The organism is Sphingomonas sp. SP5 (assembly GCF_058313455.1).
The window spans coordinates 223914-279261 of record NZ_JBZFLF010000002.1 but is presented as its reverse complement, the minus strand read 5'-3'; the positions used below and the strand labels follow the sequence as shown (position 1 = coordinate 279261).

Sequence of the window (55348 nt, the reverse complement as noted above, 5' to 3'; positions counted from 1 at the left end):
GAACGCCCCCCGTCATTGCGAGCATAGCGCGGCAATCCAGGGCCGGACCATGACGCCCTGGATTGCCGCGCTACGCTCGCAACGACGAACTGGAGAGGGCGCTATTGCCCCATTCAGTCCAGGTTCGGCCTCAACCAGCGCTCCGCCTGCTGGATCTCGACACCGCGACGCGCCGCATAATCGGCCACCTGATCCTGCCCGATCCGCGCGACGCCGAAATATTCCGCCTGGCCGTGACCGAAGTAGAAGCCGCTGACCGCCGCGGTCGGCAGCATCGCGAAGCTTTCGGTGAGCTCCAGCCCCACGTTGGCTTCCGCATCGAGCATCGCGAACAGCGTGCGCTTCAGCGAATGCTCGGGGCACGCCGGATAGCCCGGCGCCGGGCGGATGCCGCGATATTGCTCGCGGATCAGCGCCTCGTTGGTCAGCTGCTCGTCCGGCGCATAGCCCCATAGCACGCGGCGGACGTGCGCGTGCAGCGCTTCCGCGAAGGCCTCTGCCAGGCGGTCGGCGAGCGCCTTCAGCAGGATATCGTTGTAGTCGTCGTTATCGGCCTTGTAGCGCGCGAGATGCGGCTCGATGCCGTGGATGCCGACCGCGAAGCCGCCCATCCAGTCGCCGGCCGGATCGATGAAGTCGGCGAGGCACATATTGGCCCGCCCTTCGCGCTTGGCGATCTGCTGGCGCAGGAACGGCAGGCGGACGCTCTCCTCGCCGGCGCGATCGAGGCTGGGGATATGGAAGCCTTCCGGAATGCTCGCGCCGTCGGGGCTGCGATGCGCTTCGTGGTGGCGGGTGTGGACCCACACATCGTCGTCGTGGCGATGGCACGGCCATAGCCCGGCGACGCCGCGCGCGGTCAGCCATTTCTCCGCGACGATGCGGTCGAGCATCGCCTGCGCATCCTCGTACAGGCCGCTCGCGCTGGCGCCGACCACGTCGTCGGTGAGGATGGCGGGAAAGTTGCCGGCAAGCTCCCACGCCCGGAAGAACGGCGTCCAGTCGATATACTGGCGCAGGTCGGCAAGGTCCCAGTCGTCGAACACGTGAACGCCGGGCTGCGCCACCGGCGGTGCCTTCAGCGCCATGTCCGCCGTGAAGCCGCGTGCGCGCGCCTCGGCGAGCGGCAGCAGGTCGTTCTGCCCCTTGCCCGCGCGCGCATCGCGCACCTTCTGGTAATCGGCGGCGACGCCTTCGACATAGGCATCGCGCTGCGTGTCGCTGACCAGCGTCGTCGCGACGCCGACCGCGCGGCTCGCGTCGAGCACATGGACGATCGGTCCGTCATAGGCCGGCGAGATGCGCAGCGCGGTATGTACCTTGGACGTGGTCGCGCCGCCGATCAGCAGCGGCATCGTCATGCCCGCCCGCTTCATCTCCTCGGCGACGGTCACCATTTCATCAAGGCTCGGCGTGATGAGGCCCGACAGGCCGATCATGTCGGCATCGTTCTCGTTCGCCGCCTCCAGGATCTTCGACCAGGGCACCATCACCCCCAAATCGACCACCTCGAACCCGTTGCACTGGAGCACGACGCCGACGATGTTTTTGCCGATATCGTGCACGTCGCCCTTGACGGTGGCGAGCACGATCCGCCCCTTGCCCTTCGCGCCCGGCTCCTTCGCTGCCTCGATGAACGGCAGCAGGTGCGCCACCGCCTTCTTCATCACGCGCGCCGATTTCACCACCTGCGGCAGGAACATCTTGCCGCTGCCGAACAGGTCGCCGACCACGTTCATGCCGTCCATCAGCGGGCCTTCGATCACCTCGATCGGGCGCGCGAACGCCTGGCGGCATTCCTCGGTATCCTCGACGACATGCGCGTCGATGCCCTTGACCAGCGCATATTCGAGCCGCTTGACGACATCGAGCCCGCGCCATTCCGCCGCTGCCTTCTCCGCCACCGCATCGGTGCCGCGGAAGCGTTCGGCGAGCGCGACCAGCCGGTCGCCCGCCTCGGGATCGCGGTTGAGGATGACGTCCTCACATGCGGTGCGCAGCTCGGGATCGATCGTGTCATAGACGTCGAGCTGGCCCGCATTGACGATCCCCATGTCCATGCCCGCGGGGATGGCGTGGTAGAGGAACACCGAATGCATCGCGCGGCGCACCGGCTCGTTGCCGCGGAAGCTGAAGGAGAGGTTCGACAGGCCGCCGGAGATATGGACGTGCGGACAGCGCGCCTTGATCTCCCGGCACGCCTCGATGAAGTCGACGCCGTAATTGTTGTGTTCTTCGATCCCCGTCGCCACCGCGAAGATGTTGGGGTCGAAGATGATATCTTCGGGCGGGAAGCCGATGCCCATCAGCAGGTCGTAGGCGCGCGCACAGATCTCCACCTTGCGCGCCTGCGTGTCCGCCTGCCCGCCTTCGTCGAACGCCATGACGACCACCGCAGCGCCATAGGCCATGCAGCGCCTGGCGTAATGGAGGAACGATTCCTCGCCTTCCTTCATGCTGATCGAATTGACGATCGGCTTGCCGCTGACGCATTTCAGCCCCGCCTCGATCACGCTCCATTTCGAGCTGTCGATCATGATCGGCACGCGTGCGATATCGGGCTCGGCGGCGATCAGCTTGAGGAAGGTGGTCATCGCATGCTCGGCGTCGAGCAGCCCTTCGTCCATGTTGACGTCGACCACCTGCGCGCCGTTCTCGACCTGGCTGCGCGCGACCTCGACCGCGCGGGTATAGTCGCCGGCCATGATGAGCTTCTTGAACGCCGCCGAACCGGTGACGTTGGTGCGCTCGCCGATGTTGACGAACTGGGCGGAGGAGTTGGTCATCGTTTCTTCTTCAAATCCTCCCCGGTACGGGGAGGGGGACCGCTCGGCGAAGCCGAGGGGTGGAGGGGGCTCTCCACCAGCGATATCGGATGTGGAGAACCCCCTCCACCATGCTGCGCATGGTCCCCCTCCCCGTGCTGGGGAGGATTTCGGCTAGGCCGCCATCGTGAACGGCTCCAGTCCGGCGAGCCGCGTGCGCACCGGCGGCGTCGGGATGCTGCGCGGCGCAACCCCCCGCGCCATGTCGGCGATCGCCCGGATATGCGCCGGTGTCGATCCGCAGCAGCCGCCGAGCACGTTGACCTGGCTCCCTTTCGCCCATTCGCCGACCAGGCCGGCGGTCGTCGCCGGTTCCTCGTCATAGGCGCCCAGCTCGTTGGGCAGGCCGGCGTTGGGGTAGACCATGATGAGCGTGTCGCAGATATCCGACAGCGTCTTGACGTGCGGGCGCAGCTGCTCCGCCCCGAACGAACAGTTGAGTCCGATCGTCACCGGCCGCGCATGCCGCACCGCGTGCCAGAACGCCTCCACGGTATGACCCGACAGGTTGCGCCCGGAAAGGTCGGTCAGCGTCATCGACAGCATCAGCGGCAGGTCGCGGCCGAGCGCGTCGGCGGCCTCCAGCGTCGCCATGATCCCCGCCTTGGCGTTCAGGGTGTCGAAGACGGTTTCGATCAGGATGAAATCAGCGCCGCCTTCGACCAGAGCGTCGATCTGTTCGCGATACACGTCCTTCAGGTAATCGAAATCGATCTCACGGTAGCCGGGATCGTTGACGTCGGGGGAGAGCGACAGCGTCTTGTTGGTCGGGCCGATCGCGCCGGCGACGAAGCGTGGGCGGCCGTCGCGCGCGGCATATTCGTCGGCGATCCGGCGCGCTATCGCCGCGCTCTCGACGTTGATCTCGCGCACCAGATGCTCGGCGCCGTAATCGGCCTGACTGATGCGGTTGGCCGAGAAGGTGTTGGTTTCGGCGATATCCGCCCCCGCCTCGAAATAGGCGCGATGGATGGCGGCCGGCACCTCCGGCTTGGTGAGTGCCAGAATGTCGTTGTTGCCCTTCTGGTCGTGGGTCAGGCCGAGGCTGCCGGCGTAATCCGCCTCGGTCAGTTTCCAGTTCTGGATTTCCGTGCCGAACGCGCCGTCCGTGATGAGGATGCGCTTGGCGGCTTCGGCCAGGAAGGTGTCGCGAATGGTCATTTGACTTCCAAATCCTCCCCGGCACGGGGAGGGGGACCGCTCGGCAAAGCCGAGGGGTGGAGGGGGCTCTCCTCACACGATGCCGCCAGTGGAGAGCCCCCTCCACCAGCCTTCGGCTGGTCCCCCTCCCCGTGCCGGGGAGGATCACGATCGCTACGCCGCCGCGGCCGCCGCACTCACCGGCTTCGCGCGCACGCCGAGCAGGTGGCAGATCGCGAAGGACAGTTCGGCCCGGTTGAGCGTGTAGAAATGGAGAGACTTGACGCCGCCCGCATACAGCTTGCGGCTCAGTTCCGCCGCCAGCGTCGCGGCGATCAGCTGGCGCGCGGCGGGATGATCCTCCAGCCCGTCGAACAGCCGCGCCATCCACGCCGGCACCTCGGTGCCGCACATCGCGCTCATCCGCACGACGCTGGCGAAATTGGTGACCGGCATGATCCCCGGCACGATCTCGGCGGTGATCCCCGCCGCCGCCACCTTGTCGCGATAGCGGAAGAAGGTTTCGGGCTCGTGGAAGAACTGCGTGATCGCGCGGGTCGCGCCCGCATCCAGCTTCGCCTTGAGATTGTCGAGGTCGGCATCGACGCTGAGCGAATCCGGATGGCATTCGGGATAGGCCGCGACCGAGATCTCGAACGGGTGCAGCCGCTTGAGGCCGGCGACCAGCGCCGCCGCATTCTCATAGCCGCCGGGATGGCTGGCGAACTTCTGCCCCTGCGCCGGCGGATCGCCGCGCAGCGCGACGATGTGGCGCACGCCCGCCGCCCAATATTCCTCGGCCACCTGGTCGATCTCCGCCTTGGTCGCCTCGACGCAGGTCAGGTGCGCGGCGGCGGCGAGGCTGGTTTCGCGCTGGATGCGCGCCACCGTCGCATGCGTGCGCTCGCGCGTCGATCCGCCCGCACCATAGGTGACCGAGACGAAGCTGGGGGCGAGCGGTTCGAGCGTGCGCACCGCGTCCCACAATTGCTCCTCCATCTTCTCGCTCTTGGGCGGGAAGAACTCGAACGACACGTCGAGGTCGCCGGCCACGTCCGCATAGAGCGGTGCCTTGAGGGCGATCTGCGCCTCTTCCAGCTGGTTCACCGAGATCGTCATGCCGCTTTCACCTCACGCAAATTGATACCCGGCCCTTCGACCCGGCGCAGGACGGACTTCACGCCGAGCCACAGAGTCACCGTCAACTCTCCACCCTGCAACGTCTCGGTCCGGGCAAGGGCAAGACCGGCATTGTCGAACCAGCCCGCGATCTGCTCGTCGGCGAAGCCCAGCCGCGTATGCGCATCGCGCTGGCGCAGGTCCTCGCGATCGTGCGGGGCGAAATCCGCGATCAGCAGCCGCCCGCCCGGCGCCAGCACCCGCGCCGCCTCGGCGATCGCCGCACCCGGCTGCTGCGCGAAGTGGAGAACGTGGTGCAGGATCGCGACGTCCGCCGCGCCATCCGCCATCGGCAGCGCGTACAGGTCCGCTTGGCGCAATTCGGTATTGGGCCGGTCGTGCAGCTTGGCGCGGGCGAGACGCAGCATCTCCGACGAGCGATCGATGCCGAGCGCGCTGTCCGCCTGGGCGCCGAACAGTTCGAGCATCCGCCCGGTGCCGGTGCCGATATCGATCAGGCTGCCGAGCGGCCCTGCCCCCAGCACGCCGGCCATCGCCGCCTCCACCTCGCTCTCGGCGACGTGCAGTGAGCGGATCGCATCCCATTCGTCGGCATGCCCTTCGAACCAGGCGGCGGCACTCGCGGCCCGATCGGCGCGCACCGCGGCGAGCCGCGCGACATCGGCGAGCGCCCAGTGATCGGGTTCGGCCCGGCTCCACTGGTCGATCGCCGCGGCGACGGGGGCGGTCGCCGCCGCACGGCCGAGCGCGACGAACACCCAGCTGCCTTCCTTGCGGCGTTCGGCAAGGCCGGCATCGCACAGGATCTTCACATGCCGGCTGACGCGCGGCTGGCTTTGCCCCAGCACCTGCGCCAATTCGCCCACCGACAGCTCCATCGAGCGCAGCAGCGAGAAGATGCGCAGCCGCGTCGCATCGGCAAGAGCACGGAAGATGTCGAGCGCCAGGGTCATCGCGCTTCAACATATAAAGATATCTTTATATGGGGTCAACGCGGACCCGAAGCGCTTATCCTGCGTTTGCGCGAGGTTGAGTCATCAAGGGAGAAACCTATGAAACGCCTGCTGATCCTCGCTGCGCCGCTGGCCATCGGCCTTGCCGCGTGCAGCCAGAATGCCCAGGACCAGACGGCGCAGGCGGGCAATGCGATCGCCGCCGACACCGAGGCGACGACCCGCAACGCGGTGAGCGATGTCGATGCCGCCACCGATCGCGCCTTCGGTTCGGCCGAACGCCACCTCGACAATGCCGGCGACGATATCGCGCGGGCGAGCGACAATGCCGGTGCCCGGATCGATCGCGGCGCCGACCGCGCCGGCGCGGCGATCTCCAACGCCGCCGATCGCGCCGCCGACGCGACGGGCAACACGCTCGAACGCGCCGGACGTGCGCTGAAGGATTGATCTTCGGATCGATCGGGGGAAGGTCCGTGGCCATGCAACGTGTCATCGCCGCACTGGGCCTTCCCCTGATGCTCCTCGCCACCCTTCCCGCCTGTTCGCCGGGGCGCAGCGACGATCCCGGTGCCGTTTCGGCCGACGAGGCCGCACAATTGAACGACGCCGCCGCGATGCTCGATGCCAACAGCGTCGATCTCGATGCCGTCACCTCCAACGATACGGACGACCGATGACCGACCTGCGCCGCCTGGGCTCCACCGACCTTCGCATCGCGCCGCTGGTGCTCGGCGGCAACGTGTTCGGCTGGACCGCCGACCGGCAGGCGAGTTTTGCCGTGCTCGACGCCTTCGTCGCTGGCGGCGGCACGATGATCGACACCGCCGACGTCTATTCGGCCTGGGTCGATGGCCATGGCGGCGGCGAATCGGAAACGATGATCGGCGAATGGCTGAAGACGAGCGGCAAGCGCGACGAGGTGCTGATCGCGACCAAAGTCGGCATGCTGCCCGGCGAGGGCGGCGAGAAACTGGCCCCTGCCCGCATCGCCGCCGCGGCGGAAGCGTCGCTGCGCCGCCTCGGCACCGATCGGATCGACCTCTATTACGCCCATCAGGATGACGAGTCGGTGCCGCAGGAGGCGGTGCTGGACGCGTTCGGCCGGCTGATCGACGCCGGCAAGGTGCGGGTGATCGGCGCCTCCAACTTCCATGCCGGCCGCCTCAAGTCGGCGGTCGATGCCGCCAAGGCGAGCGGCCTGCCGCGCTATCACGTGCTGCAACCCGAATATAACCTGGTCAGCCGCCACACGTTCGAAGGCGAGTTGCAGGATTATTGCGTCACCGAGAATATCGGCGTGCTGCCCTATTATGGCCTCGCCTCCGGCTTCCTCACCGGCAAGTATCGCAACCGCGACGACCTGAACCAGAGCGTGCGCGGCGGCCGCATGGGCGATCTGCTCGAGGGCAAGGGCGCGGCGGTCCTCGCCGCGATGGACGATGTCGCCGAAGACACCGGCGCCACCCATGCCCAGATCGCGCTCGCCTGGCTGATCGCCCAGCCCGGCGTCACCGCGCCGATCGCCAGCGCGACGCGGGTGGAGCAGGTCGAGGACCTGCTGCCCGCGATGACCCTGGCGCTGAGCAAGGAGCAGCTCAACCGGCTCGACGCCGCGGGGGCCTGACCCTCAGTCGCCGTCATCCCCGCCTGCGCGGGGATGACCACGGGGAGGCTAGCGCCCCTCCCCTTCAGGCCGCGAACTGGTTCATCGTGTTGTGTGCGCCGCCCGCCTTCAACGCGGCCTCGCCGGCGAAATAGTCCTTGTGGTCGTCGCCGATGTCGGAGCCGGACATGTTCTGGTGCTTCACGCAGGCGATGCCTTCGCGGATCTCGCGGCGCTGCACCTCCTTCACATAGCCGAGCATGCCCGCCTCGCCGAAATAGTCGCGCGCCAGCGTGTCGGTGGACAGCGCCGCCGTATGATAGGTGGGCAGGGTGATGAGATGGTGGAAGATGCCGGCACGTGCGCTCGCATCCTTCTGGAAGGTGCGGATGCGCTCGTCGGCTTCGTCCGCCAGCGGCGTGCCGTCATAGTCGGCGCTCATCAGCCGCGCACGATCATAGCCCGACACGTCCTGCCCCGCCTCGGTCCAGGCATCGTACACCTGCTGGCGGAAGTTGAGCGTCCAGTTGAAGCTGGGTGAGTTGTTGTAGACGAGCTTGGCGTTCGGCACGACCGCGCGGATGCGATCGACCATCCTGGCGATCTGTTCGATGTGCGGCTTTTCCGTTTCGATCCACAGCAGGTCGGCGCCGTTCTGCAGGCTGGTGATGCAATCGAGCACGCAGCGATCCGCCCCGGTACCCTCGCGGAACTGGAACAGGTTCGACGGCAGGCGCTTGGGTCGCAGCAACCGGCCCTCGCGCGCGATGAGAACGTCGCCGCTGCCGATATCGGTCGCCTCGACGGGTTCGCAGTCGAGGAAGGCGTTATACTGATCGCCGAGGTCGCCCGCTTCCCTGGAATAGGCGATCTGCTTGGTCAGGCCCGCACCCAGCGAATCGGTGCGGGTGACGATGATGCCGTCCTCCACGCCCAGTTCGAGGAAGGCGTAGCGGCAGGCGCGCACCTTGGCGAGGAAGTCCTCGTGCGGCACGGTGACCTTGCCGTCCTGATGGCCGCATTGCTTTTCGTCGCTGACCTGGTTCTCGATCTGCAGGGCGCAGGCGCCCGCCTCGATCATCTTCCTGGCCAGCAGATAGGTCGCCTCGGCATTGCCGAAGCCCGCGTCGATATCGGCGATGATCGGCACGACATGGGTTTGGTGCGTATCGATGGCGTGGCTGATCCGCTGCGCCTCGACCTCATTGCCTGCCTCGCGCGCCCTGTCGAGATCGCGGAACAGCAAGCCGAGTTCGCGCGCATCGGCCTGGCGGAGGAAGGTGTAGAGCTCTTCGATCAGGGCGGGGACGCTCGTCTTTTCGTGCATGGACTGATCGGGCAGCGGACCGAACTGGCTGCGCAGCGCGGCGACCATCCAGCCGGACAGGTACAGGTAGCGGCCCTGCGTGGTGCCGAAATGCTTCTTGACCGCGATCATCTTCTGCTGGCCGATGAAGCCGTGCCAGCAACCAAGCGACTGGGTGTAGGCCGCGGGATCGGCGTCATAGGCCGCCATGTCCCTCCGCATGATCGCGGCGGTGTAGCGCGCGATGTCCAGGCCCGTGCGGAAACGGTTCTGAAGCTGCATGCGCGCGACAGCCTCCGCATCGATGCCGCCCCATGTCGGCTGCCCGCCGATGAGCTGGTGGGCGCCGCCGATCTGCTGCTGGTAGGTCATGGTCACGTCCCTCGCTGGTTCCGATGCGAGGCGGTGTATAGAAAATGACAGCCGATTCGACGGCGCGCGGCCGATAATCGGAGTGCACTTGTCACACTACCGGCGTTATCTCTGTGCGGTTGTAACTTTTCCTACAATCAATCTCCGGCAAAGGTGAAGCCAGACACGCCGCGGTCGCGCTCGTTGATGAGCAGGGCGCGGCCGGTGGGGGGCGCCGAACGCTGCGGGCAATCGGTCCGGTGGCAGGCGCGGCAGCCGAGGCCGATCGGCGTCGCATCGCCCCGCAGGTCGACGCCGCGCGCCACCGCCAGCGCGCCGCCCAGGTCCGCCGCCACGCCGAGCCCGACGGCGAACTCCGCCAGCACGCCGCCATAGCGCCGCCGCTGCGGCGTCACGGTGCGCGCGATCGTCAGCCAGCGCGCGCCATCCTCCAGCTCGACCAGTTGCACCGCCAGCGCACCGGGCCGGTCGAAGGCGTGATGCAGCCGCCACAGGGGACACCGCCCCTCCGCCTCGGCGAGCGGCGAGACGCTCGCGCCGGAGAAGCGCTTCGAACATTGTCCGGCGCGGTCGATCCGGATGAGGAAGAACGGCAGGCCGCGCGCGCCGACGCGGTGCAGCGTCGTCAGCCGATGCGCGACCTGTTCGAAGCCCGCGCCGAAGCGGCGTTGCAGCAGCTCGAAATCATAGCCCGTCGTCTCGCACGCCCGCAGGAAGCGCGCGTAGGGCATCATCACCGCCGCGGCGAAATAGCTGGCGAGGTGGCGGCGGAACAGCCGCTCCGACGAACGATCGGCGAACCCCGCGCCCTTGGCCAGCGCCTCGATCTCCGCCCGCGCCTCGATCTGCGCCAGCTGGTAGGCGGCGGCAAAGGTGCGCGAGGCGGAATCGAGCGTTTCGCTCAGCTGCAACTGCCGCGCATGCAGGTCGAGCCGGCGCAACAGATCGGGCATCACGTCGACGGGCAGGATGCGGATGGTCAGCTGGTGCTTGACGCGCAGCCGCTCGGCGATCGCGCCATAGAGATCGCCCGCCCCCAGCCGCAGTTCGTCGGCCAAGGCCTCCGCCATGCCGTCGAGGTCGGCGAAATGGCCGCGCCAGCGCTCGATCTCGCGCCGCACCTCGGCCACGGGGTCGACATGGTCCGCCCCGCTGCCGCCGCCCGCGCCGAGCCGGTCGTAGGTCCGCGCGAAGGCTTCCGCCCCGCCCGGCGCGCCGGCGAGCCATTCGCCCACTTCGTTGCGGTCGATCTCCAGGTCGGCGAATATCGGGTCCGCCAAGCGGCGGCGCATCGCCGCCTCGCCGCCGCCGGGTTCGCCGGCGGTCAGCGCCCGCGGATCGAAGTCGAACGATTCGGCGAGCTTGACGAGCAAGGCTGCGGACAGCGGCCGCTGGTTGCGCTCGACGAGGTTGAGGTAGCTCGACGAGATCGCCAGCGCCTCCGCCATCGCCGCCTGGGTCAGGCCTGCCTGCCGCCGCAGCCGGCGCACGGCATGGCCGGCAAACAATTTACGCTCCGCCATCACTGTCTCCCCCTCCCGTTCGAATGTCCGGTACGGGGCGTCTTGTCAATTCCTTACAGCATGACGGAACGGAGTGTCAGCGTGTGGACACGGTGACTTCACCCGGTTGCGCCGCGCTGCTGACGACGGCTGCGGACAGCCGCTAACCGATGGCCAGAGAGTTTCCTGGGGAGGAAAGGTGGCCGCCGGCGTCCTGTACGCCGGCGGCCATTCCCGTTCCGGACTCACGCAATGTGCGCGCGGAACCAGGCGGCGAGTGCTGCCGTATCCATGTCCCCCGCCGCCAGCGCCAGGAACGTCACGACCAATTCGACATTGGATGCGTTCAGCACATAGCCGTTGAGCAGCAGGAACGTTTCGCTCACCACCAGCGCGGTACGCTTGTCACCGTCGACGAAGGGATGATTTCGCGCGATCCAGAATGCGTAGCTGGCCGCAAGGTCCGCCACATCCGGTTCGCCATAGGCCAGCAGGTTGAGTGGACGAGCAAGCGCGCTCTCCAACATCGATCGATCGCGCAATCCAGCGGCGCCGCCATGTTCGGCGAGCTGTTCGTCATGGGCGGCAAGCGCCACCTCGATATCGACCCAGATCCATGCGGTCATTTGGCAAGTTCGCGCAACGCGTCACGCCGTCGCCGCATGACGTCGCGGGCCACGGCCATCTGCTCGGCAAATCCCGCATCATGCTTGCGCAGGAACAAGCCGTCGGGCTTGGCGACGACATCGATCGTGCCGCCCTGCTCGACGCCCAGCTTGGCGAGCAGGTCCTTGCTGAGGATGACGCCCTGCGAATTGCCGATCTTGATGACGCGCAGTTCCTGGGCGGGCTTGATGTCGGCTGACTTGTTCATACACCAGTTATAACATCGCCGCGGGAGCCGTTCCACCCCTTCGCGCGTATCCCTGCCCGCGTCGCGGCAAGACGCGACGGGGAGCCAGCATGACCGACAGCCTGACCGCACGGATTCGCGACAACATCGTCCTCTACGGCGCGCTGGCGGCCAATCTGGGCATAGGCGTCGCCAAGTTCGTCGCCGCGGGGATCACCGGATCGTCGTCGATGCTGACCGAGGGGGTGCACAGCTGCGTCGACAGCGGCAACCAGATCCTGCTGCTCTACGGCCAGCATCGCGCCAAGCGCGCGCCGGATGCGGTGCATCCGTTCGGCTATGGCCGCGAACTGTATTTCTGGGCGTTCGTGGTGGCGATCCTGATCTTCGCGGTCGGAGCGGGCGTGTCGATCTACGAAGGCTATCTGCACATCATCGAGCCCGAGGATCTGACCGACCCGCTGGTCAATTACATCGTCCTCGCCATCGCCGCGGCGCTGGAGGGATCGTCCTGGTTCATCGCGATGCGCGAATTCGCCAAGTCGAAGGGGACGACCGGCTGGTGGCGCGCGATCCGGCAGAGCAAGGATCCGGCGGGCTTCATCGTCCTGTTCGAAGATTCGGCGGCGCTCGCCGGCCTCGGCATCGCCGCGATGGGCGTGTGGGCGAGCCATTATTTCCTCGATCCGCGCATCGACGGCATCGCGTCGATCGCCATCGGGCTGATCCTGGGGCTGGTCGCGATCCTGCTCGCGCGCGAGGCCAAGGGACTGCTGATCGGCGAGCGCGCCAATCCGGAGGTGGTCGAGCGCGTCCGCCAGATCGTCGCCGCACATCCGGCGGTGACCGCGGTCAACCACGTCCGCACCATCCACACCGCACCCGATGCGATCTTCGTCGCGGTCAGCGCCGATTTCGACGATCACCTGACCATGGGCGTAGGCGAGACGATCATCGAGGAAATGGAGGATCAGCTGCGCGCCGCCGTGCCGACGTTGAGCTCGATCTACATCCGGCCCGAGAAAAGCGAGAATGCCGCGACGCTGGCGACGGTCGCCGCCGCGGCCAACGAGCATGGGAACCCGCACGACGACGGCAGCTGATCGGCTTTGCGAGCCCGCGGCTTTGCAGCTAACGTACGGGCCATGCACCGCTTCGTCCTGCGCCCGCTGCTTGCTGCCCTGCTCGTCCTCACGACGCTCTTCGGGGCGGCGCCTGCGCTGGCGGCGGTGACGATCACCTTCTGGAGCCACGAACTCGGCAACAGCTTCCCGCATGCCTTCTTCACGCTGCGCGGCGTGCCCGATGCGGGCGGCGCACCGGTGGACGTCAATTACGGCTTCACCGCCAAGTCGGTCAGCCCCAAGATCCTGATGGGAACCGTGGCGGGCCGGCTCGACATCTCCAAGCCGTTCTACATCGCCGGCAGCGACGCGCAGTTCTCCGTCACACTGAGCGATGCGCAATATGCCCAGGTGCTGGCGCTGATCGCGGCATGGGACGAGAAGACCGGCGACGCCCGCTACAATCTCGGCACGCGCAATTGCATCCACTTCGTCAAGGAAGCGGCGCGCATCGCCGGGCTCACCGGGCTCGACCAGCCCCGGCTGATGAAGAAGCCGCGATCGTATCTGAAGGCGGTGGCGGCGGCGAACGAGGGCCATGTCACGCTGGTCGCGATGCACGGCAAGGCGTATCTCGCCTCGTTGCCCCCGCTGGGGCCGGCAGTGGTCGTCGCCTCTCCGCTCACCGCGCCGGTCGCGCCGGTGACTGCGCTGCCGCCTGCCCCTGCCCCCGCCCCTGCTCCAGTACAGATGGTGCAGACCGTCCCGGCGCAATAGCTCAACCGCGCACGATCTCCACCACATCCAGCGTCGACTGGAAGCCCGGGAACGGCAGCACCAGCCGCCAGCGATCAGGCCCGATCCGCTCGACCAGCCCGGCCATGTCGCGCCGCAGGTCCCGCCCGTAGGGCGTCGGCCGCCGCTCGTCGCCGAGCGCCAGCGTGCCGAGGAACACGGTGCGCGAATCGGTGCTGTCGTACAGCGTGCCGCTTTCGCGCTGGTCGCCGTCGGTGGCGAAGCGCAGCACCCCGTCCTCTTCGGTGACCCGGCAGGTCCGCCATCCCCCGGCCAGCAGCGCGCGGCTGGCCGGCCCCACGCCGCCAAGCCGGTAGCTGCGGCAGCGATAGGCACCCGGACCGAGCGCCGCGCCCTGGATCACCCGATCGGGATCGAACAGCGCGGCATCCGCGGCGAGCGTCGATGCCCCGTCGGGCGCCGCGCGCACCTTGGCCAGCGCGGCGATCCACGCATCGCGCCAGTTGCGCAGGCGGGCGCGGTCCTGCGCCGTCGCCGCCTTGCGCCAATCCACCTCGCGCGGATCGTCGCTGCGCGCGACCGCCGCCGTCGCGACCAGCGCCGCGGCAAGGCCGAGCATGGCGAAGCGCGCCGCCCTCATGCCGCCGTCCAGCCGCCGTCGACCGACAGATTGGCGCCGGTGATCGCCTTCGCCTCGTCGCGGCACAGGAACACGGCGAGCGCGGCGACCTGTTCGGGCGTGACGAATTCCTTGGTCGGCTGCGCGGCGAGCAGCACGTCGTTCATCACCTGCTCGCGCGTCAGCCCGCGCGCCTTCATCGTATCGGGAATCTGCGCCTCGACCAGCGGTGTCCAGACATAGCCGGGCGAGATGCAGTTGACGGTGATCCCCGCCTGTGCCGTCTCCAGCGCCAGCGTCTTGGTCAGGCCGGCAATGCCGTGCTTCGCCATGACATAAGCGGATTTATTGGGGCTCGCGACCAGGCTGTGGGCCGATGCGGTGGTAATGATCCGCCCCCAGCCCTGGCGCTTCATGTGCGGCACCGCCGCCTTGGCGACATACCAGGCGCTCAGCAGGTTGATGCGGACGATCGCTTCCATCTTCTCGTCGGGGAAATCCTCGATCGGGGCGACATGCTGGATGCCGGCATTGTTGACTGCGATGTCGACGCGGCCCGTTTCGCGATGCGCCCGCTCGACCAGCGCCGCGATCGCGTCCGGCCGGGTCATGTCGGCGGCATCGTACAGCGCCGGCGCGCCGCTCGTCGCGGCGAGTTCGGCGCGGATCGCCTCGATCGCATCGGCGTCACCGAAGCCGTTGATGACCACCGCGGCGCCTTCCGCCGCAAAGGCACGGGCATAAGCGAGGCCGATGCCGGAGGTGGAACCGGTGACGATTGCGGTCTTGCCTTGAAGGAACATGGCGCTTGGCTCTCCTGCTGTCGCCTGCCGTCCTGCGTCGGCGGGCGCGTGGTTGCAACCGGGGGGAGGGTTCGGGCATTCGGCTGACAAGCCAAAGGGAGCCTGCCATGCGTCTCGACGATTTCGATCCCAACATTGACGTCGAAGACCAAGGCAATACCGGCGGAGGCTTCGGCGGCGGTGGCGGTGGTGGCGGGCTGCTCTTCGGCCTGCTGCCGCTGATCGGCAGCCGGTTCGGGTGCGGCGGTATCGTCGTCGTACTGCTGCTGTTCGCGGTGTTCGGCGGGCTCGGCAATCTCGGCGGCTTGATCGGCGGTGGCGGCAGCGGCACGCAGGTGACCCGCAGCGCTCCCTCTGAAGGGCGCGGCGCGACGGCGATCTGCTCGTCCGATCCCGACAAGCGCGTCGCCTGCAACGCGTTCAGCTCGGCGGACAAGACCTGGGAAGCGATCTTCGCGCAAAGCGGCCAGCGTTTCCGCGCGCCGGGCCTCAGCTTCTTCTCTCAGAACGGCCGTTCGGGCTGCGGCGCCGCGCAATCGGCGATGGGCCCCTTCTACTGCCCGACGGATAGCCGCATCTATCTCGACACCAGCTTCTTCAACGAACTCGCCAACCGTTTCGGGGCCAAGGGCGATTTCGCGCAGGACTATGTGATCGCGCACGAATTCGGCCACCACATCCAGAACCTGCTCGGCACCTCGGACAAGGTGCAGCAGATCCAGCGCAGCAGCGGCGAGACGGAGGGCAACGCCGCCTCCGTCCGGCTCGAATTGCAGGCCGACTGCTATGCCGGTGTCTGGGCGGCGCACAACCGCGACCGGATGGAGCCGGGCGATCTGCAGGAAGGCCTCACCGCCGCCCGCGCGATCGGCGACGACACGCTGCAAAAGGAAACGCAGGGCCGCGTGGTGCCGGACAGCTTCACCCACGGCACCTCCGCGCAGCGCGCCTATTGGCTGCAGCGCGGCATAGAGACGGGCGATCCGGCGCAATGCGACACGTTCTCCGGCGCGATCTGAGGGTTATAGATTATTGCTTTCCCGCTCCGTCACCCCGGACGTGTTCCAGGGTCCACCGTGCCGCAAAATCAATAGTGTTTCGGTGTGCGGCACGGTGGATGCCGGACCAAGTCCGGCATGACCGGGGCTTAAGGAACACCTTTCCGGATCAGACAGCCCATATGCGATAGCCCTGCCCCGGCAGGGGAGCGGCAGCCGGCGTCGATCCGGCTCACCGACTCGCCAGTTGCCGCGCGAAATGCACCTCGACCGCCTTGGTGACGCTCTGCGCGATCCGCTCGCGCCCTTCGCGGCTGTCGAGGAAGGCGGCATCGCCGGGGTTGGAGATGTAGCCGGTCTCGAACAGGATGGAGGGCATGTCGGGCGCCTTCAGCACCATCAGCGAGGCCATGCGGTGGAACACCGGCTTGGTCGGGATCAGCGGCTTGGCCTCGCGCCCGAGCAAGCGGGCGAAGCTGGCCGAGGAGTTCATCGTCTCGCGCTGGGTGAGGTCGATCAGGATCGACGACACGTCGGCGCCGGCATCGCCCAGGTTGACGCCGGAGATCACGTCCGCCTTGTTCTCGCGCGTGGCGAGGCGCGCGGCCTCCTTGTCGGATGCGACCTCCGACAGGGTATAGACGGAGGCGCCGCTCGCCTCCTCGCTGCCGACGCTGTCGCAGTGGATCGAGATGAACAGGTTCGCCTTCAGCCGGCGCGCGATGCCATAGCGTTCGCGCAGCACCAGATAGCGGTCGTCGTCGCGGGTCAGCGCCACGCGCACCCGGCCGGTGGCGAGCAGGTCGTCGCGGATCGCCTTGGCGATGCGCAGCGTCACGTCCTTTTCGCGCAGCCCCGTAGTGGGATTGATCGCGCCGGGATCGACGCCGCCATGGCCCGCATCGATCACCACCAGCGGCCGGCTGTCGTCGCCGCGCACCTTGGGCAGCGCCGCGCGCGCCGGCGGGGGCACCGGGATCGACACCTTGTAGCGTGGCTTCGCCGTCCAGTCGCCGAAGTCGAACGCCATGAAGCTGAGCGGCCCGGCCAGCCCCGCCGCGGCGAACCGCGCGGCGCTCGCCGGCTCCAGCGACAAGGTGAGGCCGCGCCCATCCGCGTCGAACCCGCCGTCGCCGATCACCGCCGGAGCGGCGAGATCGAACAGCAGGCGCGTGCCCGTGCCCGAGCGGATCTGGCGCACGCCGCGGATCGGGCCGCCCGCCGCGACGCGCGCACCCGGCGCCGCATCGGCGATATCGACGGCGATCTGGCGGCTGCGCTCCAGCACCTCGCCCGTGGCGGCGGCGATGCGGCCGTCGAAGCGGATCACGATCCGTCCGTCCTGCACCGCGACGCTGCGGATCGCGGTTTCCGCCCAGGCGGGAACGCTCGCGCACCAGCCGGCGATCAAGGCGAACAGCGCGAACACGCGCCGTCCTTGCCGCGCAAAGGGTGCGCGGGTCCAGCGAAAAGCCATACTCTACCCCTTTGGCGAACCCTGCCCGCGGCCCGTGTCCGCTGCATCGCCGGTCACCGTCATAGCCGGGGGGTGCGAACGCCCGGTTGCCCGGCAAGGTTAATCCGCCGTTCGGCATGGTTTTGCCGCCGCTGCGGCAAGTTCCTGCCAGTTGCGATGCGCCCGGAGCGATGCTAGTCATGCCGTGCACCCGTGCGTCGCCCCTTTTGGCTAAGGCGACGCGGCGGGTCTCCGCGCCTTCCCGGCGCGGCCTTAACCAGGTTGACGCTCGCATGACGCACTTTTCCCACGTTCGACACCGCCCGGCCTCGGCCGGCGGCGTGTCGAACGTGTGGGCGGGCCGTGCCCCCCGACGTGCTGGGCGAGCAGACGCATCTTTGCCACACCATCGCGCCGGTCCGCCCGGCGCCATCTATCAACGCGCGTGCGCGCCCTCCCGCCCCCTCCCTTCGGGACCGGCCGGCGGAGCGCCACGCGCGCGGAGACATTTCAATGACCACGCGTATGCTGATCGACGCACGCCACCGGGAAGAGACCCGCGTCGCAGTCGTCAAGGGTAACCGGATCGAAGAGTTCGATTTCGAAAGCGCCGAGCGCAAGCAGCTCAAGGGGAATATCTATCTTGCCAAGGTGACGCGCGTCGAGCCGTCGCTGCAGGCGGCGTTCGTGGACTATGGCGGCAATCGCCACGGCTTCCTCGCCTTCAGCGAAATCCACCCCGATTATTATCAGATCCCCAAGGAAGACCGCGACGCGCTGTTGCGCGAAGAGGCGGAGCATGCCGCCGAAGAGGCCGCGCTGCGCGCCGAGCAGGACGCCGACGAGGACGACCACGAGCATGACGCCGAGGATGGCGAGCACGACGACTTCGACGATGCGGACGAGGCCGAGCACGACGAGGCGCACGAGGGCGACAGCGACACCGGCACGTCCGACGGCACGTCGAAGAAGCCGCGGGGCGGCAACGACGATCAGGTGGAGGCGCTGCGCCAGCGCCGCATGAACCTGCGTCGCCGCTACAAGATCCAGGACGTGATCCGCCGCCGCCAGGTGCTGCTGGTCCAGGTCGTCAAGGAAGAGCGCGGCAACAAGGGCGCAGCCCTCACCACCTATCTGAGCCTTGCCGGCCGCTATTGCGTGCTGATGCCCAACACCAGCCATGGCGGCGGCATTTCGCGCAAGATCAGCAACGCCGCCGATCGCAAGCGGCTGAAGTCGATCATGGCCGACATGCAGCTACCGCCGTCGATGGGCTGCATCGTCCGCACCGCCGGCCTCCAGCGCACCAAGGTCGAGATCAAGCGCGACTTCGACTATCTCGCCCGCCTGTGGGACGGCATCCGCGAAGCGACGCTGAGTTCGGCGGCGCCTGCGCTCGTCTACGGCGACAGCGACCTCATCAAGCGCGCGATCCGCGACATCTACAACAAGGACGTCGACGAGGTGCTGGTCGAGGGCGAGGAAGGCTATCGCCACGCCCGCGAATTCATGAAGCTGCTGATGCCCAGCCATGCGCGCCGGGTGAAGCAGTACGCCGACGCCGTGCCGCTGTTCCAGCGCGCGCACGTGGAGGATCAGCTCGCCGCGATGTACCATCCGGTGGTGCAGCTGAAATCGGGTGGCTACCTGGTCATCAACCCGACCGAGGCGCTGGTGTCGATCGACATCAACTCCGGCCGCTCGACGCGCGAACACAATATCGAGCAGACCGCGACCGCGACCAACCTCGAAGCGGCCAAGGAGATCGCCCGCCAGCTGCGCCTGCGCGACATGGCCGGCCTCGTCGTCATCGACTTCATCGACATGGACAACAATTCCAACGTCCGGAAGGTCGAGAAGGCGATGAAGGAGGCGCTGAAGGACGATCGCGCCCGCATCCAGGTCGGCCGCATCTCGTCGTTCGGCCTGATGGAGATGAGCCGCCAGCGGCTGCGCACCGGCGTGCTCGAAGCCTCCACCCGCGCCTGCCCGCATTGCGAGGGCACCGGCCTGGTCCGCACCGCCTCGTCGGCCGGCCTCTCCGCGCTGCGCCTGATCGAGGACGAGGCGGCGCGCGGCCGCGGCTCGCTGCTGACGCTGCGCGCCAGCCAGGAAGCGACGATCTACGTCCTCAACCGCAAGCGCGCCGATATCGCCGAGATCGAGGACCGCTATGGCGTGACCGTCGAGATCATCCCGGATCGTGAGGAAGAAGGCGCCCGCATGTCGGTCGAGGCGTCCGGCCCGCCGCCGGCCTATGCGCCCAAGATCGAGGCGCTGATCGAAGAAGACTATGACGACGTCCCCGAGGAGATCGAGGACGAGGAAGAGGAAGAGGAGGTCGTCGAGGCCGAGGACGAGCCGCGTCGCGACGCCCGTCCGCGTGAAGAGCGTGGCGAGGACGACGGCGAGGGTCGCGGTCGTGGCCGGCGTCGCCGCCGTCGCGGTCGCCGCGGTCGCAACCGTGACGAAGAGGCCGGCGAGGCGTCGCACGACGAGGCGGATGCCGCACCTGCCGCAGAGCCGGTGGACAGCGAGAGCGACGACGAGGACGAGGGTGCCGCCGTCGAGGCCGGCGAGCCGTCCGAGGAGCAGCCTCAGGGCGAAGGGCGCCGCCGTCGCGGTCGCCGCGGTCGTCGTGGCGGTCGTCGCCAAGCGGAGGGCACGACCGAAGCACCGGGCGATGCCGCCGGCAGCGAGGCGGAAGAAGGCCAGCCTGTGGCCGAACTCGAGCCGATCGCGGAAGCGGGCGATGCAGGGCCGGTGACCACCGGCCTCGATGCGCCCGAGCCCGCAGCGCCGGAGGCCGCTCCGGTCGAGGCGCCGCGTACCCGCCGCCGCCCGCGCGCCCGCGCCGCGGCACCGGTCGCCGAGCCGATCGCGGAGCCGGCCCCGCAGCCGGTGGAAGCGCCGGTGGTGGAGGCGGAAGCGCCCGTCGCCGAGCCTGCGCCCAAGCCCAAGCGCACCCGCAAGAAGGCAACGCCCGCCCCCGCAGAAGAGGCTGCGCCGAGCGCTCCGGCTCCGGTCGCCGCCCCAGCGGACACGGCCGCTGCCGAGGAGAAGCCCAAGCGCCGCCGCACCCGCAAGGCGCCTGCAGCAGCGCCCGTAGCAGAGGACGCCGCGCCCACCGAGGAACCGGCACCGCAGCCGGAGGCGACCCTCGCCGTGGCCCAGGACGGCACGACGCCCGCCGAAGCTGCCGAGGCCGCGGACGCTTCCGAGGCCACCGATGGCGAACCGCCCCGCCGTGGCTGGTGGCAGCGCACCTTCGGCGCGTGACGACGAACCCCTCCCGCACGCCGGTGCGGGAGGGGTTTTTCTTATGCGGCAGCGTCGCTGCTAAATGCAAAGACGGTCGCGCGAAGGCGAGAAAAACGCCGATCTGCACGTTCGGGGTGACGCCCTGATCAGACAGGGCTCATGATGGACGAACCCGACAGCTCGGCAGTCTAAATATATCGGTGCGCCTGCTCGATCTTCTTGATCCGCCGAATGACGCGACAGCTTTCCATGGATTCGTGACGCCAAGCGAGGCTCGGCCTTGATCCTTAAAGCAGCGGCTTGGCGCCAAAGGGCGAAACACCGCAGCGGGCACTGAGGGGGTGAAGGCTCGCTGCGCTAGGGCGTCGAGTTGGAAACCCGGCTCAGTGTAATTCCCGTTCGCCCTGAGCCTGTGGAAGGGCGGATCGCCACAGGCCGTACGCTTGCGGCGCGGTGCCCTTCGACAGGCTCAGGGCAAGCGGATCAGGGTAAGTTCGACTTTATAGCGCCCTGTCCTCACCGGCTTCGTTGACATCGATCCACCATAGGCCGCGCAAGGCGACGCCTGTTGAGTGCGGGCGGCGATCAGCCCAGCCGATGCGCCGCCCCGATGGTCGGCCTCAGCCCTTCAGGCCCTTGGCCATGTTGAGGTGCGCGGTGACGATCGGCACCAGTCCGCTCGCAAAGGTCTTGAGCGCCGGCACGTCGCCCGTCGCCGCATAGCCGCTCAGCATGTCGAGCGTCTGCTGGTGCGCCGCCGTCTGCTCGGCCTTGTACGCCTGATCGAAGGCGGCCCCGTTCAGCGCCTTCAGCGCATCCACCTTCTGCTGCTGCTCGGCATTCAGCGTCGGATCGGGCGTGATCGGCGGGGTTAGGGCGGCGGCGGTGGTCTTGAGCTTGGCGGTCGACGCGGTGTGCGCATCGATCATCTTCTGGGCAAAGGCCTTGACCGCGGGCGAGGCGCCGTTGGTCAGCGCGAGCTTGGAGGTCGCGATCTCGAACGCATCGCTCGCCGCGGCGGTGTTGGCGAAGCTCTGCGCTCCGCTCGCCGGGGTTGCCATCGGCGCGGTATCGGCGACGTTGGTCGCCTCCATGCCGTTGGTCATCGCCGCCGTGTTGGTCTGATCGGCCTGGTTGTTGCGCCCGCAGGCGGCGAGCGCCAGCAGCGCGGCGGAGGTGATGATGGTCTTGCGCAGGATCATAGCAGCTTCCCTCGATAGCGCATCGGCGCGCCTGAGGGGGATAAGCGCTTGTCGCGCCGCCGCGTTCCCATCGCGGACCCGTTCGCCCGCCCGCATCGTTGGTGGCGGGCACCGCACCGGCGGTCGTTCCAGCAGAGGACATGGGATACGATGAGCATCTTCGGCAACATCATGGGCAAGATCTTCCACCACAAGCAGGACGCCGCTCAGGCGCAGCCGGCACCCGCCGCACCTGCTGCTGCCCCGGCCCAGGCTGCAACGCCTGCCGCTCCCGCCGCCGCCCCGACACCGGCCGCACCGCCGCAGACCGTCGACGTCGGCGCAGTGCTCGGCGAGATGGCGTCGCTCAAGAACGGCGGCGGCAATTACCAGACCTCGATCGTCGACCTGCTGAAGCTGCTCGACCTCGATTCCAGCCTCGCCGCGCGCAAGGAACTCGCCGACGAACTGGGCGTGCATGCGGGTGAGGCTGGGAGCGCCGAACAGAATATCGCGCTGCACAAGGCGGTGATGGCCAAACTGGCCGAAAACGGCGGCATCGTGCCGGATTCGCTGCGTAATTGATCAAGGGAAGCGCCCTGCCCGACGGGCGGGCAGGGCGTTCGGTCAGAGGCGCACCAGCATCTTGCCGGTGTTCCCGCCCGAGAACAGGCCGAGGAACGCGTCCGGCATCGCCTCCAGCCCGTCGCGCACCGTCTCGTGGCGCTGGAGCTTGCCGTCCTTCAGCCACCCGCCCATGTCGCGGTAGAAATCGGCGGCGCGATCCATATAGTCGCTGACGATGAAGCCCTGCACGCGCATCCGCATGCCGATCAGCCGGGCCAGATAGCGCAATTCGGTGGCCTTGCCGCTGTTGTAGACGTCGATCATGCCGCAGATCGCCAGCCGAGCGCCCTGCTTGCCATGGGCCAGCGCCGCGTCGAGATGCTCGCCGCCGACATTGTCGAAATAGACGTCGATGCCGTTGCGCGCGACCTCGCCCAGCGCCTTCACCACCGGCGTGCCGCTCTTGTAGTCGATCACCGCATCCGCACCCAGCGACTCGACCCAGGCGCATTTCTCCGCGCCGCCTGCCGAGCCGATGACGCGGCATCCCTTCGCCTTGGCGATCTGCACCACGGTCGATCCGACGGCGCCGGCCGCGGCCGAGACGAACACCGTATCGCCTTCCTGCGCGCGCGCCACCTCGATCAGACCGAAATAGGCGGTCATGCCGGGCATGCCGAACTGGCCGAGATAGGCCTGCGGATCGACGTCGATCTGCGGCAGCGGCTGGACCTGATCGGCGGGCAGCACCGCTTCGTCGCGCCACCCGGCGAAATGCTGGACGGTCTCGCCCTCCTTGAACCGGTCGGAGCGGCTTTCCACCACGGTGCCGATCGCGCCGCCCTGCATCGGGGCGCCGAGTTCGAACGGCGGCGTATAGCTTTTGACGTCGTTCATGCGGCCGCGCATGTACGGATCGACCGACAGCCAGCTGTTGGCGATACGCACCTCTCCCTCGCCGAGGTCGCGACGGCCAAGATCGACCAGCTCGAAATTGTCCGCGGTCGGCAGGCCGTGCGGCCGCGATTTGAGGGTCCACGCACGCGCCATGTCACTCTCCTGATCCATTCCACCAGCAATCTGCGAGCATCAGTTGCAGATTGCAACGAAAAAGGCCCGGACATACCGTCCGGGCCTCTTCCTGTCCGCGCTCTATGGGGCTCAATAGGTGCCCGAGAAGCTCCGGCCCAGCGTCTTGCCATCGCTCTGGCTGCCGGCCTGGCTGCTCGCCTGCCCGCTTGCCGTCGCGCCCGACTGCGACGTGCCGGTCTGCGACCTGCGCTGCGAACCGTCGTCGCTGTTATCGCCGAACAGCGCCTGGCTACGCTCCTCGTCGCGCCACGCCGCCTTGGCGTCGGCGGCCGACTTGCTGAGCGTCACCTTGCTGTCGACGGTCTGCAACCAGCTCGACGGGATCGAATGGTGGCGGCCGCCGGCGTCGGCATCGTTCTTGGTCAGGAGGATGCGATCGCCACGCACCTTGTCGACGGTGCCGACATGTTCGCCATCAGACCCGACGACGTCCATATGCTCCTCGACCTTGTTCAGCGCATCGCGCTGACCCTGACGGTTGGTGCGCCACGTGCCGAATTCGTTGTGGAATTTCGACCGGTTCTCGCGGCGATATTCGTCATAGTCGCGGTCGAGCGACTGGATCTGGCCACGACGCCAGCTGTGGTAGTCATCGTCGCGGTCGTTGTACGCGCGCTCATCCATCCGCGAATCATATTCCCGGCGGCGCTCCGCGTCCTCGTCGCCGAACCACGAGCGGACCTCGTCCCCCGCGCGGGCGAAGAAGCCGCGGTCTTCATAGTCATAGCCCTGCGGCTGACGCCCGTAGGACTGGCGCCCGCGATCGCCGCCGCGCTCGTAGCCGCCGCCGCGGTAATTGTCGTCGTCGGCATGCTTGGTGCGGCCGAAATCCTCGAAACGGCGGCTGCCCGAGCCATAGCTGCCGTGATATTCGCGGCTGCCGCCCTGGTCGCGGTTGGCATCGGCGCCATAGCGATTGCGCTCGACATAGCGGTTTTCCGACTGGCCTTCGTACCGGCCATAGCCGCGGTCGTCGCGATCATAGCCGCCACGGCCCGACTGGTAATAGCCCTGCTGCTGGTCGCGCTGACCGTAGCGCTCGTTGCCATAGTCCTGCGAACCGTAGCTCTGCCGGTCGTCGCGGCCGCGATAGCGCTGGCGGTCGTCGCGATCGGATTGGCCGGCGGCCTGATAATCGCGTGCGCTCGAATAGCTGTAATCGCGTCCCGAGCCGTAGTCCCGGCCATAGTCCTGCGGATCGGTGCGCCCGTAATAGTCGCCCTGCGGATTGGTACCGCGCGGATAGCGTTCGTAGCCCATGATCGTCTCCTGAGAGGCAAGTCCTGCGGGTGCGGGGCGCGTCGTTGCTGCGCGCCTCTGCTCCGCCCTTGATAAAGGTCAAGCCGCCGCTTCGTTCCTGTCGTTGCCGACGCGCAACGACTTTGCATCGTGGCGATCCAACGGCCGGTCGCAGGACGATTTTTGAATGGCGGCGACACGAGGGCTGTTGCATCGCCCCGGCGGGGCGGCTAATGGCGTCGCTCCCGGGCATCGCCCGGTCGGGGTGCGGGGCTGTAGCTCAGATGGGAGAGCGCTGCAATCGCACTGCAGAGGTCAGGGGTTCGATTCCCCTCAGCTCCACCACCACCCCGCGCGCACCTGCACCGTCATCCATCGTCGCGACCAACCGCCTGTTCGGGCGTTGAAACCACGCATGACCGATACCGCCATCCCCGCCGCGACGCTGATCCTCCTGCGGGACCGGATCGCCGGGCCGCCCGACGTGCTGATGGTCGAACGCGCGAAGGCGATGGCCTTTGCCGGCGGCGCGATGGTCTTTCCCGGCGGGCGGATCGACCCGGGCGACCATGCGCTCGCCGCCACCCTGGATGCCGCTGACGATACCGCCGCCCGCATCGCCGCCGTCCGCGAGACGATCGAGGAGGCGGGCCTCGCCGTCGGGATCGATCCCCTGCCCTCGGCCGAGGTGCTCGCCCGCATGCGCGCGCGACTGCACGCCGGTGATGCCTTCGCCACCATCCTTGCGGACGAGGGCGCCACGCTCAGCCTCGACCGGTTGGTGCCGTTTGCGCGCTGGCGGCCGGCGCATGCCCATATGCGGATCTTCGACACGCTCTTCTTCCTGGCGCGTGCGCCCGAGGGCGGGATCGCAAGCGTCGATGCGACCGAAACGGTGCGCCTCGCCTGGAGCAGCGCCGCCGCCGCGCTCGCCGATGCGGATGCCGGACGCACGACGGTGATCTTTCCGACGCGCCGGACCCTGGAACGGCTGGCGCTGTTCGACAGCTTCGATGCGGCCGTGGCGCAGGCGGCCGCGCATCCGGTGCGCACCATCACGCCGATCGTCGAGGATCGCGGCGGCCGCCCGCACCTCTGCATCCCCGACGATCTCGGCTATCCGGTCACCGCCGAACCGATGAGCGCGGCGCTGCGCGGCTGATGCGCAGCCTGCGCCTTGCGATCGGCTGGATCGTCGCGCTGGTCGTGCTGGCGGCGGTCGCGCTGATGCTCTGGGGGCTGGCGAAGGGGCGGCCGCAGGATCTGCCCTGGACGCCGCTCGACCTCGCCGAGCCGATCGGGCTGTTCACCGGGCGCAAGCTGACCGGCCTGACGCAGGACTTTCCACAATGCCGGGCGCTGCTCACCCGTGCCGGCGTCCGCTACACGGTGCTGCCGGCGCGCGATGGCGGCGGCCGCTGCGGCTATGCCGATGGCGTGCGCTTTGCCACCGGCGGCGCGCAGGCAATCGCCTACCGCCCGCCGGGGCTCGGCGTCGCCTGCCCGGTCGCGGCGGCCTTATCGATGTGGGAATGGGACGTGGTGCAACCGGCCGCACTCGCCCGCTTCGGCAGCCGCGTCGTCGCCATCGATCATTTCGGCAGTTATTCCTGTCGCCGCATCTATGGACGCGATGCCGGAACGTGGAGCGAGCATGCCACCGCCGATGCCGTCGACATCGCCGGTTTTCGCCTGGCGGATGGCACCCGCATCACGGTGGCGGGCGACTGGCAGGGCGATGGCGCCAAGGCGACGTTCCTGCGCGAGGTGCGCGACGGCGCCTGCCGCCTGTTCGCGACGACGCTATCGCCCGATTACAACGCGGCGCACCGCGATCACCTGCACCTCGACCAGGCGAATCGCGGCAGCACCGGCTGGCGCGCGTGCCGTTAGGCGGCACGCCGTCGGATCAATGCGGCAGCGCCGCCGAGCCGCTATCCACCTTTTCCACCCAATGCGGGAAGAAGGCGGGCTGACGGTTGGACCAGCCCGATGCCGTCGCGGCAGCCTCGCTGATCGACTGGAGCAGCTTGCGGCGCAGTTCGGGATGCAGATGGGGCAGCGCCGCCGCCGCGCAAAAGGCGCTGGGCAGCCACGGCCGCGCCTCTGCGCCGATCAGCCGTTCGTAGAGAAAGCGGAATGCCGAAAAGCTGGTCAGCCGCCCCTGCCCCAGATCGAAACCGGCCAGCGTCACGAGGGGCGCCAGGAACGGCTCCACCGCGCCCAGATCGGCATCGTCGGGCACCAGCTGGCGCAGCTCGGGCAGCGAGCGGTACAGCCGCGCCTGCGCCCGGATGCTGGCCGCCTCCACCACGTCGCGCGACCAGCGGGCCATGGCATCGTCGCGGTCCAGCCCGATATCCAGGCTGCGCCGGATGTAGCGCTGCGTCGCCGCCGGAAAGCTCGCGAATTCCTTCATTTCCGCCAGCGTCATCGCGCCTTCGGCCGGTCTCATCTTGGCACCCATGTCGTTACCCCGCCCCGCCAGTGACTGTGGCTGCGACGATACCGCAAGATGGTTAACAGCCACCTTAACGGCGCATCGGCAGCGCCGTCATAAAAGCATCACGAAACCTGCTGCGCCGCAACATCGAATGCGGCGAGCCGAGTGCGCTTCGTCGCAAAGCCGCGCGTCGCGGCTCCGGAGCAACAATCGTGCGTGGGCATGAGACAGACCTGTCGGCCGATCGGCAGTGACAGCGAAACGGCGGCCCCTTGTCGGGACCGCCGCTTGCCTGTTCGATAGTTCGAAAGCGGAAGCCTCAACCCTGACGGGCGCGCTCCGCCTCCTCGTCATAGCCTGACGACGGCGCCGGACCGTGATTGTGCACCGGCTGGGTCGAGGCGGGCGGATCGCTGGCATCCATCGACTCGTCCAGCCCGGCATCCAGCCGCGCGTCCGAGCTTTCCGGGTTCTTTTCCAAGCGCTTGTTGATCGACTTGTCCTGCCCGGCGTCCTGGCGCGGATCGCGCTCCTGGTTGCCGGCGTTCGGTGCGACCGACAGGCTGTCCAGCGCCTTTTCGTCGATACCGGTCATCGTGACACCCTCCTGTGATTACAGGTTAGCAACGATTGCTGGCTCGTTTCCGTTCCTCCACCCGTTCAGTCCTCGACCACACGCACCGTCTGCCGCACGAGTTGCGCGCTTCCGAAGATCGTCATGAAGGCGATGTCGGTCGCATCGCGCCCGACGCAGACGCGCGCGATCGTATCCGCCCGCGCCATCCGCGTCGGATCGACCAGCCGCCACGCACCGTCGAGCCACAGTTCGGCCACCGCGTGGAAATCGGGCGGGTCGACGCCGGGGGCGTAGGCGGCGACGCAGCGCGCCGGGATCTCGCCCGCGCGGGCCAGCGCCACCAGCAGATGCGCATAGTCGCGGCACACCCCCGACCGGCTCGCGAAGGTGTCCAGAGCGGTCGTCTCGCCGGTGCTGGCGTTGCCGCGATAGTCGAGATTGTCCGCCACCCATTCCGCCAGCGCCGCCGCCAGCGCACCGCCTTCCAGTCCGGCGAAGCGGCGCCGTACGAAGCCCTCCAGCCGATCGGACTGGCAATAGCGGCTCGGCAGCAGGTATGGCACCAGGGCACCGTCGAGCTCCCGCACCGGCGTCGCGTCATAGGTCGCGAGATCGACCGGCGCCCGCGCCACCGCGACCGTCGCGCGATATTCCGCCTTCAGCCAGCCGTCGGCGCGGATCCAGCAGCGTTGGCCGATGCCGTCCTCGCCGCGCACCGCGGTGATCGGCGTGTCGCTCCAGACGGTCAGCGCCTCGGCGACGATATGCTGGTCGGCCATCGCCGCCGCCTCGATCTGCAACAGCACGTCGCATGGCGGCCCCGTGATCGCATAGTCCAGGTCCACGGCGATCCGCACCCGCATGGCGGCCATCCCTTCGGCGCAAAAGAAAGAGCCCGGCGGCATCGGCCACCGGGCTCGCTTGATGAACGTATCGGCTGCGGCTCAGTTACGCTGCGAACCGAACAGACGCAGCACGAACAGGAACATGTTGATGAAGTCGAGGTAGAGCGACAGCGCCGACATGATGACTGCCTTGCCGACCATGTCCGTGCCCGCGACCTGGAAATACAGGCTCTTGGTACGCTGCGTGTCATAGGCGGTGAGGCCGGCGAAGATCAGCACGCCGACCGCGCTGATGACCAGGCTCATCACGCCCGACTGCAGGAACAGGTTGATGAGCATCGCCACGATCAGGCCGACGAGGCCGATCACCAGGAACGTACCGAACGCCGACAGGTCGCGCTTCGTCGTATAGCCGTACAGGCTGAGGCCGGCGAAGCCCGCCGCCGTGGCGAAGAACGCACCCGCGATCGAGGTCCCGCTATAGACGAGGAAGATCGTTGACAGCGACACGCCCATCAGCACGGCGAACGCCCAGAACAGCAGCTGCATCGTCTGCGTCTTCATGCGCCCCTGGCCGAAGCTCATCGCGAACACGATCGCCAGAGGCGACAGCGCGACGATCAGGCCCAGCGCATTGGTGCGCCCGGTCGGGCCGACCAGCGCGTTGACCGCGCCGCTCGCCGCGAACAGCAGGGCGACGATGCCGGTGAGCAACACGCCCGACGACATGTAATTGTAGACCGACAGCATGTACGAGCGCAGACCCGCGTCATAGGCGCCGCTGCGCGCCGCATCGGCGCGCGTGGCCCCGAACGGCGCGGCGCTCGGCCGGGGGTCAGACCAGTTTGCCATGGTATCCCAAACTCCTTTGCCGACATGATGTCGGTTGATCGAAATATCGGCGCCTGCCCGCGCGTTTTCAAGCGAAACCGGCTAAGCTGCGGCGAACACGCAACAGAACATTACAATAGGTCGTTTCGCTCCCGATGCCCCGCCTGTTCGTCGCGCTTCGTCCGCCGCCTGCCATCCGCGAGTCGCTGCTCGCGACGACGGGCGGCGTGCCCGCCGCGCGCTGGCAGGACGATGCGCAGCTGCACTGCACGCTGCGCTTCATCGGCGAGGTCGACCGGCCGCAGGGGGAGGATATCGCCGCCGCGCTCGCCGGCATCTACGCGCCTGCCCCGCTCGTCCGCATCGCCGGGGTCGGCCGCTTCGAGCACAAGGGGCGGACCGACACCCTGTGGGCGGGCTTCGCCCCCAGCGAGGCGCTGCACCATGTCGCGCGCAAGGTGGAGCAGGCGTGCGTACGCGCCGGGCTGCCGCCGGAACGCCGCGCCTATCTGCCGCACGTCACGCTCGCGCGGCTGCCGCGCAGCGCGGGCGCCGGGCCGGAGATCGACGGGTGGCTGGCGGTGCATGCGGGCCTCGCCAGCCCTGCCTTCACGATGCCGCACCTGCTGCTGTACGAAAGCCACCTCGGCCGCGGAGGTGCATCCTACGAACCGGTCGCGCGCTGGCCGCTTGCGCCGCCTGCGGAACCTCGGGCAGTCGTGCCGGGTTCGTAAGGAAATCCAGGGAGAATCATCATGCGCGCCATCCTCGTCCTCGCCGGTCTGTCCTCGCTGGCGCTCTCCGCCTGCCAGAAAAAGGACGACATCGCGATCGGCAGCCCGACGCCCGGTGGCGCGCGCGCGACCGCGATGCTGAAGACCTCCGCCGGCGCCGACGCCGGCCGTGCCACCGCGACGGAGGTCGCCGGCGGCATCCGCTACACGCTCGACGTGAAGGGCCTGCCGCCCGGCACGCACGGCGCCCATATCCACACCGTCGGCCGTTGCGACGCCCCTGACTTCACCACCGCGGGCGCGCACTGGAACCCGACGCAGATGAAGCACGGCACCATGAACCCGCAGGGTCCGCACGAAGGCGACCTGCCCAATCTGATGGTCGGCAGCGACGGCCGCGGCACGCTGGGCGTGACGGTGCCCGGCGCGACCATGGCCGGTCTGCTCGACACCGACGGCTCGGCGATCGTCGTCCATGCCGGTGCCGACGACCTGATGACCGACCCCTCTGGCAACAGCGGTGGTCGCATCGCCTGCGGCGTGTTCACCGCCGCCTGACGCCGCGGTCGGCGGACGGAAGGGGGGCGTGACATGATCGCTACGACTCCGTTTGGCCTGAACCCTGCCGAAGAACCGCTTTCCCCTTGGCCGGATCGACATCCAAGATGAGGGATCCCTTCATCCTCCCCCGCCAGGGCGCATCGGGTTGAATGGCCCCCGGCCGTTCAAGATCATGCCGGGGGCATGATCGACCCCGATGCGGTAGCGCCGAAGGCGACGGAGGGGGAGGTAAGCACAACAATGGTGGTCGCTTACCTCCCCCTCCGTCAGGCTGCGCCTGCCACCTCCCCCTGGCGGGGGAGGATTGAATGTCGATCAGCCCTGACGTTCTGATCGAGGCGGAGGCGCGTCAGATCACCTCGCCGGCGGCGCGCGCGCGCGCTTCACGTGACGCTTCGGCCTTCGGCACCAGCCGGTAGGCGGCGATCGCGCAGGCGAGCGTCACCGGCATCACGGCGAGCAGCGACAGCATGCCGACCGACAGGCTGCCCGACAGCGTCGAGATGCGGCCCGCCAGATACGGCCCCATCGCCAGCCCCATCAGCGTCGTGCCGATGAAGAAGGTGGCGGTCGCCGTGCCGCGCATCCTCGGCAGCACCAAGTCCTGCGTCGTCGCCGCCGCCGATCCCAGCGCGCCGCTGGCGGTCAGGCCGGCGAGGAAGAAGCAGGGATAGAACACCCAGGTGGTGCTGGCGGTGAAGGCGCCGATCAGGAACGGCACCGGCACGGTGGCGCCGAAGATCACCACGATCAGCCGACCGGCAGGATCGCTGCGGCGCAGCCGGTCGGCGACGATCCCACCGATCGTCAGCCCCAGGAACCCCGCCAGCGCGCCGCTGCTGCCGAGGAACAGCCCGGCCCGTGCCGGCGTCTCGCCCAGCACGCGCAACGCATAGGGTGCACCCCAGAAGCTGGCGGCATAGCTGAGGAACGAATTGAGGCCATAAGCGACGACCGTGCACAGGAATGCGGGCGTACCGACGATGAGCGCGAAGGTCGCCGGATCGCGCCGCTTCAGCGCACAGGCCCAGGAAAAGACGGCATAGACGCCGATCCCGATCGCCAGCCATTGCGGCACCGGCTCCCCCAGCCCGATCAGCGCGGCGACCACCGCCACCACCGCCGCAAGGCCGGTCAGATTGATCATCAGGGCGCGCGTGCCGCCCCGTGCCGCGCCGATCAGCGTCAGCGGCGGGATGATCGTCAGCAGCTCCGCGAAGAAGGCGCGGAACGGCGCGGGATGCTTGTCCGGCTCGGGCAGTCCCTCGACCAGCCCGCGGATCGGCTCCCGCACCGTCGCGATCCAGGCGGCGACGAACAGGCCGGGCAGCCCCACGGCCAGGAACGCCGCCTGCCAGCCGACCAGCCCGAGCGGGCCGCCGCCCGGCCAGGCGCGGTTCCAGCCCTGCACGATCAGCCCGCCGATGAACAAGGAACAGCCGCCGCCGACATACAGTCCGGCCGAATAGATCGACAGCGCCGTCGCGCGCAGGCGCGTGGGGAAATAGTCGGAGATCAGCGAATAGGCCGCGGGGCTGGCGGTCGCCTCCCCGACACCGACGCCGATGCGCGCCGCCGCGAGTTGGCCGCCGGTGCGCGAGAAGCCGGACAAGGCGGTCATCGTCGACCAGAGCGCCAGGCCGACGGTCATCAGCCGCACCCGGTGCCAGCTGTCCGCCAGCCGTCCCAAGGGGATGCCGAACAGCGCATAGAAGACGCCGAACGCCGTGCCGTAGAGGAAGCCGAGATCCTCGTCCTTCAGGTGAAGGTCGCGCTTGATGTCCTCCGCCAGGATCGAGATCACCTGCCGGTCGACGAAGTTCAGCACATAGACGACGAACAGGATGGACAGCACGTACCAGGCATATCGCGACGCCTGCTGCCCGTCCGCTTCACGCTTGGCCATCGCCCTCTCCGCTGTATCGTTGCGCGGAAGGCTAACAGAGCGCTCGCGGACAGGTAAGCCAGAAAGCGATACCCGATATTCTAAAGTGTTGCCGAGAGCTTGTCTCGCTCAGGCGCGAAGCGGGCGGCGCGTGCCCTGCTCCAGGCGTCGCAGCAGCGACTCGATCGAAGGCGCCGTAGTCGATTCGGCGGGCGAACGCGGCAGCTGCACCGTGGCGATCCGCTCGCCGGCCGCGAGCGCCACCGGCGTGCGGAGCGAAGCAACCGCCCGCACCGGTTCGCGCGGCACCGCCGGCACCGCACCCGGGTGAAAGGCGGCAAGCGGCAGGTCGAGGTCGGCAGGGATCGGCTGCTCCACCGGCGGCGGTGCCATATCCTGCGGCGGCGGCAGCGGCGCGCCGAGATCGGACGCGGACAGCGGCCGGCGAGCTGGCGCATCGGGATGGGCGTCGGCACGGCGCAGCACCGGCACGCCCTCCTCGTGGCTTGCCGCCGGATGCCCGGCCAGCAGGCCGCCGGCGCCGAACAGCAGGAATAGCGCGGACCAGGCCACGGCGGCGGCAAGCGCCCCCGCCCCCAGCGCCAGCACGGCACGTGCGGTGGTGCCGAGCGGCGGCTCGGCCACCGTGACCAGCGCCGAGATGCCGCTACGCCATACCCAATCCTCCAGCATCGCCGTGGGCAGCAGCAGGAACAGCGCCGCCGCGGCCACGCCGGCCGCCACGCCGCCGCCGGGCGCGATCCAGCGTGTCGCTGCCGCCGGGGTCATCGCCGCTGCGGGCGGGGTGTCATTCTGGCCGAGGAACGCTGCCATGATCCATCCACTGATGCGGCGGCACACAGCCGCTGGTAAATCGGTTCGTAACGACAAATGTTTGACGACCAGTTACGCTCGCGCTCGACGAACCGGCGCGCCCGCTCGCGGCGCGCATCCCAGCCGCTGCGATCCGCCAGCAGCCCGGCCAGCGCACGGGCGATGGCAGCCGGATCGTCGGGCGCGAACAGGGTGCCGGTATCGCCGTCGCGGATCAGTTCGCGATGCCCGCCGACGTTCGACGCGGCGACCAGCCGGCCCTGCGCCATCGCCTCCAGCGGCTTCAGCGGCGTGACGAGATCGGTCAGCCGCATCGCTTTGCGCGGATAGGCGAGTACGTCGACCAGCGCGTAATAGCGCTCCACCTCGGTATGCGGCACCCGCCCGACGAAGCGGATCGACTCCGCCACCGGCGACGCTGCCGCCTGCGCGCGCAGCGCCGCCTCCATCGGCCCGCCGCCGACCAGCAGCAGCCGCGCAGCGGGCCGTGCCGCGACCAGCGCCGGCATCGCCGCGATCAGGTCGTCCAGCCCTTCGTAATCGTAGAAGCTGCCGATGAAGCCGATCGTCTCGGCCCCCGCCAGATCCAGCGCCTGCTCCAGCGCCGCATCGCGCTGCGCCGGCGCGCCGAACAGGTCGAGGTCGACGCCGTTGGGCGACACGACGATCTTCTCCGCCGCCACGCCGCGCGCGATCAGATCGCCGCGCAGGCCGTCGCAGATCACCGCCACCGCGTCCGCCCGCTTCACCGCCCAGGTTTCCAGCGCCCGCGTCGCGCGATATTTCGCCGATCCCTCGCGCCCGGTGCCGTTGCCGACCGCCGCATCCTCCCAGAAGGCGCGGACCTCATATACCAGCGGCAGCCCCCTCGCCCGCGCCACGCGCAGCCCGGCGAGCGCGCCCAGCACCGGCGAATGGGCGTGGAGGATATCGGGACGAAAGGCATCCACCGCCGCCCCGATCCGCCGCGCCAGCCGCGCGATGCCGATCATCTCGCCCAGCGGCCCGCCCGGCAGCGGCTCCAGCGTGCGGTGGAAGGTCAATCCGTCGACCGACTCGACGGCGTCGGCCGCCGCCCCGTGCCGCGGTCCGGTCACCGCCGCCACCTGCCAGCCGCGCCGCTCCTGCGCCTTCAGGATCGCGCGGGTGCGAAAGGTATAGCCGCTCTGCACCGGTAGGCCGTGGTCGAGGATATGGAGGATCCGCATGGCGGCAGCTGTGCCACGCGTCGCTTAATAGCCCGTCAATCGGGCATTTAACGCCGCATCAATCCCTTGCCGCCTATGCGCCATGGCTCACATGCGGACGGGAGCGACATCGTGATCGACAATCTGTCGCTCGGCCTGACGCATGGCCTGATGCTGCTCGCCGCCTGGCTGCTGCTGAAGCGCCCCGATCTCGATTCGGAAGCGCCGCCGCCTCGTCACTGGCGTCGCCGGTCCCGCGATGCGGAGCCGCCCGGTGCGTGACCTCGTCTTCGTCGCCTTCCTCGCCGCCTTCTTCGGCATGGGCCTCAGGCGCCCGTTCCTGCTGGTGCTCGCCTATGTCTATATCGACATCGTTTCGCCGCAGCGGCTGACCTATGTGCTGCTCAACGCGGTGCCGATCTCGCTGATCGCGGTGGCGTTGGCGGTCGGCGGCTGGCTGGTGATGGACGACAAGACGGACAGCCGCTTCGCGCCGCGCCAGGGCCTCATCATCGCACTGCTGCTCTATTGCTGGGGGACGACCGCGGGCGCCGACTTCCCGCTCGATGCGCAGGACAAATGGGACTGGGTGTGGAAATGCCTGGCCTTCGCCGCCTTCCTGCCGCTCACGCTGCGCACCCGCCTGCGCATCGAGGCGCTGCTGCTGTTCATGATCCTGTCGGCGGCGACGATCATCATCGTCGGCGGCATCAAGACCGCGGCGGGCGGCGGCGGCTATGGCCAGCTTGACCTGATGGTGACCAACAATTCCGGCCTCTACGAAGGCAGCACCATCTCGACGGTCGCCATCGCGATCGTGCCGCTGATCGTCTGGTTCATGCGCTTCGGCACCATCTTTCGGCCCGACTGGAAGGTGAAGGGCTTTTGCCTGTGCCTCATCTTCGCCTGCCTGCTGATCCCGATCGGCACGTCGACGCGCACCGGCCTCGTCTGCATCGCGCTCGTCGCCCTGCTCTCGCTACGCAATGCCAAGCGCAAGCTGCTGTACCTCGTCGCCATCGCCGCCGCCGGGCTGATCGCCGTGCCCTTCCTGCCGGCCAGCTTCACCGAGCGGATGAGCACGATCAAGAGCCACGACGCCGACGAATCCGCCTCCACCCGCCTTGCGGTGTGGCAGTGGACGATCGACTATGCGAAATCGCACCCGTTCGGAGGCGGCTTCGAGGCCTATCGCGGCAACCACATCCGCTACGAGATCAAGAAGACCGCGCCGACCGACGGCGCCGCCCCCGCTGCCGCCCCGGCCGTCACCGATCAGGCGGTGACCGACAAGGCGCGTGGCTATCACAGCGCCTATTTCGAGATGCTGGGCGAACAGGGCTATCCCGGCCTCGCGCTCTGGCTCGCGATCAGCCTGATCGGCCTCGTCCGCATGGAGGTGCTGCGCCGCCGTTATCGCGATCCCGCCGGCGCGTTCGGCTGGGCCGGCCCCCTGGCCGCCGCCTTGCAGAGCGCGCACCTCGTCTACCTGCTCGGCGCCGCCTTCATCGCCATCGCCTTCCAGCCGTTCGTCTACATGCTGATCGGCGCGCAGATCGGGCTGGATTCCTATCTCGCCCGCCGCCGCGCAGAGGACGTGAAGGCACCACTGCGCCGCCCACGCGCTGTGCAGCCGGTGGCGGTGTGAGGGCGATCGCCAGGTCTACGCACCTGGGCTCCGGCGTCTCAGGCCTCGCGTGACCGAGCTGCGCGCGCTCACCAGCCTGCGCGGTATCGCGGCGTGGCTGGTCGTCCTCTATCACATCCGCGGCGGCATCGCCGGCCTGCCGCCGGCCGCCGAAGCCGTATTTGCGAAGGGCTATCTGGCGGTCGACGTCTTCTTTCTGCTGTCGGGCTTCGTGATCTGGCTGACCTGGCACGAACGGCTGCGCGATCCCGCCGCGATCCCGCGTTTCCTGCAAAAGCGCATCGCCCGCATCTGGCCATTGCATGCGGTGATACTCGGCATGGCGGTCGCGCTGGCGCTGCTGTTGCGCGCGACGGGGCGCGACGATCCCGCCTTCCCGTTCGCACAGCTGCCCTTGCATCTCGCGCTCGTCCAGAACTGGGGGTTCACCGACGCGCTCCGCTGGAACGACCCCGCCTGGTCGATCAGCTGCGAACTGGCCGCCTATCTGCTGTTCCCGCTGCTGGTGCTGAGCCTCGACTGGCGCCGCGTGCCGACACCGGTGCTGATCGCGACGGCCGCCGCGCTGCTGCTGGCGCTCCACTTGGCGATGAATGGGGCCGCGACCTTGGGCGAGGACATTCCGCGTCATGGGCTGGTCCGCTGCCTGATTGAATTCGCCGTCGGCTCGATCCTCGCCGCCCTGTACCTGCGCCGGCCACTTTTGCGTTGGACGGCAACGGTCGCCGGGCTGGCAACGGCGGGATGGGCCGCGGGGCTTCCCGAAACGCTCGCGGCGCCCGCCGCCTTCGCGGCCGCGCTGCTCGCGCTGGCACTGACTGCGGGCTTGCCGCACCACCCGCTGGAGGGCGGCGCGATCCACCGCCTCGGCGAGATCAGCTATGCGACCTACCTGTCGCATTTCCTGCTGTGGAAGGCGTTCAAGCTCCCGCTCGCCGCCCCCGCGCTGTCACCGCCGCTGGTTGCGCTCTACCTGGCGCTGGTGCTGGCGGCGTCGGTGGCGCTCTACCATGGGATAGAGCGCCCCGCACAACGCCTGCTGCTCAGGCGTCCTCGTTCTCTTCGGCCAGTTCCTCCTGCAACGCATCCAGGATCGCCTGGTTGAAGGCAGGGATATCGTCCGGCTTGCGGCTGGTGATGAGGTTGCCGTCCACCACGACCTGTTCGTCGACCACGTCCGCCCCGGCATTCTCCAGGTCGGTGCGCACCGAAGGCCAGCTCGTCACCCGGCGACCATCCACCACGTCCGCCTCGACCAGCAGCCACGGCGCGTGGCAGATCGCGGCAACGATCTTGTCGTCCTCCATGAACTCGGTGACGATCTCCACCGCGCGCTCCTGCAGGCGCATCTTGTCGGGATTGGCGACGCCGCCCGGCAACACCAGCGCATCGTAATCGTCGGTGTCGACATCGTCGAGCGTGAGGTCCGGCGTGATGCTCTCCCCCTTCTCGCTGTCGTTGACGACGCCCTGGATCGGATCGGTCTTGATCGAGGCGAGCGTCAGCTGAACACCGGCGTCGAGCAGCGCCTGACGGGGCTTGAACAGTTCGTCCTGCTCGAAACCGTCGGCGGCGAGCATCAGCACGCGGGCTTGGGCGAGGTCGGCCATGATAGTCTCCTGTCGGGAATGCCGGGCCTCAACCAACGCCCACGCCGGCCGTTCCGGAACACGCGGGCGCGCTCACGCATTTTCCGATGACCTGAAGACGATGGCCTGAACACGATGGAGCGCCGGGTGGCAGCGAAGATCATCTATTGCGACGATTCGAAGCCCGGCATCACCCGCAAGAAGGTGCGCAATGGCTGGGCCTATTATCACGCCGACGGCGAGCGGATCACCGACCGCGACGAGATCGACCGGCTGAACGCCATCGGCCTGCCGCCTGCCTATCGCGATGCCTGGTTCTGCCCCAAGGCCAACGGCCATATCCAGGCGGTCGGCTGGGATGAGAAAGGCCGCAAGCAATATCGCTACCACACCGGTTTCCGCGAGGCGCAGGAGGCGGCGAAATACGAGAAATGCGCCGATTTCGGCCATTGCCTGCCCAAGATACGCGCGCGTGTCGAGTCCGACCTGTCCGCCCGCGGGCTCGGCAAGGATCGCGCCATCGCCGCCGTCGTCCGCCTGCTCGACATCGGTCACATCCGCGTCGGCAATGAAGCCTATGCGGAGGCGAACGAGAGCTACGGCGCGACGACGCTGCGCAAGGAACACGGGCAGGTCCGCGGCGCGACGCTGAAGCTCCGCTACCGGGGCAAGTCGGGCAAGGAGCGTGACATGAAGGTCACCGACAAGCGCCTCGCCGCCACCGTCAAGAAGATGCAGGACCTCGACGAACAGCATCTGTTCGCCTGGGTCGACGATGCCGGCGAAGCGCACCCGGTCACCTCATCCGACGTCAACGACTATATCAAGCGCGCCTCTGGCGCCGATTTCACCGCCAAGCATTTCCGCACCTGGGGCGCCAGCGTCACCGCGTTCGAGGCGCTCGCCCGGGCCGAAGCGGACCTCAGCCTGAAGGCGCTGCTCGAACCCGTGGTCGAACGGCTGGGCAACACGCCCGCCATCGCGCGCAAGAGCTACGTCCACCCGTCGCTCATCGCTTTGGTGAAAAAGGGGCAGAGCGCCTTTCGCAAGGCGCTGCGCCTGCCCCGCTCGGCGCGCTATCTCAGCCGGGAGGAACGCGGCCTGATCGCGTTCCTGGAAGCGGGACAGGATCCGCATATCGCCGCCGCACTGTCCGATCCGCAGCGCTCAGGAGCCCGTGGGTCCGATCGCAAGCTGCCCGATCTCAAGGCGGCCGCCTGACGAAAGTGATTCATGGCCAGTAAGACCACCGCAAACGCCGCCGACAAGGCGCCGCTGATCGATGCCGACGGCGTGCAGAACCAGATCGGCGAACTCTACACTGCCAGCGAGATCTGGCTGCACACCCACTGGCTGCAGATCCTCATCGCGTTCGGGATCGGCACGATCATCGTCTTCGCGCTCCATGGCCTGCGCAAGCTGGGCGAGCGGCTGTGCGGCAAGCCGCTCGGCACCGGCGAACTCGCCCGCCGCGGCTGGGGCACGATCGTCGGGCGCGCGATCACGCGGACCAACAACTTCTTCATCGTCATGCTCGCCGCCCAACTGGTCGTCGGCTACGCGGGCGCGCCATCGCAGGTGTCGACCACCGTCAATTTCCTGTGGACGGTCGCCTCCGTCTTCCAGGCGGCGATCTGGGCGCGCGAGCTGATCCTGGGCGCGATCGAGCATCGCACCAGCAGCGAACATTATTCGGGCGAGGCGCTGCTGAGCGCGATGGGGCTGATCCGCCTGCTCGTCACCGTGGCGCTGTTCGCCATCGCGCTGGTCGTCGTGCTGGACAATCTGGGCGTCAACGTCACCGGCCTGATCGCGGGTCTCGGCGTCGGCGGCATCGCCATCGGCCTTGCCGCGCAGGGCATCTTCGGCGACCTGTTCGCCGCGCTCGCGATCATCTTCGACCGCCCGTTCCGACGCGGCGACAAGATCAGCTACGGCACGACCAGCGGCGTCATCGAATCGATCGGCCTCAAGAGCACGCGCATCCGCGCCTTCACCGGCGAATTGCTTGTCATCAGCAACAAGCAGTTGCTCGACAAGGAAATCCAGAACACCAGCGTGCGCGACCATATCCGCCTCGCCTTCACGATCGGCGTCACCTACGAAACGTCGCCCGATCTGCTGGCGCAGGTGCCGGCGATCATGCGCGAGATCGTCGAAGGCGAAGGCGGCAAGGTCGCCCGATCCAGTTTCGAAACGTTCGGTGCATCCAGCCTCGATTTCGTGCTGCAGTTCGACATTCCGGGGGACGATTGGGCCACCGCGCACCCGATGCGCGATCGCATCATGGTGTCGCTGATCCGCCGCTTCGCCGCCGAACGCATCGGCATCGCCTATCCGACGCAGACCACCTACACCGCCGCGCCCGATGGCACGCTGGTGATGCCATATGCCGTCCCCGAAAAGGGTGATCTGGCCACATGATCCGGATTTTAGAACATCCGGTCCGCTGCAACACCGTCACTAAGGCGGCCATTTACGGGTGAGCGGCAAGCGCGGCGGCCGCATCTTCAAGCTTTCGGTCAGTCGAGGCTTGCGGGATCGGCCGTTACCCGCCTACAGGATGGCCTGCACTGAAAAGGCGGAGAGGCAAGCCGTGACGACCGTCACCATCGACGAGATGAAGGCCAGGATCGGTACGGAAAGCGTCTCCGACTGGGTGGAGGTGACGCAGACGATGATCGATCGCTTCGCCGAGGCGACGGGCGATCACCAGTTCATTCACGTCGATCCGGTCGCCGCCGCCGCGACGCCGTTCGGCGGCACGATCGCGCATGGCTTTCTCACTTTGTCGCTGATGCCGCTGCTGTCGTCCAAGGTACCGGATGCACCGCGCATCGAGGGCGCGAAGATGGGCGTCAACTATGGCGGCAATACCGTGCGCTTCCTCACCCCCGTCCGCTCGGGCAGCCGCGTTCGCGGCCGCTTCACCCTGCTCGCCTTCGACGAGAAGCGGCCGGGCCAGTTTCAGCAGACCAACGCCTTCACCGTCGAGATCGAGGGGCAGGACAAGCCCGCGATGGTCGCCGAGTGGATCAGCCAGATCTTCGTTTAACGCTTCTTCGGGAGAACCCCTCATGCGCTCCGCCGTCATCGTCTCCACCGCCCGTACGCCGATCGGCCGCGCCTATCGCGGCGCCTTCAACGCCACGACGCCGCAGGCGCTCGCCGGCCACGCCATACGCCACGCCGTCGAACGCGCCGGGATCGAGGGCGCGGAAGTCGACGACGTGGTGTTCGGCGCCGCGCTCCAGCAGGGTCATCAGGCCGGCAATATCGCGCGACAGGCCGGGCTGATGGCCGGCCTGCCGACCTCGGTCGCGGGCATGTCGCTCGACCGCCAGTGCGCCAGCGGCCTGATGGCGATCGCCACCGCCGCCAAGCAGATCATCGTCGACGGCATGGACGTGTGCGTCGGCGGCGGCGTCGAGAGCATCAGCCTCGTCCAGACGCCGCAGATGCGCGTCGCTCCCGACAAGGAACTGCTCGCGATGCACGGCGATATCTACATGCCGATGCTCCAGACCGCCGAAGTCGTCGCCACCCGCTACGGCATCGGCCGAGATGCGCAGGATGCCTACGGCCTCCAGTCGCAGCAGCGCACCGCCGCCGCGCAGGCCGCGGGCAAGTTCGACGACGAGATCGTGCCGCTCGGCGCGACGATGAACGTCATCGACAAGGCGACCAAGGAGGTCAGCACCAAGGACGTCACCCTCTCCAAGGACGAGGGCAACCGCGCCGACACCACGCTGGCAGGATTGCAGGCGCTGCAACCGGTCGTTGGACCCGAGGGGCACATCACCGCCGGCAACGCCAGCCAGCTGTCGGACGGCGCCTCCGCATCCGTGCTGATGGAGGAAAGCATCGCGGCCAGGAAGGGTCTGACGCCGCTCGGCCGCTATGTCGGCATGGCCGTCGCCGGCACCAAGCCCGACGAAATGGGCATCGGCCCGGTCTATGCGATCCCCAAGCTGCTCGAAAAGAACGGCCTGTCGATCGGCGATATCGGCCTGTGGGAATTGAACGAGGCGTTCGCCGTACAGGTCCTCTACTGCCGCGATACGCTCGGCATTCCGGACGAGTTGCTCAACGTCAACGGCGGTGCGATCTCGATTGGCCACCCCTATGGCATGTCGGGTGCCCGCATGACCGGCCACGCCCTGATTGAGGGCAAGCGCCGCGGTGCCAAGTACGTCGTGGTGACGATGTGCGTCGGCGGCGGCATGGGGGCAGCGGGATTGTTCGAGGTGCTGTGAGTTGAAAATCGCGCGGTTCTGAGTTATCTCGGACGCGGTAGGTTCAAAGTCTACTCCTGAGCCCCGGCCGCTGCTACGGCTGGGGCTCAAATCGTTTGGGGCTCAGGCTGCTACCCGAGCCCCGCCCGGCACCTTACCTGTTGCGCGACACTTCGATGATCTTCACGACCAAAGTCGCGAAGGCGAAGAGCATGCCCAGGATCAGGCACAGGTCAGTAAGATTCAAAGTCCTACTCCTGTACGACGGCAGGATTGCCGCCACCGCCATCGTGGCCGAAACGGCCTTACCGCGCAACCAAGCCCCGTTGCGCTCGTTCTCCCGATCAGACCCTCGACAGGAGACGATGCATGGCCGATCATGACAATCCGCAGGAAATCGCTGCCAAGTTCCTCGGCAAGCTGAAGGACAGTCCGTTCGTGATGATCGGTCTGGTCGACGGCGAGCATTCCGAGCCGATGACCGCGCAGATCGACGAGGATCAGTCCAATACCCTGTTCTTCTTCGCCGGCCGCGACAATCGGATCGCCAAGGGTGGCGACGCCATGGCGCAGTTCGTCGGCAAGGGGCACGACTTCTTCGCCTGCCTCGCCGGCAACGTCGTGCAGGACAATGATCGGGCGCAGATCGACAAGCTCTGGAACAATCAGGTCGAGGCCTGGTTTCCGGGCGGCAAGGAAGATCCCAACCTCACGCTGCTGCGCTTCGAGATCGATAGCGCCGAATTGTGGGAAACCGACATCTCGATCTCCGGCCGAGTCAAGATGCTGTTCGGTGGCACCATCCGCGGCGAGGAATCGAGCAGTCACGCGGTGGTCGGTTCGGTCGCGTGACAGCGCATGGAGCGGCATTCGGCCGCCCCTTCTGAATAGCGTCAGCGGGCGGCCGATCGGCCGCCCGTTTTCGTATCAGCCGTGCGCCGCCATCCACTGCTCGACCACCGGCGCCACCGTGTTGCGCCATTTCGAACCGTTGAAGATGCCGTAATGTCCGGCACCTTCAGCCATCAGGTAGCGCTTCTTGTCGGCCGGCAGGCTGGTCGCCAGCGTCAGCGCCGCCTTGGTCTGGCCGAGCCCCGAGATATCGTCGCGCTCGCCCTCAATCGCCAGCACCGCCACGTCGGTGATCGCCCCCGGATCGACACGGCGCCCGCGGTGCATCATCTCACCGCGCGGCAAGGCGTGCGTCTGGAAGACGAGATCGACCGTCTGCAAGTAGAATTCCGCGGTCATGTCGCAGACCGAGCGGTATTCCTCATAAAAGCTCTTGGTCGCCTGCGCGCTTTCGCCGTCGCCCTGGACCAGATGTTTGAACATCTCCCAATGCGACATCATGTGGTTGCCGAGGTTCATCGACATGAAGCCGGCGAGTTGCAGGAAGCCGGGATACACCTTGCGCCCCGCACCGGGGTACATCATCGGCACGGTGACGACGACATTCTGTTCGAACCAGGCATGCGGCCGCTCGGTGGCCAGTGTGTTGACCGCGGTCGGCGCCTCGCGGGTATCGATCGGGCCGCCCATCATCGTCAGCGTGCGCGGCCGGCAGGGATGGTTGTCGGCGCTCATCAGCGCCGTCGCCGCATAGCAGGGAACCGAGGGCTGGCAGACTGCCAGCATGTGGGCACCCGGCCCGATCGCCTCCATGAACGCGATCAGGTAATCGATGTAATCGTCGAGGTCGAAATGCCCGTCGCCGAGCGGCACCAGCTTCGCATCGCGCCAGTCGGTGATATAGACCTCCGCGCTCGGCAGCATCCGTTCCACCGTGCCGCGCAGCAACGTCGCGTAATGGCCGGACATCGGGGCGACGATCAGCAGCCTGGGGCTTCCCTCCACGCCCTCGCGGCGGAAGCGCTTCAACTGGCCGAACGGCTTCTGGAGCACGATCTCCTCGTGCACCGCCACCTGCCGTCCGTCGATCTCGGTATGCGTCAGGCCGAAAGCGGGCTTGCCGCGCGTCGCGGAGGCATGCGCGAACACCTCCAGCGCCGAACTGACCAGCTGCCCGCCGCCGAGGTACGACCAAGGGTTGGCGGGATTGCGCATCCAGTCCGCGCCGAAGGTCGCCATGGCGCTCGCCCCGGCGAGCATCGAGCGTTGCATTTCATAGGCGTCGTAGAGCATGCTGTTTTCTTCACCCATGATAGGTTGCCGTATACGTAACGCAAAATACGGCGGGTTCAATCCGGCCTGAACGCCCGAGACGGACGATGAGACCCATGGCGCCCGTCCCGCCCGGCGTTGAGCGCATCCGCCCCGCCTGCTAGGCGGCCCGTTATGGCCAAGCCCCCCGTTCCCACCGACCGCCGCCTCGGCGACCTGCGCCTCGTCTGGGAACGCGTGCTGCGCTATCCGCGGCATCTGGTCGCCGCACTGCTCGCGCTGTGTACGACCACCGCGGCGACGCTCGGCATCCCGTCGGGGTTCAAGCGGGTCATCGACCACGGCTTCGGCCCCGGCTCGAGCGGCACCGTCGCATCGTCGTTCCACTATCTGCTGATGATCGTCGCGGTGCTGGCGGTGGCGACCGCGATCCGCTTCTATTTCGTCTCCTGGCTCGGCGAGCGCGTCGTCGCCGATATCCGCGGCGAGGTGCAAAGCCACCTGCTCGCGCTCACCCCGCGCTTCTTCGAGGAGAACCGTCCCTCCGAGATCGCCTCGCGGATGACGTCGGACACCGCGCTGATCGAGACGGTGGTCGGCAGCACCGTATCGGTGGCGCTGCGCAACACCTTCACCGGCATCGGCGGCATGATCTATCTGTTCACGCTGTCGCCGAAGCTCGCCGGCATGCTGATCCTCGGCATCCCGCTCGTCATCCTGCCGGTCACGATCTTCGGCCGCCGCATCCGCAACCTGTCGCGCACCACGCAGGATCGCGTCGCCGACGTCGGCGCGCAGGTGACGCAGACGCTGGGCGCGATGAAGATCGTCCAGGCCTTCGGGCAGGAGGCGCGCGAGGCGGCGCGTTTCCAGACGACGGTGGAAAATACCTTCGCCACCGCCAAGCGCCGCATCGCGCTGCGCGCGCTGATGACCGCGATCATGATCGGCCTGATCTTCGGGTCGATCACCCTGGTGGTGTGGGAGGGTGCGAGCGATGTCGCCGCCGGCCATCTGAGCGGCGGATCGATGTTCGCCTTCGTCATCACCGGCGGCATCGTCGCCGGCGCGTTCGGCGCGCTGACCGAGGTTTATGGCGACCTTCTGCGCGGTGCCGGCGCGGCGAGCCGGCTTGCCGAGCTGCTGCGCGAGACGCCGGAGATCACCCGGCCCGCCGCGCCGATGCCGCTGCCCGTGCCGGTCACCGGCGCGCTGACCTTCGACGAGGTCGTGTTCCATTATCCGACCCGCCGCGACGTGGCGGCGCTGAACGGCCTCTCGCTGGCGGTGCGGCCGGGCGAGACGGTGGCGGTGGTCGGCCCGTCGGGCGCGGGCAAATCGACCCTCTTCCAGCTTGCCGAGCGCTTCTACGATCCGGAGGGCGGCCGCGTGCTGCTCGACGGCGTCGACCTGCGCGAGGCCGATCCCGCCGCGATCCGCGCACAGATCGCGATGGTGCCGCAGGACACGGTGATCTTCGGCGCCAGCGCGCGCGACAACCTGCGCTACGGCCATTGGCAGGCGAGCGACGACGAATTGTGGGCGGCGGCGGAAGCGGCCAATGCCGCCGACTTCCTGCGCGCCTTGCCGGAGGGCCTCGACACCAACCTGGGCGAAGGCGGCGCGCGCCTGTCCGGCGGCCAGCGCCAGCGCATCACCATCGCCCGCGCGCTGCTGCGCGATGCGCCGATCCTGCTGCTCGACGAGGCGACCAGTGCGCTCGACGCCGAAAGCGAGCGGCTGGTGCAGCAGGCGCTCGAACGGCTGATGGAGAACCGCACGACGCTGGTCATCGCGCATCGCCTCGCGACGGTCCGCGCAGCGGAGCGGATCATCGTGATGGATGCCGGCCGCATCGTCGAGGAAGGGAGCCACGCGACGCTGATCGGTCGCGGCGGCCTGTATGCGCGGCTCGCCAGCCTGCAGTTCAGCGAGGCGGCCTGAATGCTCCTCCGTCATCCCGGCGAACGCCGGGACCCACGGACGCCAGCGGGCTGCGTCTGCGCGACTCGCGCCTGCCCTTCCCTGCCCCTCTACCTTCGTCATCCCCGCGCAGGCGCGGATCCATAATCACAACGTGATGGGCAGGAGCCGACGGTTCAGCCAGTATGGATCCCCGCCTCCGCGGGGATGACGTTGAGTTCAGGTCCAGCCTTGATCCCGTCTCCGCAGGAGCGCATGACGTGCGCGTAAAGCAAAGGAGAGCCCGGCCATGCGCGACTTCGACATCATCGTCTATGGCGCCACCGGCTTCACCGGCCGCCTCGTCGCCGAATATCTCAGCCAGCAGGGCGTCGGCCGCTGGGCGATGGCAGGGCGCAGCCGCGCCAAGCTGGAGGAGGTCCGCGACACGATCGGCGCGCCCGCCGACACGCCATTGGTGGTCGCGGACGCCGACGATCCCTCATCGCTCAAATCCCTGGCCGGATCGACGCGCGTCGTCGTCACCACCGTCGGCCCCTATCAACTCTACGGCGCGCCGCTGGTCGCCGCTTGCGCCGCCGCCGGCACCGCCTATGTCGACCTGTGCGGCGAGCCCGCCTGGATGCGTCACATGATCGACGCGCACCACGCCGCGGCGCAGGCGAGCGGCGCGCGCATCGTCTTTTCCTGCGGCTTCGATTCCATCCCCTTCGACCTCGGCGTGCTGACGCTGCAGGAATGTGCCATCGCCCGATACGGCCACCCCGCCCCGCGCGTGAAGGGTCGGGTGCGGACGATGAAGGGCGGCTTTTCGGGCGGCACGGCGGCCAGCCTCAAGGCGACGCTCGCCGCCGCGGCGCGCGATCCGTCGATCCTCGGGCTGCTCTCCAGTCCCTTCGCGCTGACGCCGGGGTTCAGCGGGCCGCATCAGCCGACCGGATTGCTCCCTGAATTCGACGCCACGCTCAACACCTGGGTCGCGCCCTTCATCATGGCGGCGATCAACACCAAGAACGTCCACCGCACCAATTACCTGCTCGGCCACCGCTACGGCGCGGACTTCGTGTACGACGAGATGATGGTCGCCGGTCTGGGCGAGATGGGCAAGGCCGCGGCCGATGCCATCGCGAGGCTCAACCCCCTCGCCAGCGACAAGGGCCCCAAGCCGGGCGAAGGCCCCAGCAAGGAAGAGCGCGACAGCGGCCATTACGACCTGCTGTTCGTCGGACTGATGCCGGATGGCACACGCTTCGACGCGGTGGTCACCGGCGACCGCGATCCGGGCTATGGCTCGACGAGCAAGATGATCGCCGAGACGGCGCGCTGTCTGCTGGAGACGGAGGCGGCCGGCGGCATCTGGACGCCGGGGGCGTTGCTTGGCACCACCTTGCGCGACCGATTGCAGGAACGCGCCGGCCTGACCTTCACGGCGGGGTAAACTCAATCCTCCCCCGCATTTGCGGGGGAGGGGGACCGTTCGGCACAGCCGAATGGTGGAGGGGCCGCCGCGGGCGGTTCCCCCGGCCTGCGCAACGGCCTTACGGCCGCCCCTCCGTCACGCCTTCGGCGTGCCACCTCCCCTGCAAAGGCAGGGGAGGATTTTCACAGCCGATAGAAGGCCATCGCCACGGCGGCGACCAGCAGCGCGACGATCAGCAGCACCGGCACCCGCTTCGCCCGGCGCGCCGCCACCGCGGCCTCATAGGCCTGCATGTCGAACCAGAACCGCCCCGGCGTACCCATCCGGATCGACCCGTCCGCCACCATCGCCGCGAACGCCTTCGCCTCGCGGGCATCCGCCGGCGTGAAGGGCATGGCATCTGACGCGGTCACCGCATGCGCCTCGACGAAGCGCGGCGCGACCGTGCCGTGGACGAGGTAGCGTTCGCGCACCGTCCCCTCGGGTTCGACGCGGGTCAGCCGCCCGCTCATCGCCGCCGTCCCTGATGGCGGATGTTCGCCGGCCGGCCGCGCGGCGGCCGCACGCGATCCTTGCGGACCTTCCCCACATGCCGCGGTCCCGGTGCCGCGCCCTTGCCGCCGGGCAGTTCGAAGCGCAGCGCGCCCGACACCGGATTGGCCTCCGCCAGCCTGAGATCGAGCCGCTGCCCCAGCGCATAGGTGTCGCCGCTCTGCTCGCCGACCAGTTCGCGCGCCGCCTCGTCGAAGCGGAAATATTCGCCGCCGAGGTCGCGGACGGACATCAGGCCATCGCCGCCGATCCCCTCGACGGTGGCGAAGAAGCCGTAGTTCTGCACGCCGGTGATCCGCGCCGGCACCGTCTCGCCGACCTTTTCCGACAGGAACGCCGCGACATAGCGATCGATCGTGTCCCGCTCCGCTTCCATCGCCCGGCGTTCGAGGCCGCTGATCGATTCGCCGATCTGCTCCATCGCCGCCGCATCCGCCGCCGACAGCTCGCCCGGCCCCAGGCGGTACGCGCCGACCAGCGCGCGATGGACGACGAGGTCGGCGTAGCGCCGGATCGGCGAGGTGAAATGCGCATAGGAGCCGAGGGAGAGGCCGAAATGCCCTTGGTTCGCCGGCGCATAATAGGCCTGCGTCTGCGTGCGCAGCACCTGTTCCATCACCTGCGGGCGGAAATCGGCATCCCCTACCCGCTCCAGCACATGGTTGAACGTCGCCGGGCGGATCACCTGCCCCAGCGCGAAGGGCACGCCGAACGTCTCCAGATAATCCTTCAGCGCGACCAGCTTCTCGCGGCTCGGCGGTTCGTGGACGCGATACATCACCGGCGCCTTCTTCGCCTCCAGCGCCTTGGCGGCGGCGACATTGGCGGCGATCATGTAATCCTCGATCAGCCGGTGCGCATCCAGCCGCTCGCGCGGGGCGACCGACATGATCCGCCCCTTCTCGTCCAGCACCACGCGCCGTTCGGGCAGGTCGAGGTCCAGCGGCTCGCGCGCGTCGCGCGCCTTGGCAAGCGCGCGCCAGCAGTCCCAAAGGTGACGGAGGGTTGTTGCCAACTCCTCCCCGGCACGGGGAGGGGGACCGCTCGCCGCAGGCGAGTGGTGGAGGGGGGCGTCCTCAAGCGGAGCCGCTCGTGGCGCCCCCCCTCCACCAGCTTCGCTGGTCCCCAGCGGCAGGTCGGATCGTCCCCCGGACGATCCTCGACCATGCGGGGCATGGTCGACCTGCCGCTCCGTGCCGGGGAGGAATGAGTTTGCGATCGCCTGCGCCTCTTCATACGCCAGGTTTGCCGCGATCCGCACGCGCGCGCGGGTGAAGCGCCAGCTTTCGAGCTTGCCCGCGCTCGAAATGCGCAGGTGGCAGGCGAGCGCCGCGCGATCCTCGCCCTCCTTCAGCGAGCAGACCTCGGCAGACAGCACCTCGGGCAGCATCGGCACGACGCGGTCGGGAAAATACACCGAATTGCCCCGCCGCCGCGCCTCGCGGTCGAGTTCCGAGCCGGGGCGCACGTAGAAACTGACATCCGCGATCGCGACCACCGCCTGCCAGCCGCCGTCCTCGTGCGGCGCGGCCCAGACGGCATCGTCGTGATCGCGCGCATCGGCGGGATCGATCGCGACGATCGGCAGGTGCGTCAGGTCCTCGCGATCCTCTCCCAACGGCGTCTCGGCCATCCGCTCCGCCTCGTCGAGCGTGTCGCCCGAGAAGACATCGGGAATGCCGAGCTTGTGGATCGCGATCAGCGAAAAGCTCCGCGGCGCGAACGGATCGCCCAGCCGCTGCACCACGCGCACGCTGATCCGCGGCGGCCGCCCGGTCATCTCGGCCATCACCAGATCGCCCGCTTCGGCCCCGCCCGTGTCGGACACGGGAAACTCCCGCCGGTCCTTCTTCTCGACGCCGGTCAGCCAGAAGCGCCCCTCCCCACCGACGGCGCCTTCCTGCCGCAGCACGCCGAGCACCTGTTCGGACGCCTTGGCGAGCACCTTCATCGGATGCGCGATCCAGCCGTTGCCCGCCTCTTCGGTGCGCGCCAGGATCCGCTCGCCGATGCCGAGCGCACCCCGCTTGCGCTCGCGCACCCGCAGCCGCGGCGCGGGCGTCTCCGCCTCCCAGCGATCGGGCACCGCCCATACCGTGCCGCCGTCGTCGACCGCGGCGATGCGCAGCACCGTCACCTTGGGCAGGCCACCCATCTTGTGAAAGGCGCGGCCGGGGGCGCTGTCGATCAGCCCCTCGTCCGCCATATCCTTGAGCAGCGCCTTCAGCGCGATCTTCTCCTGCGCGGTCAGGCCGAACGCCTTGGCGATCTCTCGCTTGCCGGCAGGCACTTCGGAACGCTCGATGAAGTCGAGGATCTGCGCCTGCGTCGGCAGGCCGGGTCTGGTTTTCTTTGCCACGGGTGAGAGATAGGGGGCGAAGCAGCCTTCGTCATCGGATTGTTTCCGGCTAAGGGCGGCGCATGTCCGTCACCATCGCCGCGCTCTATCATTTCACCCGCTTCGCCGACCCGGACGCGCTGCGCGCGCCGCTGCTGGCGATGTGCGAGGCGGAAGGGGTGCGCGGCACGTTGCTGCTCGCGGCCGAGGGCATCAACGGCACCATCGCCGGCCCGGCCGAGGGGATCGCGGCGGTGCTCGCGCATATCCGCGCCCTGCCCGGCTGCGCCGCGCTGGAGGTGAAATACGCCGCCGCCGACGCCATGCCCTTCCACCGCACCAAGGTGCGGCTGAAGCGCGAGATCGTGACGATGGGCGAACCCGGCCTCGATCCGACCGACACCGGCACCTATGTCGAACCCGCCGACTGGAACGCGCTGATCGCCGATCCGGACACGGTGCTGATCGACACGCGCAACGATTACGAGGTCGGCGTCGGCACCTTCGCCGGCGCGATCGACCCGGCGACCCAGAGCTTCCGCGACTTTCCCGCCTGGTTCCGCGCGCATCGCGAGACGCTGCTCGCCGGCAAGGCGCGCGTCGCGATGTTCTGCACCGGCGGCATCCGCTGCGAAAAGGCCACCGCCTTCCTCAAGGCGGAAGGGGTAGAGGACGTCTTCCACCTGAAAGGCGGCATCCTGCGCTACCTGGAGGAGGTGCCGGCGGAGCGAAGCGCGTGGCAGGGCGAATGCTTCGTCTTCGACGAACGCGTCGCCGTCGGCCATGGCCTGGCGGAGGGGACGCATGGCCTGTGCCGGGCATGCCGCATGCCCCTGTCCCCCAGCGACCGCGCCTCGCCGCTGTACGAGGACGGTGTCAGCTGCCCGCGCTGCCACGCGACGCGCGATGCCGCGGACCGCGCGCGCTACGCCGAACGCCACCGCCAGGCGCTGCTCGCCGAAGCGCGCGGCGAGGCGCATGTCGGGCGGCGGTATGAGGCGTAAGTCTGGCTGCCTTTGATGTCACGCGAAGACATGCCCTGCGCGGCAGCGCACCTGATTATCCAACCGTCGAAAATGAGGGCCGCTGCCGCCGCGAGCGCGACACCTCCGCGCCTCCGCGTGAACCAAAACCCCGAAGCGAGACGCACCGACTGACGGACCGCCCCGCCCCCACCCTCACCCTGTCGCCGGCTTCGCCGTCTCTTCCCTCTCCCATCGAGAGAGGGAGGGAGCGCCGCAGGCGCGGAAGGGTGAGGGTGAGCGCGGGACGGCCCGCGCCGTCAATAGGCGCGCGCCAGCAGCACGCGCTCCACCGCGGGCGCGCCGGTGAAGACGCACGCCCCGTCCGCCGGTGCCTGATCGCCGGGCGCGTTGCGGATCGTCAGCTTGAGCGCCTTCAACCGCTCCACCACCGCGTCCAGTGCCGCGCCGGTCGGGCGCGACCATTGCACCTCGACCCAGCCGGGGTTCTTCACGCCTTCCGCGAAATGCGCCTCCACCGCCGCGAAGTCCGCCGCGGCCACGATGCTCGCCTTCAGCCGTTCGGTCGCCTGTTCGTGCAGCGCCTGCTGGATCGCGGCGAGCAATGCCGGCGCATCCGCCTCGAAGTCGCCACGCGGCATCACCTGCGCATCCAGCTTGCCGTCCGCGCGGTACAGCCGGTCGCGGCGGATCACCGACACGTTGCCGCCCGCCATGTCGCGCCCGCCGATCTCGATGACGATCGGCGCGCCCTTCTTCACCCAGCCCCAGCGCTTGGTCGCCGCCTTGGCAGGCTTGAGGTCGAGCAGCGCGCGCACCGGCTCGCCCAATGCCGTCAGCCCGGCGAGGTTCGACTGGATATCCTTGGCATAAGCGATCAGCGCCTCGTCCTCGGGCTGGTCGCGCAGCATCGGCACGATCACGATCTGCCACGGCGCGATCCGCGGCGGCACGCGTAGGCCGTCATCGTCGCCGTGCACCATGATGACGCCGCCGATCATGCGGGTCGAAACGCCCCAGCTCGTGGTATTGGCCAGTTCCAGCTCGCCGCTCGCATTCTGGAACCGGATGTTCTGCGCGTGCGCGAAATTGGTGCCGAGGAAGTGGCTGGTGCCCGCCTGCAGCGCCTTGCCGTCCTGCATCATCGCCTCGATGCTGTAGGTCGCGACCGCGCCCGGGAAGCGCTCGTTCTCGGGTTTCTCGCCGGCGACCACCGGCAGCGCGAGGCAGTCCTCGGCGAAGCTGCGGTACACCTCCAGCATCCGCTGCGTCTCCTCGCGCGCCTCGTCGGCGGAGGCGTGCGCGGTATGCCCCTCCTGCCACAGGAACTCGCTGGTGCGCAGGAACATGCGCGTCCGCATCTCCCAGCGGACCACGTTGGCCCATTGGTTGATGAGCACGGGCAGGTCGCGCCACGATTGCACCCAGCGGGCGAAGGCGGTGCCGATCACCGTCTCCGACGTCGGCCGCACCACCAGCGGCTCCTCCAGCTTCGCGGCGGGATCGGGCTTCAGGCCGCCATGCCCGTCCGGGATCAGCCGGTGATGGGTGACGACCGCCATCTCCTTGGCGAAGCCCTCGACATGCTCCGCCTCCTTTTCGAAATAGGACAAGGGGATGAACAGCGGGAAATAGCAATTCTCATGCCCCGTCGCCTTGATCCGGTCGTCGAGCAGCCGCTGGATCCGCTCCCAGATGCCGTAGCCCCATGGCCGGATGACCATGCAGCCGCGCACGCCCGATTCCTCGGCGAGGTCGGCCTCGGTGATGACGGATTGATACCAGGCGGCGAAATCGGCTTCGCGGGTGACGGAAAGAGCGTGCTTCATGGCCACCGCCTAGCCAATGCCCGGCCACGCGTCACCCCCGCGCAGCGACCCCCGCCAGCATCCGCTTGCCGCGCAGGTACATCTCGACGCGTTGCGCGGTGAACAGGCCGAGCGCCAGCGCCATCAGCACGTCGGTGATCGCCATCGGATCGAGCCCCGCCGGTCCGCCGAGCGTCACCGCCTCGCGCGCGCCGCTGCGCACCACGATCAGCACGACGATGAAGAGGAGCGCGGCGGGCGACGACGTCTGCCCGAGCGTATGCGTTTCGGGATCGAGCGTGATCCGCATCATCTTGCCACGCTGCCAGCCCAGTGCCGCCCCCAGGCCGAGCGCGCCCAGGCAAAAGAGCCAGCCGAGCCCCTGCGGCGGAAAGCGCGCAAAGGTGAAACCGATCACGACCGCATAGACCGCAGGCAGGATCCACAGCCGTTCGAGCTTCAACGGCCGCACCCGGCTCATCCGCCGCCAGCGCAGCGCCATGACGATGACGATGACGGCGAATGGGATCGCATAGCTGATCCACCCGCCCGGTTGCTGTGCCTGCATGCGCGTATCCCCCTGCCGTCACCCCAATGACGGCAAGGGATTAGACGCTTTCGGTAGGGCCCGCCAGCAGCAGCCGCGTCGTTACTCGGCGGCCTCGGCCAGCGGCCGCTCCTTCCACACCAGCACCGGCTTGCGTGCCGCCTGCGTCTCGTCGAGTCGCGCGCGCGGTGCGAAATGGGGAGCCGATTTCAGCGCCGCATCGCCTGCCTTCGCCCGTTCCGCGACGTGGCGCAGCGCGCCGATGAACTGGTCGAGCGCCGCCTTGGATTCGGTTTCCGTCGGCTCGACCAGCATCGCGCCGTGGACGACCAGCGGGAAATAGACCGTCATCGGGTGGAAGCCCTCGTCGATCAGCCCCTTGGCGATATCCAGCGTCGAGAACCCCTCGGCAAGGTTGGCGTCGGAGAAGATCGCCTCGTGCATGCACGGCCCCGCGCCCGCGAACGGTGCGTCGAGCGTGCCTTCCAGGCTGCGCAGCACGTAGTTGGCGTTCAGCACCGCATCCTCGGCGACCTGTTTCAGGCCGTCGGCGCCGTGGCTGAGGATATAGGTCAGCGCGCGGGTGAACATGCCCATCTGGCCATGGAAGGCGACCATCCGGCCGAAGCTGCCGGCATGATGCTCGCCCGCCGTCTCTTCCTCGACCAGCACGAACTGCTCGCCTTGTCGCTCGACGAAGGGCAGCGGCGCGAACGGGGTGAGCGCTTCGGAAAACACCACCGGCCCCGAACCCGGTCCGCCGCCGCCGTGCGGCGTCGAAAAGGTCTTGTGGAGGTTGATGTGCATCGCATCGACGCCGAGGTCGCCGGGCCGCACCCGGCCGACGATCGCGTTGAAGTTGGCGCCGTCGCAATAGACGTAGCCGCCCGCGTCATGCACCGCGTCGGAGATCGTCCTGAGGTCGCGCTCGAACAGGCCGCAGGTGTTGGGGTTGGTAATCATCACGCCCGCGACGTCCGGCCCCAGCCGCGCGATCAGCGCCGCCGTGTCGACGCGGCCATCCGCCGTCGCCGGGATGTCCTCCACCGCAAAGCCGGCGAAGGCGGCGGTGGCGGGGTTGGTGCCATGCGCCGATTCGGGAACGAGGATGACCTTGCGATGCCCCTCGCCGCGCGCTTCCAGCGCCGCCTTGATCGCGAGGATGCCGCACAGCTCGCCATGCGCGCCCGCCTTGGGGCTCATCGCGACGCTGGTCATCCCGGTCAGCGTCACCAGCCAGTGGCTGAGCTGGTGGATCACCTCCAGCGCGCCCTGCACCGTGTCGACCGGCTGCAACGGGTGCACGTCGGCGAAGCCGGGCAGCCGCGCCATCTTCTCGTTCAGGCGCGGATTGTGCTTCATCGTGCACGAACCGAGCGGGAACAGCCCGAGGTCGATGGCATAATTCTGGCGGCTGAGGCGCGTATAGTGCCGCACCGCCTCCGGCTCGGCGAGGCCGGGCAGGCCGATCGGCGCCTTGCGGCCGAGGTCCCCCAACCGCGATCCGGCGACGTCGCCCTCGGCGAAGTCGACGCCGGTCGTCTCGGTGTC

Annotated in this window: 52 protein-coding genes and 1 tRNA gene (2 of these 53 only partly in view); 25 read left to right on the top strand and 28 right to left on the bottom strand. The window is 68.4% G+C overall.

Annotation, left to right across the window (positions count from 1 at the left end; translation table 11 throughout):
* Nucleotides 1-2, top strand: a 2-nt sliver of a protein-coding gene (locus AC4GY7_RS05105) for a cation:proton antiporter (protein WP_491112302.1). Its footprint begins 1207 nt before the window's first position; only 2 of the gene's 1209 nt are visible here; its start codon lies off the left edge, out of view; its stop codon straddles the left edge of the window (only 2 of its three bases are visible, at nt 1-2).
* Between the two features lie 111 nt (nt 3-113).
* Here the strand turns inward: AC4GY7_RS05105 and metH are convergent, their stop codons facing one another.
* From metH to AC4GY7_RS05085, 4 genes are all read right to left on the bottom strand, one after another.
* Nucleotides 114-2786 carry a methionine synthase gene (gene metH, locus AC4GY7_RS05100; RefSeq protein ID WP_491112301.1) on the bottom strand — a complete coding sequence of 891 codons (2673 nt, stop codon included), beginning with the start codon at nt 2784-2786 and terminating at the stop codon, nt 114-116.
* 153 nt (nt 2787-2939) lie between these two features.
* Nucleotides 2940-3986: a homocysteine S-methyltransferase family protein gene (locus AC4GY7_RS05095; protein ID WP_491112299.1), complete on the bottom strand. Its 1047-nt coding sequence runs from the start codon at nt 3984-3986 to the stop codon at nt 2940-2942.
* 153 nt (nt 3987-4139) lie between these two features.
* On the bottom strand, nt 4140-5084 hold the full coding sequence (gene metF, locus AC4GY7_RS05090; RefSeq protein WP_491112298.1) for a methylenetetrahydrofolate reductase [NAD(P)H]: 945 nt from the start codon (nt 5082-5084) through the stop codon (nt 4140-4142).
* Complete coding sequence (locus tag AC4GY7_RS05085) at nt 5081-6058, bottom strand: ArsR/SmtB family transcription factor (protein ID WP_491112297.1); 978 nt, start codon at nt 6056-6058, stop codon at nt 5081-5083. The genes metF and AC4GY7_RS05085 overlap by 4 nt, the downstream gene beginning before the upstream one ends.
* A 99-nt stretch (nt 6059-6157) precedes the next feature.
* On the opposite strand from AC4GY7_RS05085, the gene AC4GY7_RS05080 reads away from it, so the two are divergent.
* From AC4GY7_RS05080 to AC4GY7_RS05070, 3 genes are read left to right on the top strand one after another with little or no spacing between them, the layout of a single operon-like run.
* Nucleotides 6158-6508 (top strand): hypothetical protein, encoded by a 351-nt coding sequence (locus AC4GY7_RS05080; RefSeq protein ID WP_491112296.1) that lies wholly within the window; start codon nt 6158-6160, stop codon nt 6506-6508.
* 26 nt (nt 6509-6534) lie between these two features.
* Nucleotides 6535-6738 carry a hypothetical protein gene (locus AC4GY7_RS05075; protein ID WP_491112294.1) on the top strand — a complete coding sequence of 68 codons (204 nt, stop codon included), beginning with the start codon at nt 6535-6537 and terminating at the stop codon, nt 6736-6738.
* The gene (locus AC4GY7_RS05070; protein WP_491112293.1) at nt 6735-7685 is read left to right on the top strand and encodes an aldo/keto reductase; all 951 of its coding nucleotides are present in this window, start codon (nt 6735-6737) and stop codon (nt 7683-7685) included. The genes AC4GY7_RS05075 and AC4GY7_RS05070 overlap by 4 nt, the downstream gene beginning before the upstream one ends.
* 64 nt (nt 7686-7749) lie before the next feature.
* Here the strand turns inward: AC4GY7_RS05070 and AC4GY7_RS05065 are convergent, their stop codons facing one another.
* From AC4GY7_RS05065 to AC4GY7_RS05050, 4 genes are all read right to left on the bottom strand, one after another.
* On the bottom strand, nt 7750-9342 hold the full coding sequence (locus AC4GY7_RS05065; RefSeq protein WP_491112292.1) for an isocitrate lyase: 1593 nt from the start codon (nt 9340-9342) through the stop codon (nt 7750-7752).
* Between the two features lie 137 nt (nt 9343-9479).
* Entirely contained in the window at nt 9480-10865 is a 1386-nt protein-coding gene (locus AC4GY7_RS05060) for a helix-turn-helix domain-containing protein (protein ID WP_491112291.1), read from the bottom strand.
* A gap of 224 nt (nt 10866-11089) precedes the next feature.
* Nucleotides 11090-11470, bottom strand: a complete 381-nt coding sequence (locus AC4GY7_RS05055) for a type II toxin-antitoxin system death-on-curing family toxin (protein ID WP_491112290.1) — start codon at nt 11468-11470, stop codon at nt 11090-11092.
* Nucleotides 11467-11718, bottom strand: a complete 252-nt coding sequence (locus AC4GY7_RS05050; protein ID WP_491112289.1) for an AbrB/MazE/SpoVT family DNA-binding domain-containing protein — start codon at nt 11716-11718, stop codon at nt 11467-11469. Before AC4GY7_RS05050 ends, AC4GY7_RS05055 begins: the two co-directional genes overlap by 4 nt.
* 89 nt (nt 11719-11807) lie before the next feature.
* Between AC4GY7_RS05050 and AC4GY7_RS05045 the strand changes: the two genes are divergently transcribed.
* Nucleotides 11808-12800, top strand: coding sequence for a cation diffusion facilitator family transporter (locus tag AC4GY7_RS05045; RefSeq protein WP_491112288.1), 993 nt, complete (start codon nt 11808-11810; stop codon nt 12798-12800).
* Between the two features lie 42 nt (nt 12801-12842).
* Complete coding sequence (locus tag AC4GY7_RS05040; protein WP_491112287.1) at nt 12843-13538, top strand: hypothetical protein; 696 nt, start codon at nt 12843-12845, stop codon at nt 13536-13538.
* 1 nt (nt 13539) lies between these two features.
* Here AC4GY7_RS05040 and AC4GY7_RS05035 read toward each other — a convergent pair whose 3' ends face one another.
* Together AC4GY7_RS05035 and AC4GY7_RS05030 are read right to left on the bottom strand one after the other, a co-directional pair.
* Nucleotides 13540-14157, bottom strand: coding sequence for a DUF4893 domain-containing protein (locus AC4GY7_RS05035; RefSeq protein WP_491112286.1), 618 nt, complete (start codon nt 14155-14157; stop codon nt 13540-13542).
* Nucleotides 14154-14939 carry a 3-hydroxybutyrate dehydrogenase gene (locus tag AC4GY7_RS05030; RefSeq protein ID WP_491112285.1) on the bottom strand — a complete coding sequence of 262 codons (786 nt, stop codon included), beginning with the start codon at nt 14937-14939 and terminating at the stop codon, nt 14154-14156. Before AC4GY7_RS05030 ends, AC4GY7_RS05035 begins: the two co-directional genes overlap by 4 nt.
* A 107-nt stretch (nt 14940-15046) precedes the next feature.
* Here AC4GY7_RS05030 and ypfJ point away from each other — a divergent pair, with 107 nt between their 5' ends.
* Complete coding sequence (gene ypfJ, locus AC4GY7_RS05025; protein WP_491112284.1) at nt 15047-15958, top strand: KPN_02809 family neutral zinc metallopeptidase; 912 nt, start codon at nt 15047-15049, stop codon at nt 15956-15958.
* 211 nt (nt 15959-16169) lie between these two features.
* On the opposite strand, the gene AC4GY7_RS05020 is transcribed toward ypfJ, so the two are convergent.
* Complete coding sequence (locus AC4GY7_RS05020; protein ID WP_491112283.1) at nt 16170-17414, bottom strand: N-acetylmuramoyl-L-alanine amidase family protein; 1245 nt, start codon at nt 17412-17414, stop codon at nt 16170-16172.
* 504 nt (nt 17415-17918) lie between these two features.
* Between AC4GY7_RS05020 and AC4GY7_RS05015 the strand changes: the two genes are divergently transcribed.
* Nucleotides 17919-20672, top strand: a complete 2754-nt coding sequence (locus AC4GY7_RS05015) for an Rne/Rng family ribonuclease (RefSeq protein ID WP_491112800.1) — start codon at nt 17919-17921, stop codon at nt 20670-20672.
* Nucleotides 20673-21274: 602 nt separating this feature from the next.
* Here AC4GY7_RS05015 and AC4GY7_RS05010 read toward each other — a convergent pair.
* Nucleotides 21275-21856, bottom strand: coding sequence for a DUF4142 domain-containing protein (locus AC4GY7_RS05010; protein WP_443585102.1), 582 nt, complete (start codon nt 21854-21856; stop codon nt 21275-21277).
* Nucleotides 21857-22006: 150 nt separating this feature from the next.
* On the opposite strand from AC4GY7_RS05010, the gene AC4GY7_RS05005 reads away from it, so the two are divergent.
* Nucleotides 22007-22420 carry a DUF3597 family protein gene (locus AC4GY7_RS05005; RefSeq protein WP_491112282.1) on the top strand — a complete coding sequence of 138 codons (414 nt, stop codon included), beginning with the start codon at nt 22007-22009 and terminating at the stop codon, nt 22418-22420.
* Between the two features lie 42 nt (nt 22421-22462).
* Here AC4GY7_RS05005 and AC4GY7_RS05000 read toward each other — a convergent pair whose 3' ends face one another.
* Entirely contained in the window at nt 22463-23452 is a 990-nt protein-coding gene (locus AC4GY7_RS05000) for an NADP-dependent oxidoreductase (protein WP_491112281.1), read from the bottom strand.
* A gap of 111 nt (nt 23453-23563) precedes the next feature.
* Nucleotides 23564-24754 (bottom strand): DUF2171 domain-containing protein, encoded by a 1191-nt coding sequence (locus AC4GY7_RS04995; protein WP_491112280.1) that lies wholly within the window; start codon nt 24752-24754, stop codon nt 23564-23566.
* 248 nt (nt 24755-25002) lie between these two features.
* Between AC4GY7_RS04995 and AC4GY7_RS04990 the strand changes: the two genes are divergently transcribed.
* From AC4GY7_RS04990 to AC4GY7_RS04980, 3 genes are all read left to right on the top strand, one after another.
* Nucleotides 25003-25078 (top strand) — tRNA-Ala (locus AC4GY7_RS04990).
* A 70-nt stretch (nt 25079-25148) separates the two neighbouring features.
* Nucleotides 25149-25895: an NUDIX hydrolase gene (locus AC4GY7_RS04985; RefSeq protein ID WP_491112279.1), complete on the top strand. Its 747-nt coding sequence runs from the start codon at nt 25149-25151 to the stop codon at nt 25893-25895.
* On the top strand, nt 25895-26626 hold the full coding sequence (locus AC4GY7_RS04980) for an extensin-like domain-containing protein (protein ID WP_491112278.1): 732 nt from the start codon (nt 25895-25897) through the stop codon (nt 26624-26626). The genes AC4GY7_RS04985 and AC4GY7_RS04980 overlap by 1 nt, the downstream gene beginning before the upstream one ends.
* Nucleotides 26627-26642: 16 nt before the next feature.
* On the opposite strand, the gene AC4GY7_RS04975 is transcribed toward AC4GY7_RS04980, so the two are convergent.
* From AC4GY7_RS04975 to AC4GY7_RS04960, 4 genes are all read right to left on the bottom strand, one after another.
* On the bottom strand, nt 26643-27200 hold the full coding sequence (locus AC4GY7_RS04975) for a hypothetical protein (protein WP_443585096.1): 558 nt from the start codon (nt 27198-27200) through the stop codon (nt 26643-26645).
* Between the two features lie 295 nt (nt 27201-27495).
* Nucleotides 27496-27771, bottom strand: coding sequence for a hypothetical protein (locus tag AC4GY7_RS04970; protein WP_443585095.1), 276 nt, complete (start codon nt 27769-27771; stop codon nt 27496-27498).
* A 65-nt stretch (nt 27772-27836) separates the two neighbouring features.
* The gene (locus AC4GY7_RS04965; protein WP_491112276.1) at nt 27837-28616 is read right to left on the bottom strand and encodes a transglutaminase-like domain-containing protein; all 780 of its coding nucleotides are present in this window, start codon (nt 28614-28616) and stop codon (nt 27837-27839) included.
* Between the two features lie 81 nt (nt 28617-28697).
* Nucleotides 28698-29450 (bottom strand): Bax inhibitor-1/YccA family protein, encoded by a 753-nt coding sequence (locus AC4GY7_RS04960; protein WP_491112275.1) that lies wholly within the window; start codon nt 29448-29450, stop codon nt 28698-28700.
* Between the two features lie 134 nt (nt 29451-29584).
* Between AC4GY7_RS04960 and thpR the strand changes: the two genes are divergently transcribed.
* Both thpR and AC4GY7_RS04950 read left to right on the top strand, forming a co-directional pair.
* Nucleotides 29585-30163, top strand: a complete 579-nt coding sequence (gene thpR / locus AC4GY7_RS04955) for an RNA 2',3'-cyclic phosphodiesterase (protein ID WP_491112274.1) — start codon at nt 29585-29587, stop codon at nt 30161-30163.
* A gap of 21 nt (nt 30164-30184) precedes the next feature.
* Nucleotides 30185-30721, top strand: a complete 537-nt coding sequence (locus AC4GY7_RS04950) for a superoxide dismutase family protein (protein ID WP_491112273.1) — start codon at nt 30185-30187, stop codon at nt 30719-30721.
* 352 nt (nt 30722-31073) lie between these two features.
* On the opposite strand, the gene AC4GY7_RS04945 is transcribed toward AC4GY7_RS04950, so the two are convergent.
* From AC4GY7_RS04945 to AC4GY7_RS04935, 3 genes are all read right to left on the bottom strand, one after another.
* Entirely contained in the window at nt 31074-32630 is a 1557-nt protein-coding gene (locus AC4GY7_RS04945; protein WP_491112272.1) for a spinster family MFS transporter, read from the bottom strand.
* A gap of 108 nt (nt 32631-32738) precedes the next feature.
* Nucleotides 32739-33443, bottom strand: a complete 705-nt coding sequence (locus tag AC4GY7_RS04940; protein ID WP_491112271.1) for a hypothetical protein — start codon at nt 33441-33443, stop codon at nt 32739-32741.
* Complete coding sequence (locus tag AC4GY7_RS04935) at nt 33395-34651, bottom strand: TIGR04063 family PEP-CTERM/XrtA system glycosyltransferase (RefSeq protein ID WP_491112270.1); 1257 nt, start codon at nt 34649-34651, stop codon at nt 33395-33397. The genes AC4GY7_RS04940 and AC4GY7_RS04935 overlap by 49 nt, the downstream gene beginning before the upstream one ends.
* 111 nt (nt 34652-34762) lie before the next feature.
* Here AC4GY7_RS04935 and AC4GY7_RS04930 point away from each other — a divergent pair, with 111 nt between their 5' ends.
* From AC4GY7_RS04930 to AC4GY7_RS04920, 3 genes are read left to right on the top strand one after another with little or no spacing between them, the layout of a single operon-like run.
* Nucleotides 34763-34912: a hypothetical protein gene (locus tag AC4GY7_RS04930; RefSeq protein ID WP_443585087.1), complete on the top strand. Its 150-nt coding sequence runs from the start codon at nt 34763-34765 to the stop codon at nt 34910-34912.
* On the top strand, nt 34905-36278 hold the full coding sequence (locus tag AC4GY7_RS04925) for a DUF5935 domain-containing protein (protein ID WP_491112269.1): 1374 nt from the start codon (nt 34905-34907) through the stop codon (nt 36276-36278). Before AC4GY7_RS04930 ends, AC4GY7_RS04925 begins: the two co-directional genes overlap by 8 nt.
* Nucleotides 36279-36327: 49 nt before the next feature.
* A complete protein-coding gene (locus AC4GY7_RS04920; RefSeq protein WP_491112268.1) occupies nt 36328-37383 on the top strand; it encodes an acyltransferase family protein in 1056 nt (351 codons plus the stop codon).
* Here the strand turns inward: AC4GY7_RS04920 and AC4GY7_RS04915 are convergent.
* Nucleotides 37322-37888 carry a type 1 glutamine amidotransferase domain-containing protein gene (locus AC4GY7_RS04915; RefSeq protein WP_491112267.1) on the bottom strand — a complete coding sequence of 189 codons (567 nt, stop codon included), beginning with the start codon at nt 37886-37888 and terminating at the stop codon, nt 37322-37324. The two genes, AC4GY7_RS04920 and AC4GY7_RS04915, sit on opposite strands and share 62 nt — an antisense overlap.
* A 114-nt stretch (nt 37889-38002) precedes the next feature.
* Between AC4GY7_RS04915 and AC4GY7_RS04910 the strand changes: the two genes are divergently transcribed.
* The 5 genes from AC4GY7_RS04910 to AC4GY7_RS04890 all read left to right on the top strand — a co-directional run bounded on the left by AC4GY7_RS04910 (nt 38003) and on the right by AC4GY7_RS04890 (nt 42954).
* Nucleotides 38003-39088 (top strand): DNA topoisomerase IB, encoded by a 1086-nt coding sequence (locus AC4GY7_RS04910; RefSeq protein WP_491112266.1) that lies wholly within the window; start codon nt 38003-38005, stop codon nt 39086-39088.
* A gap of 12 nt (nt 39089-39100) precedes the next feature.
* Entirely contained in the window at nt 39101-40291 is a 1191-nt protein-coding gene (locus AC4GY7_RS04905) for a mechanosensitive ion channel family protein (protein ID WP_491112265.1), read from the top strand.
* A gap of 196 nt (nt 40292-40487) precedes the next feature.
* Nucleotides 40488-40922, top strand: a complete 435-nt coding sequence (locus AC4GY7_RS04900) for a MaoC family dehydratase (RefSeq protein WP_491112799.1) — start codon at nt 40488-40490, stop codon at nt 40920-40922.
* 22 nt (nt 40923-40944) lie between these two features.
* Nucleotides 40945-42123: an acetyl-CoA C-acyltransferase gene (locus tag AC4GY7_RS04895; protein ID WP_491112264.1), complete on the top strand. Its 1179-nt coding sequence runs from the start codon at nt 40945-40947 to the stop codon at nt 42121-42123.
* Nucleotides 42124-42471: 348 nt separating this feature from the next.
* Nucleotides 42472-42954, top strand: a complete 483-nt coding sequence (locus AC4GY7_RS04890; protein ID WP_491112263.1) for a pyridoxamine 5'-phosphate oxidase family protein — start codon at nt 42472-42474, stop codon at nt 42952-42954.
* 75 nt (nt 42955-43029) lie between these two features.
* On the opposite strand, the gene AC4GY7_RS04885 is transcribed toward AC4GY7_RS04890, so the two are convergent.
* Nucleotides 43030-44247, bottom strand: coding sequence for a polyhydroxyalkanoate depolymerase (locus AC4GY7_RS04885; protein WP_443585177.1), 1218 nt, complete (start codon nt 44245-44247; stop codon nt 43030-43032).
* A gap of 153 nt (nt 44248-44400) precedes the next feature.
* On the opposite strand from AC4GY7_RS04885, the gene AC4GY7_RS04880 reads away from it, so the two are divergent.
* Together AC4GY7_RS04880 and AC4GY7_RS04875 are read left to right on the top strand one after the other, a co-directional pair.
* Entirely contained in the window at nt 44401-46170 is a 1770-nt protein-coding gene (locus AC4GY7_RS04880; RefSeq protein ID WP_491112262.1) for an ABC transporter transmembrane domain-containing protein, read from the top strand.
* Nucleotides 46171-46438: 268 nt separating this feature from the next.
* Nucleotides 46439-47587 (top strand): saccharopine dehydrogenase family protein, encoded by a 1149-nt coding sequence (locus AC4GY7_RS04875; RefSeq protein ID WP_491112261.1) that lies wholly within the window; start codon nt 46439-46441, stop codon nt 47585-47587.
* A gap of 164 nt (nt 47588-47751) precedes the next feature.
* Here the strand turns inward: AC4GY7_RS04875 and AC4GY7_RS04870 are convergent, their stop codons facing one another.
* Both AC4GY7_RS04870 and AC4GY7_RS04865 read right to left on the bottom strand, forming a co-directional pair.
* Nucleotides 47752-48081, bottom strand: a complete 330-nt coding sequence (locus tag AC4GY7_RS04870) for a hypothetical protein (protein WP_491112260.1) — start codon at nt 48079-48081, stop codon at nt 47752-47754.
* Nucleotides 48078-50480, bottom strand: coding sequence for a ribonuclease R family protein (locus tag AC4GY7_RS04865; RefSeq protein ID WP_491112259.1), 2403 nt, complete (start codon nt 50478-50480; stop codon nt 48078-48080). Before AC4GY7_RS04865 ends, AC4GY7_RS04870 begins: the two co-directional genes overlap by 4 nt.
* Nucleotides 50481-50542: 62 nt before the next feature.
* Here AC4GY7_RS04865 and trhO point away from each other — a divergent pair, with 62 nt between their 5' ends.
* Complete coding sequence (trhO, locus tag AC4GY7_RS04860) at nt 50543-51463, top strand: oxygen-dependent tRNA uridine(34) hydroxylase TrhO (protein WP_491112258.1); 921 nt, start codon at nt 50543-50545, stop codon at nt 51461-51463.
* A gap of 278 nt (nt 51464-51741) precedes the next feature.
* Here trhO and proS read toward each other — a convergent pair whose 3' ends face one another.
* The 3 genes from proS to gcvPB form a co-directional block, all read right to left on the bottom strand.
* Complete coding sequence (gene proS, locus AC4GY7_RS04855) at nt 51742-53271, bottom strand: proline--tRNA ligase (RefSeq protein WP_491112257.1); 1530 nt, start codon at nt 53269-53271, stop codon at nt 51742-51744.
* 31 nt (nt 53272-53302) lie between these two features.
* Nucleotides 53303-53818, bottom strand: a complete 516-nt coding sequence (locus tag AC4GY7_RS04850) for a CcdC protein domain-containing protein (RefSeq protein WP_491112256.1) — start codon at nt 53816-53818, stop codon at nt 53303-53305.
* Nucleotides 53819-53899: 81 nt separating this feature from the next.
* A protein-coding gene (gene gcvPB, locus AC4GY7_RS04845; protein ID WP_443585070.1) for an aminomethyl-transferring glycine dehydrogenase subunit GcvPB crosses the window boundary here: on the bottom strand, nt 53900-55348 show its 3' portion. Its footprint extends 120 nt past the window's final position; 1449 of the gene's 1569 nt are visible here — the last part of the coding sequence; its start codon lies beyond the right edge, outside the window; it ends in the stop codon at nt 53900-53902.

Bases quoted from the DNA above. Each gene is read 5' to 3' on its own strand.
- AC4GY7_RS05010 (WP_443585102.1), bottom strand. From the start codon at position 21,856: ATGATCCTGCGCAAGACCATCATCACCTCCGCCGCGCTGCTGGCGCTC.
- AC4GY7_RS05045 (WP_491112288.1), top strand. From the start codon at position 11,808: ATGACCGACAGCCTGACCGCACGGATTCGCGACAACATCGTCCTCTAC.
- AC4GY7_RS05000 (WP_491112281.1), bottom strand. From the start codon at position 23,452: ATGGCGCGTGCGTGGACCCTCAAATCGCGGCCGCACGGCCTGCCGACC.
- AC4GY7_RS04940 (WP_491112271.1), bottom strand. From the start codon at position 33,443: ATGGCAGCGTTCCTCGGCCAGAATGACACCCCGCCCGCAGCGGCGATG.
- AC4GY7_RS04945 (WP_491112272.1), bottom strand. From the start codon at position 32,630: ATGGCCAAGCGTGAAGCGGACGGGCAGCAGGCGTCGCGATATGCCTGG.
- AC4GY7_RS05030 (WP_491112285.1), bottom strand. From the start codon at position 14,939: ATGTTCCTTCAAGGCAAGACCGCAATCGTCACCGGTTCCACCTCCGGC.
- AC4GY7_RS04995 (WP_491112280.1), bottom strand. From the start codon at position 24,754: ATGGGCTACGAACGCTATCCGCGCGGTACCAATCCGCAGGGCGACTAT.
- AC4GY7_RS04890 (WP_491112263.1), top strand. From the start codon at position 42,472: ATGGCCGATCATGACAATCCGCAGGAAATCGCTGCCAAGTTCCTCGGC.
- AC4GY7_RS05080 (WP_491112296.1), top strand. From the start codon at position 6,158: ATGAAACGCCTGCTGATCCTCGCTGCGCCGCTGGCCATCGGCCTTGCC.
- AC4GY7_RS05085 (WP_491112297.1), bottom strand. From the start codon at position 6,058: ATGACCCTGGCGCTCGACATCTTCCGTGCTCTTGCCGATGCGACGCGG.
- metH (WP_491112301.1), bottom strand. From the start codon at position 2,786: ATGACCAACTCCTCCGCCCAGTTCGTCAACATCGGCGAGCGCACCAAC.
- AC4GY7_RS05005 (WP_491112282.1), top strand. From the start codon at position 22,007: ATGAGCATCTTCGGCAACATCATGGGCAAGATCTTCCACCACAAGCAG.
- thpR (WP_491112274.1), top strand. From the start codon at position 29,585: ATGCCCCGCCTGTTCGTCGCGCTTCGTCCGCCGCCTGCCATCCGCGAG.
- AC4GY7_RS04980 (WP_491112278.1), top strand. From the start codon at position 25,895: ATGCGCAGCCTGCGCCTTGCGATCGGCTGGATCGTCGCGCTGGTCGTG.
- AC4GY7_RS05060 (WP_491112291.1), bottom strand. From the start codon at position 10,865: ATGGCGGAGCGTAAATTGTTTGCCGGCCATGCCGTGCGCCGGCTGCGG.
- AC4GY7_RS05050 (WP_491112289.1), bottom strand. From the start codon at position 11,718: ATGAACAAGTCAGCCGACATCAAGCCCGCCCAGGAACTGCGCGTCATC.
- proS (WP_491112257.1), bottom strand. From the start codon at position 53,271: ATGAAGCACGCTCTTTCCGTCACCCGCGAAGCCGATTTCGCCGCCTGG.
- AC4GY7_RS04910 (WP_491112266.1), top strand. From the start codon at position 38,003: ATGGAGCGCCGGGTGGCAGCGAAGATCATCTATTGCGACGATTCGAAG.
- AC4GY7_RS04975 (WP_443585096.1), bottom strand. From the start codon at position 27,200: ATGGGTGCCAAGATGAGACCGGCCGAAGGCGCGATGACGCTGGCGGAA.
- AC4GY7_RS05035 (WP_491112286.1), bottom strand. From the start codon at position 14,157: ATGAGGGCGGCGCGCTTCGCCATGCTCGGCCTTGCCGCGGCGCTGGTC.
- ypfJ (WP_491112284.1), top strand. From the start codon at position 15,047: ATGCGTCTCGACGATTTCGATCCCAACATTGACGTCGAAGACCAAGGC.
- AC4GY7_RS04900 (WP_491112799.1), top strand. From the start codon at position 40,488: ATGAAGGCCAGGATCGGTACGGAAAGCGTCTCCGACTGGGTGGAGGTG.
- AC4GY7_RS05015 (WP_491112800.1), top strand. From the start codon at position 17,919: ATGCTGATCGACGCACGCCACCGGGAAGAGACCCGCGTCGCAGTCGTC.
- trhO (WP_491112258.1), top strand. From the start codon at position 50,543: ATGTCCGTCACCATCGCCGCGCTCTATCATTTCACCCGCTTCGCCGAC.
- AC4GY7_RS05095 (WP_491112299.1), bottom strand. From the start codon at position 3,986: ATGACCATTCGCGACACCTTCCTGGCCGAAGCCGCCAAGCGCATCCTC.
- AC4GY7_RS04875 (WP_491112261.1), top strand. From the start codon at position 46,439: ATGCGCGACTTCGACATCATCGTCTATGGCGCCACCGGCTTCACCGGC.
- AC4GY7_RS05040 (WP_491112287.1), top strand. From the start codon at position 12,843: ATGCACCGCTTCGTCCTGCGCCCGCTGCTTGCTGCCCTGCTCGTCCTC.
- AC4GY7_RS04950 (WP_491112273.1), top strand. From the start codon at position 30,185: ATGCGCGCCATCCTCGTCCTCGCCGGTCTGTCCTCGCTGGCGCTCTCC.
- AC4GY7_RS04880 (WP_491112262.1), top strand. From the start codon at position 44,401: ATGGCCAAGCCCCCCGTTCCCACCGACCGCCGCCTCGGCGACCTGCGC.
- AC4GY7_RS04970 (WP_443585095.1), bottom strand. From the start codon at position 27,771: ATGACCGGTATCGACGAAAAGGCGCTGGACAGCCTGTCGGTCGCACCG.
- AC4GY7_RS05055 (WP_491112290.1), bottom strand. From the start codon at position 11,470: ATGACCGCATGGATCTGGGTCGATATCGAGGTGGCGCTTGCCGCCCAT.
- AC4GY7_RS04960 (WP_491112275.1), bottom strand. From the start codon at position 29,450: ATGGCAAACTGGTCTGACCCCCGGCCGAGCGCCGCGCCGTTCGGGGCC.
- metF (WP_491112298.1), bottom strand. From the start codon at position 5,084: ATGACGATCTCGGTGAACCAGCTGGAAGAGGCGCAGATCGCCCTCAAG.
- AC4GY7_RS04915 (WP_491112267.1), bottom strand. From the start codon at position 37,888: ATGGCCGACCTCGCCCAAGCCCGCGTGCTGATGCTCGCCGCCGACGGT.
- AC4GY7_RS04965 (WP_491112276.1), bottom strand. From the start codon at position 28,616: ATGCGGGTGCGGATCGCCGTGGACCTGGACTATGCGATCACGGGGCCG.
- AC4GY7_RS04870 (WP_491112260.1), bottom strand. From the start codon at position 48,081: ATGAGCGGGCGGCTGACCCGCGTCGAACCCGAGGGGACGGTGCGCGAA.
- AC4GY7_RS05020 (WP_491112283.1), bottom strand. From the start codon at position 17,414: ATGGCTTTTCGCTGGACCCGCGCACCCTTTGCGCGGCAAGGACGGCGC.
- AC4GY7_RS05065 (WP_491112292.1), bottom strand. From the start codon at position 9,342: ATGACCTACCAGCAGCAGATCGGCGGCGCCCACCAGCTCATCGGCGGG.
- AC4GY7_RS05070 (WP_491112293.1), top strand. From the start codon at position 6,735: ATGACCGACCTGCGCCGCCTGGGCTCCACCGACCTTCGCATCGCGCCG.
- AC4GY7_RS04985 (WP_491112279.1), top strand. From the start codon at position 25,149: ATGACCGATACCGCCATCCCCGCCGCGACGCTGATCCTCCTGCGGGAC.
- AC4GY7_RS04895 (WP_491112264.1), top strand. From the start codon at position 40,945: ATGCGCTCCGCCGTCATCGTCTCCACCGCCCGTACGCCGATCGGCCGC.
- AC4GY7_RS04935 (WP_491112270.1), bottom strand. From the start codon at position 34,651: ATGCGGATCCTCCATATCCTCGACCACGGCCTACCGGTGCAGAGCGGC.
- AC4GY7_RS04905 (WP_491112265.1), top strand. From the start codon at position 39,101: ATGGCCAGTAAGACCACCGCAAACGCCGCCGACAAGGCGCCGCTGATC.
- AC4GY7_RS04850 (WP_491112256.1), bottom strand. From the start codon at position 53,818: ATGCAGGCACAGCAACCGGGCGGGTGGATCAGCTATGCGATCCCATTC.
- AC4GY7_RS04885 (WP_443585177.1), bottom strand. From the start codon at position 44,247: ATGCTCTACGACGCCTATGAAATGCAACGCTCGATGCTCGCCGGGGCG.